General features: G+C 71.9%; 49 protein-coding genes, 4 tRNA genes and 1 pseudogene. 26 read left to right on the top strand and 28 right to left on the bottom strand.

Going from position 1 to position 49991, the window contains the following annotated elements; all coding sequences use genetic code 11:
* Positions 1 to 74: 74 nt before the first annotated feature.
* From nusG to ACFV4F_RS13465, 3 genes are all read right to left on the bottom strand, one after another.
* Positions 75 to 935: a transcription termination/antitermination protein NusG gene (nusG, locus tag ACFV4F_RS13455; RefSeq protein ID WP_380502180.1), complete on the bottom strand. Its 861-nt coding sequence runs from the start codon at positions 933 to 935 to the stop codon at positions 75 to 77.
* 209 nt (positions 936 to 1144) lie between these two features.
* Positions 1145 to 1501 (bottom strand): preprotein translocase subunit SecE, encoded by a 357-nt coding sequence (gene secE / locus ACFV4F_RS13460; protein ID WP_359962165.1) that lies wholly within the window; start codon positions 1499 to 1501, stop codon positions 1145 to 1147.
* 150 nt (positions 1502 to 1651) lie between these two features.
* Positions 1652 to 1724, bottom strand: a tRNA-Trp gene (locus ACFV4F_RS13465).
* Between the two features lie 284 nt (positions 1725 to 2008).
* Between ACFV4F_RS13465 and ACFV4F_RS13470 the strand changes: the two genes are divergently transcribed.
* Both ACFV4F_RS13470 and ACFV4F_RS13475 read left to right on the top strand, forming a co-directional pair.
* Positions 2009 to 3256 (top strand): pyridoxal phosphate-dependent aminotransferase, encoded by a 1248-nt coding sequence (locus tag ACFV4F_RS13470; RefSeq protein ID WP_380435846.1) that lies wholly within the window; start codon positions 2009 to 2011, stop codon positions 3254 to 3256.
* A 138-nt stretch (positions 3257 to 3394) separates the two neighbouring features.
* Positions 3395 to 4447 (top strand): adenosine deaminase, encoded by a 1053-nt coding sequence (locus tag ACFV4F_RS13475; protein ID WP_380435844.1) that lies wholly within the window; start codon positions 3395 to 3397, stop codon positions 4445 to 4447.
* Here ACFV4F_RS13475 and ACFV4F_RS13480 read toward each other — a convergent pair.
* The 6 genes from ACFV4F_RS13480 to ACFV4F_RS13505 all read right to left on the bottom strand — a co-directional run bounded on the left by ACFV4F_RS13480 (position 4444) and on the right by ACFV4F_RS13505 (position 7004).
* Complete coding sequence (locus ACFV4F_RS13480; RefSeq protein WP_380435842.1) at positions 4444 to 5487, bottom strand: UDP-N-acetylmuramate dehydrogenase; 1044 nt, start codon at positions 5485 to 5487, stop codon at positions 4444 to 4446. The two genes, ACFV4F_RS13475 and ACFV4F_RS13480, sit on opposite strands and share 4 nt — an antisense overlap.
* A 60-nt stretch (positions 5488 to 5547) precedes the next feature.
* Positions 5548 to 5970 carry a MaoC family dehydratase gene (locus ACFV4F_RS13485; RefSeq protein WP_380435840.1) on the bottom strand — a complete coding sequence of 141 codons (423 nt, stop codon included), beginning with the start codon at positions 5968 to 5970 and terminating at the stop codon, positions 5548 to 5550.
* A 5-nt stretch (positions 5971 to 5975) separates the two neighbouring features.
* On the bottom strand, positions 5976 to 6434 hold the full coding sequence (locus ACFV4F_RS13490) for a MaoC family dehydratase N-terminal domain-containing protein (RefSeq protein ID WP_359962150.1): 459 nt from the start codon (positions 6432 to 6434) through the stop codon (positions 5976 to 5978).
* Positions 6435 to 6567: 133 nt separating this feature from the next.
* Positions 6568 to 6732: a 50S ribosomal protein L33 gene (gene rpmG / locus ACFV4F_RS13495; RefSeq protein WP_006604855.1), complete on the bottom strand. Its 165-nt coding sequence runs from the start codon at positions 6730 to 6732 to the stop codon at positions 6568 to 6570.
* Positions 6733 to 6815: 83 nt separating this feature from the next.
* A tRNA-Met gene (locus ACFV4F_RS13500) sits at positions 6816 to 6888 on the bottom strand.
* Positions 6889 to 6931: 43 nt separating this feature from the next.
* Positions 6932 to 7004: transfer RNA gene (locus tag ACFV4F_RS13505), tRNA-Thr, on the bottom strand.
* A gap of 252 nt (positions 7005 to 7256) precedes the next feature.
* Between ACFV4F_RS13505 and ACFV4F_RS13510 the strand changes: the two genes are divergently transcribed.
* Positions 7257 to 8528: a hydrolase gene (locus ACFV4F_RS13510; RefSeq protein ID WP_380435838.1), complete on the top strand. Its 1272-nt coding sequence runs from the start codon at positions 7257 to 7259 to the stop codon at positions 8526 to 8528.
* 271 nt (positions 8529 to 8799) lie between these two features.
* Here the strand turns inward: ACFV4F_RS13510 and ACFV4F_RS13515 are convergent, their stop codons facing one another.
* The 11 genes from ACFV4F_RS13515 to ACFV4F_RS13565 form a co-directional block, all read right to left on the bottom strand.
* Positions 8800 to 9474, bottom strand: coding sequence for a response regulator (locus ACFV4F_RS13515; RefSeq protein ID WP_380435836.1), 675 nt, complete (start codon positions 9472 to 9474; stop codon positions 8800 to 8802).
* A 69-nt stretch (positions 9475 to 9543) separates the two neighbouring features.
* A complete protein-coding gene (locus ACFV4F_RS13520) occupies positions 9544 to 12084 on the bottom strand; it encodes an ATP-binding protein (RefSeq protein ID WP_380435834.1) in 2541 nt (846 codons plus the stop codon).
* Between the two features lie 139 nt (positions 12085 to 12223).
* On the bottom strand, positions 12224 to 12853 hold the full coding sequence (gene kdpC, locus ACFV4F_RS13525) for a K(+)-transporting ATPase subunit C (protein ID WP_380502182.1): 630 nt from the start codon (positions 12851 to 12853) through the stop codon (positions 12224 to 12226).
* A 23-nt stretch (positions 12854 to 12876) separates the two neighbouring features.
* Entirely contained in the window at positions 12877 to 14994 is a 2118-nt protein-coding gene (gene kdpB / locus ACFV4F_RS13530) for a potassium-transporting ATPase subunit KdpB (protein WP_380435830.1), read from the bottom strand.
* Positions 14994 to 16655, bottom strand: coding sequence for a potassium-transporting ATPase subunit KdpA (gene kdpA, locus ACFV4F_RS13535; protein ID WP_380435828.1), 1662 nt, complete (start codon positions 16653 to 16655; stop codon positions 14994 to 14996). The genes kdpB and kdpA overlap by 1 nt, the downstream gene beginning before the upstream one ends.
* Before the next feature lies 1 nt (position 16656).
* Positions 16657 to 16746: a K(+)-transporting ATPase subunit F gene (gene kdpF, locus ACFV4F_RS13540; protein WP_037830997.1), complete on the bottom strand. Its 90-nt coding sequence runs from the start codon at positions 16744 to 16746 to the stop codon at positions 16657 to 16659.
* A 352-nt stretch (positions 16747 to 17098) separates the two neighbouring features.
* Entirely contained in the window at positions 17099 to 18931 is a 1833-nt protein-coding gene (locus ACFV4F_RS13545) for an APC family permease (RefSeq protein WP_380502184.1), read from the bottom strand.
* An 808-nt stretch (positions 18932 to 19739) separates the two neighbouring features.
* A complete protein-coding gene (locus tag ACFV4F_RS13550) occupies positions 19740 to 22439 on the bottom strand; it encodes a tetratricopeptide repeat protein (protein WP_380502186.1) in 2700 nt (899 codons plus the stop codon).
* Positions 22436 to 22855 carry a hypothetical protein gene (locus ACFV4F_RS13555; RefSeq protein WP_380502188.1) on the bottom strand — a complete coding sequence of 140 codons (420 nt, stop codon included), beginning with the start codon at positions 22853 to 22855 and terminating at the stop codon, positions 22436 to 22438. Before ACFV4F_RS13555 ends, ACFV4F_RS13550 begins: the two co-directional genes overlap by 4 nt.
* A 127-nt stretch (positions 22856 to 22982) precedes the next feature.
* Positions 22983 to 23669, bottom strand: coding sequence for an HAD family hydrolase (locus tag ACFV4F_RS13560; protein ID WP_380502190.1), 687 nt, complete (start codon positions 23667 to 23669; stop codon positions 22983 to 22985).
* Positions 23666 to 24514, bottom strand: a complete 849-nt coding sequence (locus ACFV4F_RS13565; RefSeq protein WP_380502192.1) for a GntR family transcriptional regulator — start codon at positions 24512 to 24514, stop codon at positions 23666 to 23668. The genes ACFV4F_RS13560 and ACFV4F_RS13565 overlap by 4 nt, the downstream gene beginning before the upstream one ends.
* Positions 24515 to 24997: 483 nt before the next feature.
* Between ACFV4F_RS13565 and ACFV4F_RS13570 the strand changes: the two genes are divergently transcribed.
* The 13 genes from ACFV4F_RS13570 (at position 24998) to ACFV4F_RS13630 (ending at position 34239) form a co-directional block, all read left to right on the top strand.
* Positions 24998 to 25276: a hypothetical protein gene (locus ACFV4F_RS13570; RefSeq protein ID WP_380502194.1), complete on the top strand. Its 279-nt coding sequence runs from the start codon at positions 24998 to 25000 to the stop codon at positions 25274 to 25276.
* Positions 25273 to 26556 carry a hypothetical protein gene (locus ACFV4F_RS13575; protein WP_380502196.1) on the top strand — a complete coding sequence of 428 codons (1284 nt, stop codon included), beginning with the start codon at positions 25273 to 25275 and terminating at the stop codon, positions 26554 to 26556. Before ACFV4F_RS13570 ends, ACFV4F_RS13575 begins: the two co-directional genes overlap by 4 nt.
* Positions 26553 to 26798 (top strand): hypothetical protein, encoded by a 246-nt coding sequence (locus ACFV4F_RS13580; RefSeq protein WP_380502197.1) that lies wholly within the window; start codon positions 26553 to 26555, stop codon positions 26796 to 26798. Before ACFV4F_RS13575 ends, ACFV4F_RS13580 begins: the two co-directional genes overlap by 4 nt.
* Positions 26798 to 26971, top strand: coding sequence for a hypothetical protein (locus ACFV4F_RS13585; RefSeq protein WP_363648106.1), 174 nt, complete (start codon positions 26798 to 26800; stop codon positions 26969 to 26971). The genes ACFV4F_RS13580 and ACFV4F_RS13585 overlap by 1 nt, the downstream gene beginning before the upstream one ends.
* Before the next feature lie 137 nt (positions 26972 to 27108).
* Positions 27109 to 27780, top strand: coding sequence for a hypothetical protein (locus ACFV4F_RS13590; RefSeq protein WP_380502199.1), 672 nt, complete (start codon positions 27109 to 27111; stop codon positions 27778 to 27780).
* Between the two features lie 16 nt (positions 27781 to 27796).
* Entirely contained in the window at positions 27797 to 28231 is a 435-nt protein-coding gene (locus ACFV4F_RS13595; protein WP_363648102.1) for a hypothetical protein, read from the top strand.
* Positions 28228 to 28911 carry a hypothetical protein gene (locus tag ACFV4F_RS13600; RefSeq protein WP_380502201.1) on the top strand — a complete coding sequence of 228 codons (684 nt, stop codon included), beginning with the start codon at positions 28228 to 28230 and terminating at the stop codon, positions 28909 to 28911. Before ACFV4F_RS13595 ends, ACFV4F_RS13600 begins: the two co-directional genes overlap by 4 nt.
* A gap of 199 nt (positions 28912 to 29110) precedes the next feature.
* Complete coding sequence (locus tag ACFV4F_RS13605; protein ID WP_380502203.1) at positions 29111 to 29281, top strand: hypothetical protein; 171 nt, start codon at positions 29111 to 29113, stop codon at positions 29279 to 29281.
* A gap of 176 nt (positions 29282 to 29457) precedes the next feature.
* Positions 29458 to 29919: a hypothetical protein gene (locus ACFV4F_RS13610; protein ID WP_380502205.1), complete on the top strand. Its 462-nt coding sequence runs from the start codon at positions 29458 to 29460 to the stop codon at positions 29917 to 29919.
* Between the two features lie 240 nt (positions 29920 to 30159).
* Complete coding sequence (locus ACFV4F_RS13615) at positions 30160 to 30447, top strand: hypothetical protein (protein ID WP_380502207.1); 288 nt, start codon at positions 30160 to 30162, stop codon at positions 30445 to 30447.
* The gene (locus ACFV4F_RS13620; protein ID WP_380502209.1) at positions 30444 to 32420 is read left to right on the top strand and encodes a DUF3987 domain-containing protein; all 1977 of its coding nucleotides are present in this window, start codon (positions 30444 to 30446) and stop codon (positions 32418 to 32420) included. Before ACFV4F_RS13615 ends, ACFV4F_RS13620 begins: the two co-directional genes overlap by 4 nt.
* 242 nt (positions 32421 to 32662) lie before the next feature.
* Positions 32663 to 32848 (top strand): helix-turn-helix transcriptional regulator, encoded by a 186-nt coding sequence (locus ACFV4F_RS13625; RefSeq protein ID WP_380502211.1) that lies wholly within the window; start codon positions 32663 to 32665, stop codon positions 32846 to 32848.
* Positions 32848 to 34239: a tyrosine-type recombinase/integrase gene (locus ACFV4F_RS13630; RefSeq protein ID WP_380502213.1), complete on the top strand. Its 1392-nt coding sequence runs from the start codon at positions 32848 to 32850 to the stop codon at positions 34237 to 34239. The genes ACFV4F_RS13625 and ACFV4F_RS13630 overlap by 1 nt, the downstream gene beginning before the upstream one ends.
* A 152-nt stretch (positions 34240 to 34391) precedes the next feature.
* Here the strand turns inward: ACFV4F_RS13630 and ACFV4F_RS13635 are convergent.
* Positions 34392 to 34472 (bottom strand) — tRNA-Tyr (locus ACFV4F_RS13635).
* 217 nt (positions 34473 to 34689) lie between these two features.
* Here ACFV4F_RS13635 and ACFV4F_RS13640 point away from each other — a divergent pair.
* Positions 34690 to 35178 (top strand): YajQ family cyclic di-GMP-binding protein, encoded by a 489-nt coding sequence (locus ACFV4F_RS13640; protein ID WP_380435820.1) that lies wholly within the window; start codon positions 34690 to 34692, stop codon positions 35176 to 35178.
* 98 nt (positions 35179 to 35276) lie between these two features.
* On the opposite strand, the gene ACFV4F_RS13645 is transcribed toward ACFV4F_RS13640, so the two are convergent.
* Together ACFV4F_RS13645 and ACFV4F_RS13650 are read right to left on the bottom strand one after the other, a co-directional pair.
* Complete coding sequence (locus ACFV4F_RS13645) at positions 35277 to 35882, bottom strand: hypothetical protein (protein ID WP_380502215.1); 606 nt, start codon at positions 35880 to 35882, stop codon at positions 35277 to 35279.
* A 178-nt stretch (positions 35883 to 36060) separates the two neighbouring features.
* Positions 36061 to 36552: a hypothetical protein gene (locus ACFV4F_RS13650; RefSeq protein WP_380435817.1), complete on the bottom strand. Its 492-nt coding sequence runs from the start codon at positions 36550 to 36552 to the stop codon at positions 36061 to 36063.
* Between the two features lie 321 nt (positions 36553 to 36873).
* Between ACFV4F_RS13650 and ACFV4F_RS13655 the strand changes: the two genes are divergently transcribed.
* From ACFV4F_RS13655 to ACFV4F_RS13685, 7 genes and pseudogenes are all read left to right on the top strand, one after another.
* The gene (locus ACFV4F_RS13655; protein WP_380502217.1) at positions 36874 to 37029 is read left to right on the top strand and encodes a hypothetical protein; all 156 of its coding nucleotides are present in this window, start codon (positions 36874 to 36876) and stop codon (positions 37027 to 37029) included.
* Positions 37020 to 37856, top strand: coding sequence for an APC family permease (locus ACFV4F_RS13660; RefSeq protein WP_380502219.1), 837 nt, complete (start codon positions 37020 to 37022; stop codon positions 37854 to 37856). Before ACFV4F_RS13655 ends, ACFV4F_RS13660 begins: the two co-directional genes overlap by 10 nt.
* Positions 37857 to 37937: 81 nt before the next feature.
* The gene (locus ACFV4F_RS13665; RefSeq protein ID WP_380502221.1) at positions 37938 to 39290 is read left to right on the top strand and encodes a dipeptidase; all 1353 of its coding nucleotides are present in this window, start codon (positions 37938 to 37940) and stop codon (positions 39288 to 39290) included.
* A gap of 129 nt (positions 39291 to 39419) precedes the next feature.
* Positions 39420 to 40538 carry a M24 family metallopeptidase gene (locus ACFV4F_RS13670; protein WP_380435811.1) on the top strand — a complete coding sequence of 373 codons (1119 nt, stop codon included), beginning with the start codon at positions 39420 to 39422 and terminating at the stop codon, positions 40536 to 40538.
* A gap of 118 nt (positions 40539 to 40656) precedes the next feature.
* The gene (locus ACFV4F_RS13675; RefSeq protein ID WP_380502223.1) at positions 40657 to 41694 is read left to right on the top strand and encodes a phosphatase PAP2 family protein; all 1038 of its coding nucleotides are present in this window, start codon (positions 40657 to 40659) and stop codon (positions 41692 to 41694) included.
* A 204-nt stretch (positions 41695 to 41898) separates the two neighbouring features.
* Positions 41899 to 42162 (top strand): hypothetical protein, encoded by a 264-nt coding sequence (locus ACFV4F_RS13680; protein WP_380435807.1) that lies wholly within the window; start codon positions 41899 to 41901, stop codon positions 42160 to 42162.
* A 179-nt stretch (positions 42163 to 42341) separates the two neighbouring features.
* Positions 42342 to 42470 (top strand): annotated as a pseudogene (locus ACFV4F_RS13685) (NADP-dependent oxidoreductase); the annotation flags it as partial.
* A 37-nt stretch (positions 42471 to 42507) separates the two neighbouring features.
* On the opposite strand, the gene ACFV4F_RS13690 reads toward ACFV4F_RS13685, so the two are convergent.
* Complete coding sequence (locus tag ACFV4F_RS13690; RefSeq protein WP_380502225.1) at positions 42508 to 43392, bottom strand: sigma-70 family RNA polymerase sigma factor; 885 nt, start codon at positions 43390 to 43392, stop codon at positions 42508 to 42510.
* A 74-nt stretch (positions 43393 to 43466) separates the two neighbouring features.
* Between ACFV4F_RS13690 and ACFV4F_RS13695 the strand changes: the two genes are divergently transcribed.
* Entirely contained in the window at positions 43467 to 44153 is a 687-nt protein-coding gene (locus ACFV4F_RS13695) for an FMN-dependent NADH-azoreductase (RefSeq protein WP_380502227.1), read from the top strand.
* Here the strand turns inward: ACFV4F_RS13695 and ACFV4F_RS13700 are convergent.
* The 4 genes from ACFV4F_RS13700 to ACFV4F_RS13715 form a co-directional block, all read right to left on the bottom strand.
* Entirely contained in the window at positions 44150 to 45106 is a 957-nt protein-coding gene (locus tag ACFV4F_RS13700; RefSeq protein ID WP_380435799.1) for a M56 family metallopeptidase, read from the bottom strand. The two genes, ACFV4F_RS13695 and ACFV4F_RS13700, sit on opposite strands and share 4 nt — an antisense overlap.
* Positions 45107 to 45109: 3 nt before the next feature.
* Complete coding sequence (locus tag ACFV4F_RS13705; protein ID WP_380435797.1) at positions 45110 to 45532, bottom strand: BlaI/MecI/CopY family transcriptional regulator; 423 nt, start codon at positions 45530 to 45532, stop codon at positions 45110 to 45112.
* 52 nt (positions 45533 to 45584) lie between these two features.
* A complete protein-coding gene (ctaD, locus tag ACFV4F_RS13710; protein WP_380502233.1) occupies positions 45585 to 47264 on the bottom strand; it encodes a cytochrome c oxidase subunit I in 1680 nt (559 codons plus the stop codon).
* Positions 47265 to 47392: 128 nt separating this feature from the next.
* Positions 47393 to 48316 carry a DMT family transporter gene (locus ACFV4F_RS13715; protein ID WP_380502229.1) on the bottom strand — a complete coding sequence of 308 codons (924 nt, stop codon included), beginning with the start codon at positions 48314 to 48316 and terminating at the stop codon, positions 47393 to 47395.
* On the opposite strand from ACFV4F_RS13715, the gene ACFV4F_RS13720 reads away from it, so the two are divergent.
* On the top strand, positions 48315 to 49751 hold the full coding sequence (locus ACFV4F_RS13720) for a PLP-dependent aminotransferase family protein (RefSeq protein ID WP_380502231.1): 1437 nt from the start codon (positions 48315 to 48317) through the stop codon (positions 49749 to 49751). The genes ACFV4F_RS13715 and ACFV4F_RS13720 overlap by 2 nt on opposite strands.
* Positions 49752 to 49991: the final 240 nt, after the last annotated feature.

Below are 49991 nucleotides of genomic sequence, written 5' to 3' on the forward strand. Positions count from 1 at the left end.
CGGCCCGGCCGGTCCCAAAACCGGGGTGGGGGGGGGGGCCGGCCCCCCCCCCCCCCACCCCCAAGACCGTACGACTAGTTCTTCTGGATCTGGTCGAAGGACAGCTCGACCGGGGTCTCCCGGCCGAAGATCTCGACCAGGCCCTTGACCTTCTTCGAGTCGGGGTTGATCTCGTTGATGGTCGCCTGGAGGGTCGCGAACGGGCCGTCGGTGACGGTGACCGAGTCGCCGACCTCGAAGTCCAGGACCTGGATCTCGCTGGGCTTGACCGGCGAGGGCTTGCCGGCCTCCTTGGCCGCCTGGCGCTCGACGTCCGGGGCGAGCATCTTGACGACCTCGTCCAGGGTCAGCGGGTACGGGTCGTAGGCGTTGCCCACGAAGCCGGTGACACCGGGGGTGTTGCGCACGACGCCCCAGGACTCGGGGGTGAGGTCCATGCGCACCAGGACGTAGCCGGGGAGCTTGTTCTGGCGGATGGTCTTGCGGTCGCCGTTCTTGATCTGGACGACCTCCTCCTGCGGCACCTCGGCCTGGAAGATGTACTCCTCGACGTTCAGCGAGACGGCGCGCTGCTCCAGGTTCTGCTTCACCCGGTTCTCGTAGCCGGCGTAGGTGTGGATCACGTACCACTCGCCGGGCATGAAGCGCAGGTCCTCGCGGAACTTGGCGACCGGGTCGACCTCGACGGCCTCCTCGGCCTCCTCGACCTCGGCGGCGGGCTCCTCGACGGTCTCCACGTGCAGCGCGGCCTCCTCGGCGGGCTCGCCGGCCTCGGCCTCGTCGAACGCCTCGACCTCGTCCTCGTCGCCGTCCACGGCGTCCACGATCTGCTCGGCGGACGCTGCGTCGTCAGCCTGCTCGGCCGCGTCCAGCTCGGCGGCGACATCCGCCTCGCGGACGGTCTCGTCGGCGTCGTACAGGGGGGACTCAGACACGGTGGCTGCTTCTTTCCTGGAGATGGTGAAGGTGGCGCGCTCCGCTACGGCCGCCCGCGCGCCCCGCTCGCGCGGGCGCCAGGTGGATGTCCGGAGACTTCAACAGTACCGAGTCAACGGTAGCGGCCGTGTACGTGCGGCGCAGACAGCTCGACCCGGGCCGAAGTATCGGCCCGGGTCGGGAAGCTTTTCGAAGGCGGTCGGCTCGGTCAGCCGAAGACCAGCAGGCTGAGCTTGGAGAAGCCGTAGTCCAGACCGGCCACCAGGGCCATCATGACCACGACGAAGGTGACCACGACGGTGGTGTAGCTGGTGAGCTCGCCGCGGGTGGGCCAGACGACCTTGCGCAGCTCGGCGATGATCTGGCGGTAGAACAGGCCGATCCGGGCGAACAGGCCCTTCTTGGCCCGCTTGCCGGACTTGTCGCCCGAACGCTTGGCGCGCTTGCGGTCGCGGCGCGAGAGCGCCTTCTCCTCGCCCTCGGCGGGCGCGTTCTCGGCAGCGCCGTCGGCACCCTCGGGGTTGCCGCTCTCAGGCGTTGCGGTGGAGCCCGTGGTCTCCGTCACTCGTCCTCACCTGAATCCGGGTCCTGCCGAGCATCACCTGCGCACCCGGTCGGGCACGTGCTAGCCGGCTAAAGCGGTGCTGATCGGTGCCCTCTCCGCATCAAGCCCGCTCGCTCTGTGGAGCGAACGGGCTGAATACGGGTCAAGCAGCAGGGCAAGAGGGACTTGAACCCCCAACCGCCGGTTTTGGAGACCGGTGCTCTACCAATTGAGCTATTGCCCTACGGTGCCTCGCGGCTCCGGTAGCGACCAACCTACCGCATCTCCCGCCGCTGTCTGCACATGCGGTGAAAGCTCCGGTTGTTTTCGGTGGCCGTCGAGCAGTGAGTGTACGTGGTCCGGGGCTGTTTGGTCGAACCTCTTCTCGCCGGAGCACCGGTCGCCCGGCTTATGTCCGGCATGCCCGCATGATCACCGTCCGATCATCCGCGGCCGCGATTCGGACGGGCCCGTACGGATGGTGAAACCGCGCTGCCCGGTCCGTCCCGGTTCTGCGACGATGCAGGCATGAGCGCTTCCACCCCGCAGCCCGACCCCTCCATCCGCCCCGCCGACCGCCGGGTCTCCGCCCGGATCGGCGCGATCGCCGAGTCCGCGACCCTCGCCGTGGACGCCAAGGCCAAGGCCCTCAAGGCGGCCGGCCGCCCGGTGATCGGCTTCGGCGCCGGCGAGCCCGACTTCCCCACCCCGGACTACATCGTCGAGGCGGCCGTCGAGGCCTGCCGCGACCCGAAGAACCACCGCTACACCCCGGCCGGCGGCCTGCCCGAGCTGAAGGAAGCGATCGTCGCCAAGACCCTGCGCGACTCGGGCTACGCGGTGGACGCCTCGCAGGTGCTCGTGACCAACGGCGGCAAGCAGGCGATCTACGAGGCGTTCGCGGCGATCCTGGACCCGGGCGACGAGGTCATCGTCCCGGCCCCGTACTGGACCACCTACCCGGAGTCGATCCAGCTGGCCGGCGGTGTCCCGGTCGAGGTGATCGCCGACGAGACCACGGGCTACAAGGTCTCGGTCGAGCAGCTGGAGGCCGCCCGCACCGAGAACACCAAGGTGGTGCTCTTCGTCTCGCCGTCCAACCCGACCGGCGCGGTGTACACCCGGGCCGAGGCCGAGGAGATCGGCCGCTGGGCGCTGGAGCACGGCCTGTGGGTGCTCACCGACGAGATCTACGAGCACCTCGTCTACGGCGACGCGGCCTTCACCTCGCTGCCGGCCCTGCTGCCCGGCCTGGCCGACAAGTGCATCGTCGTCAACGGCGTCGCCAAGACCTACGCGATGACCGGCTGGCGGGTGGGCTGGGTGATCGGCCCGAAGGACGTCATCAAGGCCGCGACCAACCTGCAGTCGCACGCCACCTCGAACGTCTCCAACGTCGCCCAGCGCGCCGCGATCGCCGCCGTCAGCGGCGACCTCTCGGCCGTGCACGAGATGCGCACCGCGTTCGACCGCCGGCGCAAGACCATCGTGAAGATGCTCAACGAGATCGAGGGCGTCGTCTGCCCCGAGCCCGAGGGCGCGTTCTACGCCTACCCGTCCGTCAAGGGCCTGCTCGGCAAGGAGATCCGCGGCAAGCGCCCGCAGACCTCCGGCGAGCTGGCGAGCCTGATCCTGGACGAGGTCGAGGTCGCCGCCGTCCCGGGCGAGGCCTTCGGCACCCCCGGCTACCTGCGCTTCTCCTACGCGCTCGGCGACGCCGACCTGGTCGAGGGCATCGGCCGGATCCAGCAGCTGCTCGGCGAGGCCCGCGACTGACGACCGGCCGACGCCCGGCCGACGGCCGTCGTCGACCCGACGCGCCGGGTTCACCGGCGGACCGCCCTCCTTTCACCCCATCGGGGGATGAAGGGAGGGCGGTTCCCGTTCGGGGGCCCGATAGGGCAGGATCGGCAAATGGAACGCCTGTTGAATCCGCGAGACGTCAGGGGCCTCCCGAAGGCCCACCTGCACCTGCACTTCACCGGCTCGATGCGTCCGGCCACCCTGCTGGAACTGGCCGACAAACACGGCGTCCGGCTGCCGGAGGCGCTCAGCTCCGGCGAGCCGCCCAGGCTGCGGGCGACCGACGAACGCGGCTGGTTCCGCTTCCAGCGCCTCTACGACACCGCGCGCTCGGTGCTCCGGGACGAGGCCGACATCCGCCGGCTGGTCCTGGAGACCGCGCAGGACGAGCGGCGGGACGGCTCCCGCTGGCTGGAGATCCAGGTCGACCCGACCTCGTACGCCCCCCGGCTGGGCGGGCTGATCCCCGCGCTGGAACTCATCCTCGACGCCGTCGAGCAGGCCGCCGCGGCCACCGGCGTGGGCATCCGGGTGCTGGTCGCGGCGAACCGGATGAAGTCCCCCATGGACGCCCGGACCCTGGCCCGGCTCGCCGTCCGCTACGCCGACCACGGTGTGGTCGGCTTCGGCCTCTCCAACGACGAGCGCCGCGGCCTGGCCCGGGACTTCGACCGGGCCTTCGCGATCGCCCGCCGGGGCGGGCTGCTGGCCGCCCCGCACGGCGGCGAGCTGGCCGGCCCGGAGTCCGTCCGGGACTGCCTGGACGACCTGGGCGCGGGCCGGATCGGCCACGGCGTCCGGGCCGCCGAGGACCCGCGGCTGATGGAGCGGCTGGCCGCCCGGCAGGTCACCTGCGAGGTCTGCCCGTCGTCCAACGTCTCGCTGGGCGTCTACGAGCACCCGGACGAGGTCCCGCTGCGCAAGCTGTTCGACGCCGGGGTGCCGCTCGCGCTCGGCGCGGACGACCCGCTGCTGTTCGGCAGCCGGCTGGCCGCCCAGTACGACCTGGCCCGCGACGTGCTGGGCTTCACCGACGCCGAACTCGCCGAGCTGGCCCGCCAGTCCGTCCGCGGCTCGTGCGCGCCGGAGGCCGTCCGCAAGGAGCTCCTGGCGGACATCGACGCCTGGCTGGCCGACGGGCACGGCCCCGTGGACGGGTCCTAGAGCCGCACGCCCACCATCACCGGCTCGTTGACGAGCTCCACCCCGAAGGCCGCCCGCACGCCGTCCCGGATCTCCCGGGCGAGTGCGAGCAGGTCCTCGGCGGTGGCGGAGCCGCGGTTGGTCAGGGCCAGGGTGTGCTTGGTGGAGAGCGTGGCCGGACCGCTGCCGTAGCCCTTGCCGAAGCCGGCCTTGTCGATCAGCCACGCGGCCGAGGTCTTGGTGCAGCCCTCCGGCGCCGGGTAGGCGGGGGCGTTCCCGGTGCCCGGGCGGGTGCGGAAGGACTCGTACTGCGCGGCCGTGAGCACCGGGTTGGTGAAGAAGGAGCCGGCCGACCAGGTGTCGTGGTCCGCCGGGTCCAGGACCATGCCCTTGCCGGCGCGCAGCCCGAGCACCGCGTCGTGGGCCTTCTCCAGCGGCACCCGCTCGCCCTGCTCGACGCCGAAGTGCTTCGCCACCTCGGCGTACTTCACCGGGCTGGAGAGGCCGTCGTGGTCCGCGAGGGCGAAGCGCACCCGCAGCACGACGTAGCGGTCCGGCTCCGCCTTGAAGCGGCTGTGCCGGTAGGAGAACCCGCACGCGTCGTTCGCCAGCGTGACGACCTCGTCGGCGGTGCGGTCGTACGCGACGACCTCGGTGATCGTCTGCGCGACCTCCTGGCCGTACGCGCCGACGTTCTGCACCGGCGTGGCACCGGCCGAGCCGGGGATGCCGGCCAGGAACTCGATGCCCGCCAGGCCGTGGTCGAGGACGGTCCGCTCGACCGCCGCCGACCAGACCTCGCCGGCCGCCAGCTCCAGGACCGTCCCGTCCAGCGCGAAGCCGGTGGTGGTGATCCGCAGCACCGTGCCGGGGAAGCCGGCGTCGCCGATCACCAGGTTCGAGCCGCCGCCGATCACCAGCAGCGGCTCGCCCGCCGCGTCGGCCTCGCGGACGGCGGCGACGACCTCGTCGTCGGTGTGCGCGGTGACCAGCCTGCGGGCCGGCCCGCCGAGCCGGAGCGTGGTCAGCGGGGCAAGGGGGGCGTCGTTTTCTACCAGCACGCCCCCCAGCGTACGGGTGGAAGGAGCACCGCCCGGCACCCCTTCCACCCGGTACGGGTCCTAGCCGAGGCGGACGACGGCCCGGGACATGCCGAGGACCTTCTGGCCGCCGAAGGTGGCGACGAGGTCGACCTGGACCCTGCGGTCGTCGAGGAGCTTGGCGACCTTGCCGGAGACCTCGATCACCGAGCCGACGCCGTCGTTCGGGACGGGGACCGGGCGGGTGAAGCGGACGCCGTACTCGACCACGGCCGCCGGGTCGCCGACCCAGTCGGTGACCACCCGGATCGCCTCGGCCATGGTGAACATGCCGTGGGCGATGACGTCGGGCAGGCCGACCTCCAGCGCGAACTTCTCGTTCCAGTGGATCGGGTTGAAGTCGCCGGAGGCGCCCGCGTAGCGCACCAGGGTGTCGCGCGTCACGGGGAAGGACTGCGCCGGCAGCTCGGTGCCGACCTCGACCTCGTCGTAGCTGATCGCCATCGGGCTCACTCCCCCGCCTCGTCGGCGGCCCGGGCCACCAGGGTCATGACCGACGTCACCACGTGCTCGCCGGTCGCGTCCGTCACCTCGCCGCGGACGGTGAGCACGTCGTTGCCCGCCAGCGACTTGATGTTGTCGATGGTCACGTCGACCGACAGCCGGTCGCCGGCCCGCACCGGGCGGGTGTAGGCGAACTTCTGGTCGCCGTGGACCACCCGGGTGAAGTCCAGGCCCAGCTCCGGGTCCTCGACCACCTGGGCCGCGGCCCGGTAGGTGATCAGGAAGGGGAACGTCGGCGGGGCGATCACGTCGGGGTGGCCGAGCGCCTTGGCCGCCTCGGGGTCGGTGTAGGCCGGGTTGTGGTCACCGACGGCGACGGCGAACTCACGGATCTTCTCGCGACCGACCTCGTAGGGCTCGGTCGGCGGATAGGTCCGCCCGATGAAGGAGGGATCGAGCGCCATGGCGGCAACTCCTCGAGGACGCGGTGGATACGAAGCGGTGGGTACGAAAAAAACTCCGGGCCGCAACCCAGTGAGGGATGCGGCCCGGAGTATGAGACCTGGATTCACACAGGCCCGATGCCCTACGGGAGGGTCAGCGGGTCTCGCGGTGCGCGGTGTGCGAGTTGCAGCGGGGGCAGTGCTTCTTCATCTCAAGACGGTCCGGGTCGTTACGCCGGTTCTTCTTGGTGATGTAGTTCCGCTCCTTGCACTCCACGCAGGCCAGCGTGATCTTCGGGCGGACATCGGTGGCAGCCACGGGAGTGCCTTCCTTGGACAACGAATAAGAACACAACAAGAGTAGCCGACCGGGAGTGCGATCTCCCGACCGACTACGCGGGGTAGCGGTGACCGGACTTGAACCGGTGACACAGCGATTATGAGCCGCTTGCTCTACCAACTGAGCTACACCGCCACAGTGATCCGCAGCACAGCCGGAGCTGACTGCTTTTCACCAGAGCCCCCATGCGGAATCGAACCGCAGACCTTCTCCTTACCATGGAGACGCTCTACCGACTGAGCTATAGGGGCGAACGAGGAAGAGATTACACGTTCCGCGCCCAGAGGTGAAATCCGTATCCGGCCGCGAAGACCGCAGGTGGGCGCGGTGCACGGACGAGCGATCCAAGGCACCGCGTTCGAGCGGCCTGCGAGCCGCGCGGCCCGACCCGATACGACTAATGCCCGCCTCCCGGCGCCCCGCCCCCCGGCCCCATAGGCTCGACCCTCATTGATCGGGACGGCCTGCCACCCGACGGGCCCCAGCGCGAGAAGGAGCCGGCGATGGACAGCGCAGCCGCCGACGGGCCGCACCAGGGGCCCGGCCCGGCGGCCAACCCGCTCGGGCACGGCCCGGTCCTCCTGCTCACCGGCGCCCGGCTGGCCGACGGGCGGGTGGTGGACGTCCGGATCAGCGGCGACCGGATCCAGGCCGTCGGCACCGTGGGCAGCCTCGGCCCGCTGCCCGCCATGCCGGGCACGCCCACCGTCACCACCGGCGCCAAGATCGACCTCAAGGGCTACCTGCTGCTGCCCGCCCCCGTCGAGGCGCACGCCCACTACGACGTCGCCTTCTCCGCCGCACTGCCCACCCCGCCGCCCGAGACGCCCGCCGACCTCACCCGGCGGATCACCGAGGCCGCGCTCACCTCGCTCGGCTACGGCGCCACCGCCCAGCGCACCCACGTCCGGATCGGCGACGTGCACGGGCTGGGCCGGCTGGAGGCGGTGCTCACCGCCCGGCAGGCGCTGCGCGGGCTGGCCGAGCTCCAGGCGGTGGCGATGCCCCGGCTGCTGACCGGCCGGGCCGGGGCGGACGGCCGGGCGCAGCTGCGCGACGCGCTCAAGCTGGGCGCCACCGCGGCCGGCGGCTGCCCGGAGCTGGACCCGGACCCGGCCGGGTACGTCCAGGTGCTGCTGGAGGCCGCCCGCGAGGCGGACTGCCCGGTGGACCTCCACACCACCGCCGCCGATCCGGCCCAACTCGCCCGCCTGGTCGGCGCGTTGGCTCCGCTGCAGCCGCGCGTGACGCTCGGCCCGTGCGGGTCGCTGGCCCGCGGCGCGGCGACGGTGCTGGCCACCGCGGGGGTGCGGGTGGTGTGCCTGCCGCAGAACGGCGGCTGCTCCGGTCTCGAAGGCCCGCCGACGGGCCTGCGTCCCGGCCTGCTCAGGGAGTTGACGGAGGCCCGGGTCGAGCTGTCGGCGGGCAGCGGCACGCTGCGGGACCAGTCGAACCCGGTCGGCCGGGCGGATCCGCTGGAGGCCGCGTACCTGCTGGCGGCGAGCGGGGCACTGGGCCCGGACGAGGCGTACGACGCGGTGGCGAACCGGGCCCGGGCGGCGCTCGGGCTGCCGCCGGTGCGGGTGGACGCCGGGTTCCCGGCGGAGCTCCTGGCGGTGCGCGGGGACAGCCTGGCCGGGGCGCTCGCGGGCGGGCACAGCCGACTGGTGGTGCACAGCGGGCGGGTGGTCAGCCGGACCAGCGCCGTACGGGAGTTCGCGGACACCGTGGCGCTGGCGCTGCCGCGGCAGTCGGGGAGCAGCGGCGGGGGCTGAGTCCCGTCCCCCGATAGGCGCAGGGCCGGAAAAGGCGTAGGGGCGCGCAATGGACAGTTGCGCGCCCCTCCCCCACCTGCTGGCCGCCTTGCGGCGGCGGGAGCGGGCCCCTGCCTCCCCCACATTGGAGCCGGCGCCCGCTCGGACAGCACTGACGCTACGCCCGCGGACGACCGCTCCCGACCGGCCTTGACGCCCTCCTGTCGGTGAACCGGCGCCTCTTGACGGGCCTTTGACGGCTTGACGGTCCTTTGACGACGCGGCCGTCCCGTCAGGGCTCGTAGCGGTACCCGATGCCCGGTTCGGTGATCAGGTGCCGCGGCCGGGCCGGGTCCCGCTCCAGCTTGCGGCGCAGCCCGGCCAGGTAGACCCGCAGGTAGTTGCCGCGCTCCTCCTGGGCCGGCCCCCACACCTCGCGCAGGATCTGCCGTCCGGGCACGAGCCGGCCCGGGTTGGCGAGCAGCAGGGCGAGGATGCGCCACTCCGTCGGGGTGAGCCGCACCGGGCCGGACGGGCCGGTGACGGTGGTGGCGGCGAGGTCCACGGTGTGGTCGCCGATGACCGGCTGGAGCAGCGGGAGGCCGCCTAAGGGCCGGCGCAGCACCGCGCGCAGCCGGGCCAGCAGCTCCTCCATCTGGAAGGGCTTGGTGAGGTAGTCGTCGGCGCCGGCGTCGAGGGCGCCCACCTTGTCGGCGGCGCCGGAGCGGCCGGACAGCACGATGATCGGCATCGCGCTGTGGCTGCGCAGGCCGCGCAGGACGTCCATGCCGTCGACGTCCGGCAGGCCGAGGTCGAGCAGGACGGCGTCCGGGCTGGTGCGGGCGGCGCGGTCGAGCGCCTCACCGCCGCTGGCGGCCGTCCGGACGGCGTAGTGCCGGGCGCTGAGGTTGATCCGCAACGTCCGCAGTAGAGCGGGTTCGTCGTCGACGATCAGAATTTCACTCATGCGGCCACCTCGCTTCGCTCGGCGGTCGCTTCGCGAAACACGCACCTCTCGATGATTCGTTCGCTTCGCTCACTCATGTTCAGGCTCCTCCCGAGTGGCGGCTGCGGGCAGGGTGAGCAGCATGGTGGTGCCGCCCCCGGGGGTGTCCTCGACCTCCAGGCTGCCGCCCATGGCTTCGGCGAGGCCGCGCGAGAGGGCGAGGCCGAGGCCGACGCCGGTCGTGTTGTCGGTGTCGCCGAGGCGCTGGAACGGCAGGAAGACCCGGTCCCGGTCCTCGGGGGCGATGCCGGGGCCGCGGTCGATCACCCGGATCTCGACCTGGTCGGCGTGGTGGCTGGCGGTGACCAGGACGGGCGCGCCGGGCGCGTTGTGGCGCAGCGCGTTGGTGATCACGTTGGCGAGGACGCGCTCCAGCAGCGGCGGGTCGGCGAGCACCGGCGGGGCGGTGTCGAGGTCCAGCGGCTGGACCGGCGCGTACGGGTCGGGGAGGCTGTCCAGCGCCCGGGGCAGGATCTCGTCGAGGTGGGTCTCGGTGAGGTGCAGGGTGAGGGCGCCGGCCTGGAGGCGGCTCATGTCGAGCAGGTTGTCGACCAGGCGGGTGAGCTTGACCAGCGACTCGTCGGCGGTGGCGAGGAGTTCGGCCTGGTCCTCGGGCGAGAACTCGACGTCGGGGCTGCGCAGCGAGCCGACCGAGGCGAGCGCGGCGGCCAGCGGGGTGCGCAGGTCATGGCTGACGGCGGCGAGCAGGGCGGTGCGCATCCGGTCTGCGGCCTTGATCGGCTCGACCTCGGCGGCGACGACGGCCAGCCGGTCGCGCTCCAGGGCGGCGGCGACGTGGGCGGCGAAGGCGGTGAGGACGCGCTGGTCGGCGGCGGGCAGCCGGCGGCCGGTGAGGACCAGGACGGCGTCGGTGCCGACCGGCACCTCGGTGGTCTCCCCGCCCGGCTCGCCCGGGTGCTCGGCCTCGGAGTGGGCCAGCACCTCGCCGCCGGTGCGGGAGAGCAGGGCGACGGCGTCCATGCCGAAGGCCGTCCGGGACTTCTCCAGCAGCGCGGGCAGCGCGTCGGCGCCGCGCAGCACGCTGCCCGCCAGGGTGGAGAGGGTCTCGGCCTCGGCGGTGGCGCGGGCGGCCCGGCTGGTGAGCCGGCCGGCGTGGTCGACGACGGTGGAGACGGCCAGCGCGACGGCGGCGAAGACCACCAGGGCGACGATGTTGTTCGTCTCGGTGATGGTCAGGGTGTGGACGGGCGGGATGAAGAAGTAGTTGAGCAGCACCGAGGCGATGACGGCGGCCAGCAGCGCCGAGGTGGCGCCGCCGAGCAGGGCGACGATGACCACGCCGAGTTGGAAGATCAGCGCGTCGGTGGTGAGGTTCACGCTGTGGTGCGCCTGGGAGAGGATCCCGGTCAGGATCCAGGGCACCACGAAGCCGGCCGCGTAGCCGGCGATGGTGCGGCGCTTGGAGTGGCGCCGGCCGAGCGAGGGCAGCCGGCCGCGGCGGGTGAACTCGTGGGTGACCATGTGGACGTCGATGTCCTCGGACGCGTCCACGGTGGTCTCGCCGATGCCGGGGCCGGTGAGGAAGCGGCTGATCCGGCCGCGGCGGCTGGTGCCGAGGACCAGCTGGGTGGCGTCGTGGGCGCGGGCGAAGGCCAGCAGCGCGGTGGGGATGTCGTCGCCGACCACCACGTGGTAGCTGCCGCCGAGGGTCTCGACCAGCTGCCGCTGCTGGGCGAGCGCGCCGGAGGAGGCGCCGGCCAGGCCGTCGCTCCTGGTCACGTGGACGGCGAGGAGGTCGCCCCCGGCGGTGCGGTCGGCGATCCGGGCGGCGCGGCGGATGATCGTCTCGCCCTCGGGGCCGCCGGTGAGGGCGACCACGACGCGTTCGCGGGTCTCCCAGACGCGGTCGATGTTGTGGTTGGCCCGGTAGTCGCGCAGGCCCTCGTCGACCCGCCCGGCGACCCACAGCAGGGCGAGTTCGCGCAGGGCGGTGAGGTTGCCGACCCGGAAGTAGTTGGAGAGCGCGGCGTCCACCTTCTCCGCCTTGTAGACGTTGCCGTGGGCCATGCGGCGGCGCAGCGCCTGCGGGGCCATGTCGACGAGTTCGATCTGGTCGGCCCGGCGGACCACCTCGTCCGGGACGGTCTCCCGCTGCGGGATCCCGGTGATCTTCTGGACGACGTCGTTCAGCGATTCCAGGTGCTGGATGTTGACGGTGCTGATGACGTCGATGCCGGCGGCGAGCAGGTCCTCGACGTCCTGCCAGCGCTTGGCGTTGCGGCCGCCGGGGATGTTGGTGTGCGCGAGTTCGTCGACGAGGACGACGGACGGGCGGCGGGCGAGCACGCCGTCGAGGTCCATCTCCTCGAACTCGGCTTCCCGGTAGGAGCGGTGGACCCGCGGCAGGACCTCCAGGCCGGCCAGCATGCCCTCGGTGTGCCGGCGGCCGTGGCACTCGATGTACCCGACCACGACGTCGGCGCCGCGCTCCTGTCTGCGCCGCGCCTCGTCCAGCATCCGGTAGGTCTTGCCGACCCCGGGGGCGGAACCCAGGTACACCCGCAGCCGGCCGCTGCGGGTGCCGGTGCCGGGCGTGAGGTCGCGGGCCATGGGCGCTGCTCTTTCGTGTCCTGCGGGGCGGCCTGCCAGGGCGGCCCCGCACCGGGGTCGGGGTGTACGGCGGCCGACCCGGGCGGGGGTTGGTGCCCCGCCCGGGTCGGCCCGTTTCACAGCTCCAGCGGTAGGGCTGTCACTTCTGTTCCGCCAGCGCCTTGTTGAGGAGGACGACGTTGACGCCCTCCTGGCCGAGGAAACCGAGGGAACGGCCTTCGGTGTACGTGTCGACCAGCTTGGCGACCGTCTCCACCGGGAGCTTGCGCTCCCTGGCGACCCGGTTGACCTGCTCCTTGGCGTAGGCCACCGAGATGTGCGGGTCGAGGCTGGAACCGGAGGAGGTCAGCGCGTCCGCCGGGACGCTCGCCGGGTCGACGCCGTCGAACTCGGCGGCCGCGGCGCGGCGGTCGTTGACGGCCTTCAGCAGGTCGTCGCTGTTCGGGCCGAGGTTGGAGGCGCCCGAGTTGTCGCCGGCGTAGTTGTTCGCGGAGGGGCGGGGCTGGAACCACTTCGGGTCCGGCACCGGCTCCTCCTTCGGGTCGTCCGGGTTCTTCTTCGGCAGGTTGTAGTTCTGGCCGAGCAGGCTCGAACCGACCTGGTTGCCGTCGGACTTCACGATCGAGCCGTTGGCCTTGTCGCTGAAGGCGACCTGCGAGATGCCGGTGACCAGCAGCGGGTACGCGATCCCGAGGATCACCGTCAGGACCAGCAGCATCCGCAGCGCGGTGAAGTGGGTGCGGACGGTCGTCGGCAGGGGCTTGGACATGATGCTTCTTTCCTTTCCCTGCGTCAGCTGAGGCCGGGGATGAACTGGACGACGAGGTCGATCAGCTTGATTCCGACGAACGGCACGATCAGTCCGCCGATGCCGTAGATCCCGATGTTGCGGCTCAGCAGGGAGCTCGCGTCGGAAGGACGGTAACGGACGCCGCGCAGGGCGAGCGGGATGAGGCCGATGATGACCAGGGCGTTGAAGATGATCGCCGAGGTGATCGCGGACTGCGGGCTGTGCAGGCCCATGATGTTGAGGTGCCGCAGGCCCGGGTACACGCCGGCGAACATCGCGGGGATGATCGCGAAGTACTTGGCCACGTCGTTCGAGATCGAGAACGTGGTCAGCGCGCCGCGGGTGATGAGCAGCTGCTTGCCGATCTCGACGATCTCGATCAGCTTGGTCGGGTTGGAGTCGAGGTCGACCATGTTGCCGGCCTCCTTGGCCGCCATGGTCCCGGTGTTCATCGCGACGCCGACGTCGGCCTGGGCGAGCGCGGGGGCGTCGTTGGTGCCGTCGCCGGTCATCGCGACCAGCTTGCCGCCCTCCTGCTCCTTCTTGATCAGGGCCATCTTGTCCTCGGGCGTGGCCTCGGCGAGGAAGTCGTCCACGCCGGCCTCCTCCGCGATCGCCTTGGCGGTCAGCGGGTTGTCGCCCGTGATCATGATGGTCTTGATGCCCATCCGGCGCAGCTCGTCGAAGCGCTCGCGCATGCCCTCCTTGACCACGTCCTTGAGGTGGATGACCCCGAGGACCTTGGCCGGAGCGTCGGCGATCTTCGTGGCGACCACCAGCGGGGTGCCGCCGGCCGCGGAGATGCCGTCGACCAGGGTGGCGACCTCGCCGCCGACCGAACCGCCGTTCTCGTTCACCCAGTTGGTGACGGCGCCGGCCGCACCCTTGCGGACCTGGTGAACACCCTCGGGCTCGTCCAGGTCCACGCCCGACATGCGGGTCTGGGCGGTGAACGGGACCCAGGTGGCGTGCGTCAGCTCGCCCTGGGCGCGGGCCCGCAGGCCGTACTCGGTCTTCGCCAGGACCACGATCGAGCGGCCCTCGGGGGTCTCGTCCGCGAGCGAGGACAGCTGCGCGGCACTGGCCAGCTCGCCGGTCTCCACGCCCGGGGCGGGCAGGAACTCGGCGGCCTGGCGGTTGCCCAGGGTGATGGTGCCGGTCTTGTCGAGCAGCAGGGTGTTGACGTCGCCGGCGGCCTCGACGGCGCGGCCGGACATCGCCAGCACGTTGCGCTGCACCAGGCGGTCCATGCCGGCGATGCCGATCGCGGACAGCAGCGCGCCGATGGTGGTCGGAATGAGCGCCACGATCAGGGCGACCAGGACGATCATCGACTGCGGGGCGCCCGCGAAGGTCGCCATCGGCTGGAGCGTGACGACCGCGACCAGGAAGACGATGGTCAGCGAGGCCAGCAGGATGTTGAGCGCGATCTCGTTCGGCGTCTTCTGCCGGGCGGCGCCCTCGACGAGGGCGATCATCCGGTCGATGAACGACTTGCCGGGCTCCGAGGCGATCTTCACCACGATCCGGTCCGACAGCACCTTCGTACCGCCGGTGACGGCACTGCGGTCGCCGCCGGACTCGCGGATCACCGGCGCGGACTCGCCGGTGATCGCCGACTCGTCGACCGAGGCGACACCCTCGACGACGTCACCGTCGCCCGGGATGATCTGCCCGGCCTCGACCACCACGTGGTCGCCCAGCTGGAGCGCGGTCCCGGGGACCTCCTCCTCGGCCTGGCTCTTCGGCCAGTCCAGCAGGCGGCGGGCGACCGACTCGGTCTTGGTCTTGCGCAGGGTGTCGGCCTGGGCCTTGCCGCGGCCCTCGGCGACGGCCTCCGCCAGGTTGGCGAAGATCGTGGTGAGCCACAGCCAGACGGTGATCGACCAGGCGAAGACCGACGGGTGGGCGATCGCGGAAACGGTGGTGACGACCGAGCCGACCTCGACCACGAACATGACCGGGTTCTTGACCATCACCCGGGGGTCGAGCTTCTTCACCGCGTCCGGCAGCGAGGTGAGCAGCAGCTTCGGGTCGAGCAGCCCGCTGGACACTCTGTGCGAGCCGGCGGCGGCCTCGGCCTTGTCGGCCGGTGCGGGGGTGAGCGTAGGGGTGGACATCAGGAGAGACCTTCCGCGATCGGCCCGAGAGCCAGGGCCGGGAAGTAGGTGAGGCCGACGACGATCAGGATCACGCCGGACAGCAGACCCACGAACAGCGGCTTGTGAGTGGGCAGGGTGCCCGGAGTGGCCGGGACCGGCTGCTGCTGGGCGAGCGATCCGGCCAGCGCCATGACGAAGACGATCGGCAGGAAGCGGCCGAAGACCATCGCCAGACCGAGCGCGGTGTCGTACCAGTCGGTGTTGACGGTGATGCCGCCGAAGGCCGAGCCGTTGTTGTTGGCGGCCGAGGTGAACGCGTACAGCACCTCGGAGAAGCCGTGGGCGCCCGAGTTGAGCATCCCGGCCCGCTCGCCCGGCAGGGCCATCGCCACACCGGTGCCGACCAGCACGATGGTCGGGGTGGTGAGGATGTACAGCGAGGCGAACTTCATCTCGCGGCCGCCGAGCTTCTTGCCCAGGTACTCGGGGGTGCGCCCGACCATCAGGCCGGCCACGAAGACCGCGACGATGGCCAGCACCAGCATGCCGTACAGGCCGGATCCGGTACCGCCGGGCGCGATCTCACCCAGCATCATGTTGAAGATCGTCAGACCGCCGCCGAACGGCGTGAACGAGTCGTGGAAGGAGTTGACCGCACCCGTCGACGTCAGCGTCGTCGAAGCGGCGAACAGCGAGCTGGCCGCGATGCCGAAGCGCTGCTCCTTGCCCTCCATCGCGGCGCCCGCGGCCTGCAGGGCGGTGCCCCCGTGCTGCGACTCGGCGAAGGTGAGCAGGGCGGCCGAGGCGACCCAGAACAGACCCATCACGGCGACGATCGCGTAGCCCTGGCGGTTGTCGCCGACCATCCGGCCGAAGGTGCGCGGCAGGGCGAAGGCGATCACCAGGAGCAGGAAGATCTCGACCAGGTTCGAGAAACCGGTCGGGTTCTCGAACGGGTGCGCCGAGTTGGCGTTGAAGAAGCCGCCGCCGTTGGTGCCCAGGAGCTTGATGACCTCCTGGGAGGCCACCGGGCCGCCCGGGATCTTCTGGACCTCGCCCGACAGGGTGTGCACGTCGGTGAAGCCGTGGAAGTTCTGGATCACGCCGCTGGCGGCCAGCACCAGGGCGAAGACGATCGACAGCGGCAGCAGCAGCCGCAGCGAGATCCGGGTGAGGTCCACCCAGAAGTTGCCGACGCGGTCGGTGCGGTTGCGCGTGAAGCCCCGGATCAGCGCGGCGACGACGGCGATGCCGACGGCCGCGGAGACGAAGTTCTGCACCGCCAGGCCCATCATCTGCACCAGGTGGCCCATCGCGGACTCGCCGCTGTAGGACTGCCAGTTGGTGTTGGTGACGAACGAGATCGCGGTGTTCCAGGCCTGGTGGCCCTCCATCTGCGGAACACCCAGGTTCAGCAGGAGGAAGGTCTGCAGCCGGATCAGGGCGTAGAGGAAGAGGACGGAGACCGCCGAGAAGGCCAGCACCGAGCGGAGGTAGACCGGCCAGCGCTGGTCGGCGTCGCCGTCCACGCCGATCACCTTGTAGATGCCGCGCTCGACTCTGAGGTGCTTGGCCGAGGTGAGGAGCCCGGCGATGTAGTCGCCGAGGGGGCGGTAGCACAGGGCCAGCGCGCCGACGAGGGCGATGGCCTGCAACCAGCCAGCGAGAGTGGATCCCATGTCAGAACTTCTCCGGGAAGATCAGCGCGACGACGAGGTAGCCGACGAGAGCGACGGCCACGATCAGACCTGCGAGGTTCTCAGCGCTCACAGCTTCTCCACCCCCCGCGCGATCAGGGCGATGACGGCGAACACGGCGACCGTGACACCGACGTAGATGAGGTCGGACATGGGCTCCACCAGCGTGGTTCGGGAGACTGCCGCGACCGGCCGGGGGGCTGATCGCGGCACCGGCGGAAGACCGGCTGAAGCAGCAAACCAGCCATCAGAGGGGCGTTATGGGTTCCTGACGCCCTCCATACGGGTGAACGGTGGACGTTGACGCGACCTTGACGCGGACGGGTGCCAGGACGCGGAACGGTCCCGGACGGGGCGTGCCGTCCGGGACCGTTCGTATCCGAATGTGCAGGTCAGGTGCGTACTGGGTGCGGTGGGGGCGCCGGTCACATCCTCATGCGCAGGCGGCACACGACCGCGTCGGTGCTCCGGCGCAGGGCGCGGTCGATCACGGCGCCCCGCCGGTTCTGCAGCGCCCGCTGGTACCAGTGGGCGGGCTCCACCTCGGGGATCAGCACCGTCAGGCGGTCGTACGCGTGCTCCTCCCCCAGCCTGTTGACGAACTCCGCGATCGGCTGGCCCAGCCGGCGGTGGCCGTCCGGGATCTCCACCAGCGGCACGCCCGGGTCCCACAGCTCCCAGTCCCGCCGCAGCGCCTCGGCCTCGGCCCGCTCGTGCACGACGGTCACCGCCATGACCTCGTCGCCGAGCGACAGCGCCGCCGACAGGCCGTCCCGGGTGAGCCGGGTGATCGCCGTCACCGGGACGACGACCAGGCTGCGCCGGCGGACCACCGCGCCGGGCACCCGGCCCAGCTCCAGGCGTTCGCCGATCCGCTCGTAGCCGCGGTGGATCAGCTCGAAGAGCAGCACCAGCAGCGGCAGCGCCACCACGATGCCCCAGGCGCCCTCGGTGAACTTGGTGCCGGTCACGACGAGCGTCGCGACACCGGTGAGCACGGCGCCGAAGCCGTTCAGCGCGGCCTTCCACCGCCAGTTGGCCGGCCGGTGCATGTACCAGTGCTTGACCATGCCGACCTGGCAGATCGTGAAGCCGACGAAAACGCCGATGGAGAACAGCGGCACCAGGCTGTTGACGTCACCGCCGGAGCCGACCAGCAGCGCCGCCGAGACGATCGCGAGGAAGAGGACGCCGTGCCGGTGCACCTGCCGGTCGGCGCGCAGCGCGAACACGTGCGGGAGGTGGTTGTCCCGGGCCAGCAGGTGGAGCAGGACGGGCAGGCCGCCGAAGGAGGTGTTGGCGGCCAGGCCGAGCAGGACCACGGTGGAGAACTGGACGACGTAGAACGCGGCGCCGTGCCCGAGCGAGGCGTCGGCCAGCTGGGCGAGCACGGTGACGCCCTCGACCGGCTGGAGGTGGAAGCGGCCGATCAGCACGGCCAGTCCGATCAGCATCACGCCGAGCAGCGCGCCCAGCGCGACCTCGGTGTGCTGGGCGCGCTTGACGCGCGGCATACGGAAGGAGGGGACGGCGTTGGCCACCGCCTCGACGCCGGTCAGCGCCGAGCAGCCGGCCGCGAAGGCCTTCAGCAGGAGCAGTGCGCCGACGGTGGTCGCGTTCTCGGCCAGCACGGACGCGTGGCCGGCGGCGGCCGCGGTGCTGGCGGGGGCGTCCCGGAACAGGCCGACCACGATGATCGCCATGATCGAGAGGACGAAGACGGCGGTCGGCGCCATGAACCAGCGGGCCGACTCGGCGATGCCGCGGAGGTTGACGGCCGTCACCAGGGCCAGCACGCCGAGGCAGAGCCAGACCCGGTCGTCGTACAGGCCCGGCACGGCCGAGGTGAGCGCGGCCACGCCGGCCGTCACCGAGACCGCGACGTTCAGGATGTAGTCGATGACCAGCGAGGCCGCGGCCGTGAGAGCGGTCCGGCGGCCCAGGTGCTCCTTGGCCACCGCGTACGACCCGCCGCCGTCCGGGAAGGCCGCGATCACCTGCCGGTAGGAGGCCACCAGCACGGCCAGCAGGACGGCTATCGCCACCGTGACGGGGAGCGTGAAGCCCAGCCCGTACGCCCCGGCCGCGGCGAGCACCAGGACGATCGACTCCGGCCCGTACGCCACCGAGGCCATGGCGTCCAGCGAGAGGGCGGCCAGGCCGCCGAGGGCCGAGAGGCGGTGCCGTTCGTCACCCGCGCCGGCGTCCGGGGGCTGGGGGTCGGCCTCGACGGCCGGGGTGGAGATGGCGCTGGACATCGACGGGACCTCCGCAGTCGGTAGTTGCTCCGATCCTGCGGGTCACGGCCCCGGCGGGACTCCGGCCCCTACGCGATCCTGACGCGGCCGGGAACGCCTTTTACGCGTCGTTGACGCCGCGCCCGGAGGCACGACGGGAGCGCGGCGGGCGCACGGGGGAAGGTCTGGACGGGGGTGGGCGGGCCACGTCACGGCGGTCGCCGCTTGGGAAGACGGGAAGGACTCCCACCCCCGTGGCCCCCACTCTGCTGCCTGCCACCTGTAATTGCAAGCAATGTGCAATAAGTCGCCACCCGATCGACCCGCCGGGCGGAACGCGGAGAAAAACGAAAACAGCCCCCGATCCGCGTTTCCGCAGATCAGGGGCTGTTCTCCATCCGGTGGCTGGTGCAGGGTTCGAACCTGCGTAGCTTGCGCGACAGATTTACAGGCCGCTGACCAGGCGGGCGCTGACCTGCAAGCCCCTGCCCACAGACCGGATCTGGTCCGCCGGTGGTCCGGATCATGGTTCGAGCGAGCCTCGTTCAGAGCACCTTGAGAGCGCACCGGAGGCTGGGAGCAAATGACGAAGTCGCCGCCCGCACCCCATCTTCGTGATTTACGTCACACGCCAACACACCGCCCGTCAAGCGCCGTGAGTAATCGCGCTACCTACCTCAATGGCGGTCATGCGGGCCGGCCGAGCACCTTCCGTGCACATGGCCCGCCCACAGCCGCGCTGTCCTGGCAACCTGCGCCTCAGGCGACGGGAGCCTCGAAGCTGGACGCCCGCAGCATGTAAGGACGCTCACGCACAGAGGCCGGGCTTCTAACGGTGGTGGATGACAGCCTCCAGCATCTCGCGAATGCGCAGGGTCTTGGGGTGGGTGTCGCCGAGGACCTGCTCGCTTTGGGCGAGGCTCGCCTCCAGGAGGGGCACGGCGCGGGCGAGATCGCCAGCATCGTGGTAGGCGCCAGCAAGATTGCTGCGGCTGACCAGAGTATCGGGGTGGGTGTCGCCAAGGACCTGCTCGCACTGAACGAGGGTCGCTTCATAAAGCGAGATGGCGCGGGCGAGATCGCCAGCATCGCCGCAAGCAGCTGCGAGGTTGTTTCGGGTGGTCAGGGTGTTGGGGTGGGTATCGCCAAGAACCTCCTCACACTGAACGAGGGTCGCTTCATAAAGCGCGGCGGCGCGGGCGAGATCGCCAGCATCACGGTAAGCCCCGGCGAGATTACTGCGGGTCGTCAGAGTGCTTGGGTGAGTATCGCCAAGAATCCGCGCGCGATGAGCAAGAGTCGACTCCAGCAGAGGGACGGCGCGGGCGAGATCGCCAGCATCACGGTAAGCCCCGGCGAGATTGCTGCGGCTGACCAGCGTATCGGGGTGGGTATCGCCAAGGACCTCCTCCCGCTGGGCGAGGGTCGCTTCGTAAAGCGAGATAGACCGGGCGAGATCGCCAGCATCGCGGTAAGCCCCGGCGAGATTATTGCGGCTAATCAGAGTGTTGGGGTGGATATCACCGATGACTTGCTCACTCTGGGCGAGGGTCGCTTCATAAAGCGAGATGGCACGGACGAGATCGCCAGCATCGCCACAAGCAGCCGCGAGGTTGTTACGGCTAGCCAGGGTGTTGGGGTGGATGTCGCCAAGGACCTCCTCGCACTGGGCGAGAGTCGCTTCGTAAAGCGAGATAGCCCGGGCGAGATCGCCGGCATCATGGTAGGCGCCAGCGAGATTATTTCGGTTAGTCAGAGTGCTGGGGTGGATATCGCCAAAGATCTGCTCGCACTGAGCGAGGGTCGCCTCCATAAGGGGGAGCGCGCTGGCGAGATCGCCTACATTTCGATAGGCGCTTGCAAGATGGTTCCGGTTGATCAGGGTGTCGGGGTGGGTATCGCCAAGGACGTTCTCGCACTGGGCGAGAGTCGCTTCGTAAAGCGAGATGGCGCGGGCGAGATCGCCGGACTTGCTGTAGGCACTCGCGAGGTTGATTCGGCTAACCAAGGTGTCGGGATGGGTATCGCCAAGGACCTCCTCGCTCTGAGCTAGGGTCGCCTCAAGGAGAGGAATGGCGCGGTTGAGATCTCCGATCGATGCATATCCGCCGGCGAGATTGTTACGGCTGGCCAAAGTGTCATGGTGGGTATCGCCGAGGATCAGTTCGCAGTGGGCGAGGGTCGCCTCCAAGAGCGGGATGGTGCGGGCGTGGTGGCCTTGCGCATCCAAACGATCGACCAGGAAACCGTAGAGTTCGATTGCTAGGTCGTCCTGATACTCCTTGGGCCTCGTGGTCGCGAGAGCGACAACCTGAGGAGCTAGGTGATCCCAAACTGAAGACGCGCTCGTCTCTTCAGGGCCAAGGGCCCGGAGAAGTGATTCTTCGGCCAAGCGGCGGCCTACGGGCAAACCGTCGAGCCCGCTCGGCGCGGTGGAGCGAAGGACCGTTTGCAGGAGACGGTGAACGCTGACGCTATGTCTCGTGACAGTGGCCATGCTGTAAGCGGCCAAAAGGCCCAAGGCTTCGTGCAGATCGTCGTCACCGTCGCGAGTCTCGAAAAGACTGATGGGGATGTCATCCGGGGATAGCCAGGCCAGAGTGCGCAGGACCTCCACGGCGTGGGGACTTCGGGCCTCAAGAGCGCTCAGGGTCTGGGTCCAGACCCTGGCGATGGTTCGTTCGGCGTCGATGCCCTCGGCCGCCTTGTCCAGCTTGGTGGGCAGGCGTCGGCGGTAGCCATCGATGCTGATGGTGGGGTGCTGGCGCAGGTAAGCGCCGGCCTGCTCCAGAGCGAGCGGGAGGTGGCCAAGGTCGGCAGCGAGCGCGCGGGCGTCCCGGAAGTCACGGGGGGTGGGCTTGCCATCGGTGAACGCGTAGGCACAGATCAGCTCGGCGGCCTCATCTGGTGCGAGGATACCGAGGGGATAGGTGCTGATGGTGCGCGGCCAGCCGGTGGCGCGGCGGCTGCTGACCAGGTGATGACCACCGTTGAGCGCCCCGAGGTAGTGAGTGAGGTCGGCCGGATTCTCGACGTTGTCAAAAACCAGCAGCCACCCCGGGTGCCATTGCAGCCAGGTCATCGCCCACTGCGCCTGCTGAACCTGAGAGGCGGTTCCGGCCCAGGACGGGAGCAGTCGGAAGGTCAGGTCTGCGAGGGACTGCTCAATGCGGGCCGGGGAGTCTGCGGTGATCCACCAGATGAGTGTGTAGGTGTTGCGGTAGCGGTGGGCGTAGGCGAGGGACAGGGTGCTCTTGCCGATTCCGCCGAGGCCGTGGACGGCCGAGGCCTGGGTGATTGCAGTCCCCCCATCCGCCGCGAGCTTGGTACGGAGCCAGGAGAGGGCGTCCTCGCGACCTAGACAGAGGGGGTAGGGCGGCAGATTGGTAAGGCCTGGTGGGGCTGGCACGTCGCGGGCGGCGGTGAGGATCTCGGCGGGAAGGCCGATGACGTCGCCGGTGTGAGCAGTACCGATGCTCTGGGCCGTAACTGCCCTCGCGCCAGAGGACTCGTAGTGGGACCCGGTCACTGGGCGAGACGGTGGCCGTCGCCGGTGATGGCTGTGGTGATGCTGTGGGCGGCGATCGACCTTGCCCCGGATGCGGTGATCGTCACAGAGGCGGCAGCCGGTCCGACGAGGCTGACTAGCTCCTGACGCAGTCCAGCGTCCTCGCGCAGGGCCCGCTTGATCTGCTGGCGCAGCGCCGCTGCCGCGTCCGGGTCGGTGGTGTCCTCGGCTACGTCCTGAATTGCGGCTTCCAAGGCGGCCTGTTCGCCCTGCGAGCCGCGACGGAACACCGCGCGCAGGACGCGACGGCCCAGGTTAGCGGTAGCCTCCACGGCACCGTCCTCCGCCCGGGTCAAGACGGCTCCGCCGTACGCACTGACAGCCGCCGCCAGATACGGGCCTGCCTGTTCCACCAACTGGGCGATCTCGTCCGCCATGGGTGCCCCTCCACCTCAACCAACACCTACTACGACGAAGCGTAGGGGAGCAAGCGCGAGCAGGAGACGGCTTCCGAGGAACACTCGTGCCTAGGGAGCCAGAGTCGATGGGAGCAGGACCTCCAGATCAGGCGATGACGTCGGCGATAAGTTGCATCGAGTCCACGATCGCCACGGCGCCAGCGGCGGCCAGGTTGATGGACTTCCCTGGCTTGTTGGCGTAGCCGATCGTTGGGACACCGGCAGCTTCCCCGGCCTCGACGTCGCGGGCCGCGTCGCCGATGAAGACGCAGTGCTCCGGCTTGGTGCCCGCGGCTTCCATCGCTTCGAGCAGGAGGCGCGGGTTCGGCTTCATGGAGGAGGGGTCGCCCGGGGCACGTCCGAAGACGCCGGCCACGTAGTCGCTGAGACCGTACTCGGCGAGGTAGGCCTCGATGGCCGTGCCTGCGTTGTTGCTGACCACGGAGACCAGGCGGCCGGAGCGGGCACACGCGTGGAGAACCGATTCTCCGCCCGGGGTCGGGCGGGCTACCTGAACAGCTTCGGCCTCCAGCGCGGCCAGCGCGGCGTCCGTGCGCTCTGTGAGATCGGGCCGCGCATCCGAGACCAGCCGGAGCAGGGCGAGCGGGTCGGTCTCCTCCTCCGCCCCGGCCGGAGCCTGCTCGCCCGCGGCGAGCAGGCCTTCACGGAGGCGCCGTGCGACCTCCGGGGCAGGGAGGCCGGCGAAGACCGAGCACACCGGGCCGTCGAAGTCGAGGAGCACATGCTTCACCGGCCGCAGCACGTCGGCGAGTTGCTGAGGGGTGGCGGTCATGGCTGACGCTCGTAGGCGATCGTGGACCACACGCTGTCGAACCACATCTGGGCCTGCTGGACGTACTGCGATCCGAGCGAGGCGTCGTCCGGGCCGGCGGCATGGTGGAACAGGGTGGTGTCCTTACCGGTCACGTCGTAGAAGGTGTGGGCGGTGTCGTCGATCGCCACAGTCCGCTCGCGGAGCGGGTAGAAGCCGAAGAAGGCCTCCGACCGGTTCAGGATGTACAGCTTGAACAGGCTGGACGCCCGGTGCACCTTGACCTGGACGCTCGCCTTCTGGACCAGGCCCAGCTCAGCCAGCATCTTCACCGAGTGCGCGATCCCGCCGGCGTTCGTCAGGGCGATGTTGCGCGCGCGCTGCCGGAGGGCGGCCTCGTCCTGGAGCCCGTCGACCAGGACCGGCACGGCCATCGGCGCCGTGGTGTCCGGCAGCAGCAGGCGGACCGTGATGGACTCCGGCGCCAGCCGGCCGGAGCGGACCTTGTCGAGCGGCTCCTGCAGCGCGTTGTGCAGCGTCTCGCTGGAGAACCCGGCGAAGTCGAGCGTCACCTGCTGCTGCTCGAAGGCCGCTTCCAGGTGAGGCCGCAGCCCGACCGGTCGCGAGGTCCTCTCCCGGACGAATGAGCCGCTCCCCTGCCGGGTCACGATCAACCCCTCGGTGCGGAGGAGGTCGAGCGCCTTGTCCACGGTGCCACGCGCCACGCCGAAGTGCTTCGCCAGTTCGGGGCCGGAGGGCAGCTTGTCGCCCGTCTCAAAGCCTGGCTTCTTCGTGAGGATCGAGGCCCGCAGAGAACTGCTGACCTGCTGATACGGGGGACGGGAGTCGTCCGGGTCTAGGGCCATCTCCCCATGCTAGGGCAGGTGCCCAACAGGGGCGAGAAACCCAACTCTCTTGACCTGCCTAAGCAGGTTGCCTATGTTGTGTGTGTCGCACCAAGTGAGACAAGGGCGACACGGAGGGGCCTTCTTTGGGCTGCTCTGAGCTGCACAAATGCGCCTATGGGGATAGGCGAAGGGGCCCGGGACAGATCGGGCCGAGGTCGACCGCGCCTTGGCATGCGGATGGCATGGACCGAGAGGTCCGCGTCTGCCCTGAAAGACGCACCCCCCGCCAGCTCGCCGCCGGACTTCTCGGTGCCGGAGCGGCGCGGTCTCAGCAAACGAGTGTCTTTGGTCCCCGACCCGTGCCGCCCGCGGCACGGGTCGGGGGTCATGGCTGCTCGTGACGTGACGAGTAGCTGGCCCTGAGGTCGGGGCCGCCGCGCTTTCCTTGGCCGGGCGCGCGGCAGCCCCTGGGGCGCACCTCCCACTGGAAGAGGTAGACCCGTGAAGTCGATTGTTGCAGGTCAACACGCCTTGGGCACCGAGGAGTTCGCGGAGCTGGCGTTGGGCGTGGACGAGGAGCTGTTCGCCGGTGTGCCCGGCGAGTCGGTGGTCGAGCGCCAGGCCCGGTTGGACGTGGCGTACGCGGTGCTGGCGGACCTGCGTCGGGAGGACCCGGAGCTGGCCGCCTTCGCCGAGCAGCAGATGAAGATGGCGCCGGTGCCGCTGCGGTTCCGGGCGATCGTCCTCCGCACCGCCAACGTCGAGTTGGTGGCCGCATGAGCGGGCTGGGCGAGTACCGCGCCGAGCGGCGGGCCGACCGCCAGGCCGACCGCGCCGACGCCCGAGCGGACCGTAGGGACGAGCGCGAGCAGAACCGGTTGGACGCCGAGGCGGCCCGTCGGCGGCGGGAGGCCGACCAGCGCGCCGCCGGGGAAGCTCGGGACCGGCGCCGGGCGGCGCGGGCCGCACGTCTCGGCCGGGTGACCGGGTGGGTGTCGGCCAACCCGGCGAGGGCGTTCGTCCGGCTGGTGCAGGCCTGCTCGATCGTGCCGGCCTTGGTGTCCCAGGTCGCCGCGCTCGACGGCGCCAAGGTGTATCTGCTGCTCGCGGTGCTGCTGGCCCCGATGCTGGAGGGCGGCGCGTGGGCGCTGGTCGCCATGGGCGCGCAGGCCGAGGGCGAGCGCTCCACCCGCACCTACCGGCTCGGCGCATGGGCGGCCGGCGCGCTCGCCGGGGGCATCAACTTCGTCCACGGCTGGCAGCAGTACCCCGGACACCACTGGGTCGCGTTCGTGCTGGCCCTGTCCAGCATCGGCGCCGTCTGGCTGACCGACCTCCAGACCCACGGCGGCCGCGGCCCGACCACCGCCGAGAAGAAGCAGGCGAAGGACCGGGCCGAGCACACCCGGCGCCGCTCCGAGCACCACCCCGAGGTCCGGGAGGTCGCCGACCGCCTGCTGTCCGCTGCCCCGTTCGGTGCACTGCCAGCCGACGAGGCCTGGCGCATCGCGTGGGAGTACGTCCACGGCGTCACCGTCCCCGGCCTGACCGCCGACCTGCTGGCCCAACGGCTCAACGCCCGGGCCCGGGTGGCAGAGCTGAGCGTGCTCCCCGCCCCGGCCGATCTGTGGCCGGGCATGCCCGACGACCCGTTCCCCGCCCTCACCCTCCCGCTGCCCACGGGGCCGTCCGACGGCGTCTACCTCGACGCCGTTCCCGACGGACTGCGGAACGCTTCCCCGGTCGCGACCGAAAGCCTCGAAGTCCTTTACGGAATTGGGTCGTGCGCATCCGCACCTGATAGCCGAGAGCTCGGGTTCGAGCCCTCGAAGGGGCAGGACGGGAACGCTTCCGCGATCGCCGGGGAACGCCCCCTCGACCCGGCCGACATCGCCCGGGTCCGCATCCTGGCCGATGACCTCGCCGCCCGCGGCGACGAGCTCAGCACCAAGAAGGTCCGCGACGCACTCGGCTGCCGAAACGACTACGCCGTGCGCCTGCGCCGCCACGTCGGCACCACGCGCAGCCGCCAGGCCGGCCAGACGGGCGGTGCCCGGTGAACAGCATCCGCAACGTGCCCGGTCTGGGCATCGCTCGCCTCGACCACCGCGGCCTCGCCTACCGCCTCGCCGAGCCGCTGACGATCGATGAGGTCGCCGGCCTGCCCCGCGAGACCTGGTGCCACCGTCTGACGGTCACCGACGCCTCCGCCGACGGGCGCTGCGCCGCCGAGTTTCACGCGATCTGCGAGCTGGACGGCGAGCCGTTCGTGCTCGTCGGCCGGATCGGGGAGGGCGCCTGATGCTCGGCTTCGGCAAGAAGCAGCCCGCCCAGCCCCAGTCCCGCCAGCAGCGCAGGGCGAAGGCCGTCCGCAAGGCGGACCGGGCCGGGCACGCCGCGATCGACGCGCTCCCCACCAGCCGCTCCATCACGAACTGGCGGCACACCCCGGCCCCCTCGCGGCGCTCCTCCTGATCCTCTCCGGGCCCGGCCTCCATGGCCGGGCCCCTACCTGGAGAACTGACCATGGACTGGCTCCTGAGCCTGCTCTACCCGATCCTCGCGGTCGGCGCCGGCGTCGCCGTGTGGCTTCTCCGTCGGGAGGGGAACCGATGACCATCCCCCCGCCGCCGACCTTCCCGCCCACCGTCGGCATGCCCGACGCCGAGCCCGAGCCCCTCGACCCCCGCAAGACCGAGCCGACCGACACGGACGACGACGACGAGGACCAGGCCGTCGAGGACGACGACCAGGACCAGGCCGACGCCGACCAGGAGCGGTACGACCTGCGGACCGTGGCCGAGAGCCTGCGCCTGCTGATCAGCCAGACGCCAGAGGAACAGGCTGAACGCGCCCGCAGGGAGCGCGAGGAGAAGTTCCGGGAGCAGGGGGAAACCCCCGACAAGCGCGAGGACCGCCACCGCGCCGAGCAGCTCGTCCAGAAGCGCCGGGCCTCCGTGCTGTGGCGACAGCCCCAATCCGAGCGAGCCCGCCGGTTCCGCCGCTGGTGCATCCTCACCACCACCTCCGCCGTACTCGGCTACCAGATGGGCGCCGTCCAGCTGGCCGCCCACATGCCTCTGACCGTCGCCGCGCTCGCCGCGGCCGGCGCCTGGCTCATCGACCTGCGCATGCGCGGGTGGGGCCACGTCCGGGTCTCCGAGGTCCGCGGCTTCCCCGGCCTCACCATCTTGATCCTCTTGCGGGTGCCGTTCGCCTCCGCCTTGGTCGGCGCACTCGGCCTGGCCCCCTTGATCACCCTCCTCTCCACCAGCCACCACTGACCGCAGGAGATCGACCATGGACACCCAGTTGCTCGGCTCGTTCGGCTCCGGCGGCCTCTGCCTGGCCATCGCCGTGTGGATCATCCTCGGCAGCCGCAAGGCCGAGAAGCAGGGCAAGCTCGCCAAGAAGCACAAGGACGAGCACACCGCCTGGCTCATGATCGTCTTCGGCATCTTCGCGGCGGGCGCCGGTCAAGCGTTCAGCGCACCGGGCACGGTCGGCGACGCCCTGACCCACGCCTTCACCTCGCAGAGCCAGGTGTTCGGCAACGTCGGCGCCGGGGCCGTCGCCGCAATCCTGACCTTCGCCCTGTTCGGCACCAAGCCCGGCCCGTGGAAGGACAGCGTCCTCGGCGCCACTGTGCCGTCCGTCTACGCCGCCGCCGGCGGGATCTGGGCCCTGCCGCTCACCGTGATCGGCTCGGTCCTCAAGGGCCTGGTCGGTGCGTGATGAAGCTGCACCGCTACCTCGAAGGCGTGTCGGTCACCGCATTCGGCCTGGGCAACAGACTGATCATCCGGGCCGTCCGGCCCCACGCCGAGAAGGTCTCGGTCACCCGCCAGCAAGTCGGGGGAGCACTGGCCCTCGGCCTCTTCTTCTCCCCCGTCCTGGCCCGGCCCGTCGCCCGGTACGCGCCGCCCGCCGTCACCGTCCTGCTCGTCCTGTGGGTGGTCGTGGCGGTCGTGGCCGGCAACACCAGAGCTGCCACCGCCCTGGCGAAGGCGGACCAGGCCGCGAAGGAGAAGGCTGCCAACGCCAAGGCCGGGGACCATGGAGAGGCCTCCACCAAGGCCGAACCGGACGACTCCGCCGACCAGGACGACGAGCTCCAGGACGCCCCCGCCGACGCCGACCTGTACGCCCTGGTGCGGTACGTCGCCGCGATGTCCGACCAGGGCACCGCCGCCCACCTCTCCCACCTCTTGGAGGAGGGCCACGCGAGGGGCCTCTTCGGCGGCTGGAAGGTCCCCGACCTGAGGACCCACCTGGAGGGCCTGGGGGTGGCCCTGGTCGAGGGCAAGAAGCTCACCTTCAACGGGCGCCAGCGCAACCGCCTCGCGGTGCTGCTGGATGCCCTCCCCGAGGCTGCCCCGGGCACCGTCCCGGCGGTCGTCCAGAAGGCCGCCTGACCCCTCTCCCCCGCCCCCTCCTGACACCCCCTCTTGGGCGGCGGTAGGGCGGTAGGAACCGCAGGTCAGCGCACGCCTACCACCCTCCCTACCGGCCCCCTACCTACCGCCCTACCTCCTCCGATCGACCCCCCGACAGCCCGGCAACGCGGCTCCACGACGGCCGTCCCGCAGGACTTCCCTGTGAAAGGGCATCACGATGTTTGACGACTACGACGAGTTCGACGCCGCCGACTGGGCGCCGGGCGAATGCGACCACTGCACCGGCGGCGAGCCCGTCGAAACCCCGCTCGGACTCATCTACTGCGCGTGCCAGATCGGCCAGGGCGCCGCCCCCGAGAACTGCCTCTGCGGCCCCGAGGACGACTGATCGGTCGGCACGGTGCGGGCGGTAGGAAACGCAGGTCAACGCGCACCTACCGCCCTTCGTGATCCACCAGCCTGCCCGACCGGCCGTGCCGCCCAGAGCACCGCCGCACCCAGCGGCGTCCCTGGGCGGTTCGGGGGCCGGACAGACCGGACCCGCCGTTCCTGGAAGGGAACCCCGTGTCCTACCTCACCCCGCACCACCCGTACTTCGAGGCCGTCCTCGCCGCACTCGGCGACAACGCCGCCCCGGACGAGTCGTTCAACGAGTACTGCGCCGACGACGGCGAGGTCATGCTGACGGAGATCTTCATCCGCCTCGGCACCGCCCGCGCCCGCGCCGCCGGCTACCTGCACGGCCTCGGCCTGCTGTGGAACCAGACCACCGGTTGGCTCTGGGCCCGCGGCACCAACGACGACCGCCTCGCCAACCCGCAGCCGTTGGTTTTCGGCCTGGTCGTCACCCCCGCCAGCGTCGCCTCTGCGGTCGACGCCCTGCTGACCGGACGCACGAACGACCTGCCCGCGCAGGGCGACGAGGCCGCTCCGGGGTACAAGCCCCTGCCGGAGATCCTGGTTCGGGCCGTCGCCGCCGGCGACCTCGACCACGACACCGCCTGCCGACTCGCGTCGTTCGCCTGATCTGGGCTGTCCGCCGTACGGCAGTTCCCCGCCGCGCCCCCCCCGCCCGCGGGGGCTGAGGCGCCTTTGGGGGGGGGCCCCCCTCCGCCTCCCACCCCACCCCCCCCCCCGCGGGGGGGGGCCTTGGCGGGGAGGCGGAGCTCCGCCTGACGCACGAAACCCCGTACCAGCCGCCGACCTTGGCAGAGAGACGGCTGGTACGGGGCCCTCCAGCCTCCTTACAGAGACCAGGACACCAGCATGCCCGGAAACACCACCGCGCCGCAGCCTTGCTGCGAGGCCGCCCACCTCGGCGACACCACCTCCTGCGAGGGCCCGCTCGACGCCGTGACCGTCCTCGACCGCCACGGCGACGCCGCCAAGGCCTGCGTGCACCACGGCACGCGCCTGTACGCCAGCCTCATCAACCCCCGCGTCCACGTCGGCAGCGTCCCCGGCGCGGCCATCGAGGTCTACAACCGCGCCCAGACCACCTCCGCGTTCGCCTGGCTCGACCACCACCAACTCCCCAGCGAGGACGAGCGGTGAGCGAGTACGCCCCGAACGTGATCCCGTTCCGGCCCGAGCCCGCCGAGGTCAAGGCCGCCGAGCAGGCCGTCATCGGCGCCGCCCTGCTCGATCCCGCCCAGATCCCCGCGCTCGCCGCCCAGCTCGGCGACCCGAGCGCCTTCTACCACCCCGCGCACGAGACGATCTGGCGCGCCATCACCCGCATGGCCGGCGGCGAACGGCCGGTCGACCCGGTGCTGCTGGCCGGTGTCCTGCGCGGCCAGGGCGACCTGGTCCGCGTCGGCGGGCCGAGCTACCTGCACACCTGCATCGAGGCCACCCCTACCGCCGCCAACGGCGACTACTACGCCGAGGTCGTGCGCGTGGCCGCCGAGCGGCGCCGCATCAACACCGCCACCAGCCGCCTCGCCCACATGGCCGGCGACGACCAGGCCGACCTCGACGCCGTCCGCACCGCCGCGCTCGCCGCCCTCGCGGACCTCGCATCCGGCGAGACCTGGCTCGACCCCGTGCCGCTCGGCTCCCACGGTGCCCTGCCCACCTTCCCCGTCCGCGCCCTGCCGGGGTGGGTCGGCGCCTACGTGGAGGCCGTCGCCGAGTTCACCCAGACCCCGCCCGACATGGCCGCCACCATGGCCCTCGCCGCACTGTCCACCGCCGCCGGCGGCCGGGTGAACGTGGAGATCCGGCCCGGCTGGCGCGAGCAGTCCAACCTCTACCTGGTGTGCGCGATGCCGCCCGCCAGCCGCAAGTCCGACGTGTTCGCGTTCATGACCGGCCCGGTCTACCGGGTCGAGGACGAGCTCCGCGCCGAGGCCAAGGGGCGGATCATCGAGGCGGAGACCGCCAAGGAGACCGCGCTCGCCGAGGTCGAGTCGCTCATGGCCAAGGCCCGCAAGAACCCCGACCTCGACCGCGCGCACCTGGTGGCCGAGATCTCAGGCGCCCGGATGCTGGCCGACGAGATCGTGGTGCCGCCGAGCCCGCGGCTGACCCTGTCCGGGGACATCACCCCGGAGACCGTCACCCACCAACTCGGCGTCCACCGCTGCCTGGCCGCGCTCTCACCCGAGGGCGACCTGTTCGACAGCATCGTGGGGCGCTACAGCAGCAAGCCCAACCTCGGCGTCTTCCTCCAAGCCCACAAGGGCGAGCGGCTCCAGGCCGACCGGATCACCCGCGAGCAGCCGACCGTCGACAAGCCCGCGCTCACCATCGGCGTCACCCCGCAGCCCGCCGTCCTCCAGGAGCTGGGCGCCGCTCCCGGTGCCCGCGACCGCGGCCTGCTCGCCCGCTTCCTGTACTCGCTCCCGCCCTCCAACCTCGGCTACCGCAAGATCCGCACCACCCCCATCCCCGAGCCGGTCGCCGCCACCTACGACGTCCGGCTGTCTGCGCTCCTGCGGGCCCTCACCGCCCTGGAGGAGCCGGTCACCGTGCGGATGACCGAGGCCGCCGACCTCGCGGTCGAGAAGCTCCAGGAGAAGTTCGAGGTCCAGCTCCGCCCGGACGAGCCGCTCGCCCACATCAAGGACTGGGCCGGCAAGCTCGTCGGCCACATCGCCCGCATCGCGGTCCTACTCCACCTCGCCGACCACGTCGCCGGCGACTGGCGCGCGCCCGTCGAGGCCGCCATCGTCGAGCGGGCCGCCGAGATCGCCGAGTACTACACCGCCCACACCCTCGCGGTCTTCGACCTCATCGCCGCCGACCCGGCCACCGAGGACGCCCACGCCCTCCTCCAGTGGCTCCAGCGGCCGAAGAAGGACGGCACCCACCGCACCCACATCAAGGCCCACGACGCCGTCGCGTCGTCCCGGCGGTTCAAGAAGGTCGCCGACGTCGAGCCCGCACTCGCGCTCCTCGAACAGCACGGCTGGCTCCGCACGGATCAGTCCCCTGCCAGCGGCCAGCGCGGCCGGCCTCAGGCCGTCACCTACCGTGTCCACCCGATCCTGAGCGCCCCCGCGGACACGAACCCGATCACGTAACCGTCAGGAACGTCAGGACAAAGCCCTGACCTGGCGAAATGCCGCCGGACGAGCAGTCAGGGCCCGTCAGGTCTGTCAGGGATAGCCGGGATCTCCTGACAGACCTGACAACCCCTGACGCCCGACCAGGGGCCGTACCGGCAGGTCAGCGCGTTCCCCTGACATCCCTGACGCCTTCCGCCCTCCGCCGCCGCCCGCGAGAGGGCACGTAACCCTCCGCACCCACCGCAGGAGACGTCGCCATGCCCAAGCGCGAACTGCTCAAGCTCCCCGCCGTGCTCACCGAACTCGGTATGTCCCGTGCCGCCTTCTACCGGATGCGAGCCCGAGGCAAGGCGCCGCGCCTCATCAAGCTCCCCAACGGCCAGGTCCGGGTCGACCGGGCCGACCTGGACGCGTGGCTCGACGGCTGCGAGGTGGCCGCCTGATGCCCACCTCCTACAAGGTCAAGTTCTGGGACCATCGGCACCGCCCTGACCGGCGGGCCCCCTGGATGGTCCGCTGGACCGTCGCCGGGCGGGAGTTCTCCGAGTCCCTCCTGACCAAGACCGCGGCCGACGGCCGGAAGTCCGAGCTGATCTCCGCTCTCCGCGACGGGCAGCCTTTCGACGTCGACCGCGGCCTGCCGCTCTCCGAGCTCCGCAAGGAGAAGCAGATCACCTGGTACGAGCTCGGACGGAAGTACGTCGAGGCCCGGTGGGAGGGTGTTCCGGCCAAGACCCGCACGACCTGGGCCGACGCCCTGGCCACGGTCACGTTCGAGCTGGTGAAGTCGAAGGCCAGCATGCCGGACAAGCGGGTCGTCCGCCGGGCGCTCTACAGCTGGGCCTTCAACGTGAACGCGTGGGGCGAGGAGCCGCCGGCGGACTGGGTCAAAGCCTTGGCGTGGGTGCAGAAGCAGTCCGTGTCGGTCTCCGCCTTCGAGGAGCCGCCGATGGTGCGCCGCCTGCTGAACGCCCTCGCGGTGAAGCTGGACGGCAAGAAGGCCGCCCCCTCGGTCATCCTGCGCAAGCGCCGCATCCTCGGCCACCTCTTCGGCTACGCCGTCGAGGAGGGCTACCTGACCGCCAACCCCCTCCCGACCGTCCAATGGCAGCCGCCGGAGGCCGAGGAGGAGGTCGACCCCGGGGTGGTGGTCAACGAGGACCAGGCCGCGGCGCTCATCGAGGCGGCCGGGCGCCAGGGGAAGCGCGGCGCCCACCTCCGGGCCTTCTTCGCCTGCCTCTACTACGGCTGGCTGCGGCCGGCCGAGGCCGTGTACCTCACGCTCGCGCGCTGTCACCTGCCCGCCGAGGGCTGGGGCTACGTGGTGCTGGACGAGACCCGGCCGCGGGTCGGCTCGTCCTGGACGGACGACGGGACCTCGCACGACAAGCGCGGGCTCAAGCACCGGGCCGAGAAGGCCACCCGCCGCGTTCCGATCCCGCCCGAGCTGGTGGCGATCCTGCGGGAGCACGTCGCCGCCTTCGGCGCCGCGCCCGACGGGCGGCTGTTCCGGACGTCCCGGGGCGGGATGGTGCAGGAGAGCGGCTACGGGGTGGTCTGGCAGCGGGCCCGCGCCGAGGTGCTGTCGCCGGCCGACTGCGCGACGAAGCTCGGCAAGCGGCCGTACGACCTGCGGCACGCCGGGATCTCGCTCGGGCTGAACTCCGGAGTCGACCCGACCGAGGTCGCCCGGCGGGCGGGGCACAGCGTGGCCGTCATGCTCCGGGTCTACGCGAAGTGCCTGCACGGCACCGTCGAGTACGCCAACGAGCTGATCTCGAAGCGGCTCAACCGGAACCGCCCGGCGCCGCCGGCCCCGGATCCTGGTCCGTAGCTGGTCCGGATGCGCTGGTCAGCATCGGGATCCGGGCGAAACGAGGTGAGACAAACCACGCAAAACGACCATCCGGCGTGACCGGTGTTCGAGCAAAAAGAAACGGCCTCCGATCTACGTTTCCGCAGATCAGAGGCCGTTCCTCTATCCGGTGGCTGGTGCAGGGTTCGAACCTGCGTAGCTTGCGCGACAGATTTACAGTCTGCTCCCTTTGGCCGCTCGGGCAACCAGCCAGGATTGGTGTCTCCCGGGGCCTTGCCCCGTTCGACTCCGTAAACGATACCCGATGCCGGGGGGTGGTTCGCCACTCGATTGGTCACGCGATGATCAAGGCCTTCGGCGTGGCTGTCGGGGGCGGCGACGGGGCACCGCTGGATAGGCTGGGGCGGCGGGGCGCCCGGTGCGGCGTGCCGTGCCAGTGAAGCCAGAGCATCAAGGAGACCAACACCCATGGCCGACTCCAGTTTCGACATCGTCTCGAAGGTCGAGTGGCAGGAGGTCGACAACGCGATCAACCAGACCTCCCGTGAGATCGCCACCCGCTTCGACTTCAAGAACGTCGGCGCCGAGATCAGCCGCTCCGGCGAGAAGATCGAGATGAAGGCCAACGGCGAGGAGCGCGTCCGGGCCATCCTCGACGTGCTGCAGACGAAGTTCGTCAAGCGCGGGCTGTCGCTGAAGGCCCTGGACGCCGCCGAGCCGCAGCTGTCCGGCAAGGAGTACAAGATCTTCGCGAACGTGAAGGAGGGCATCACCACCGACGATGCCAAGAAGGTCGCGAAGATCATCCGGGACGAGGGCCCCAAGGGCGTCAAGGCCCAGGTCCAGGGCGACGAACTGCGCGTCAGCTCCAAGAGCCGCGACGACCTCCAGACCGTCCAGGCCCTCCTCAAGGGCAAGGACCTGGACTTCGCGCTCCAGTTCGTGAACTACCGCTGACGCCCTCCCGGCCGATCCGAAGCGGCGACGGCAAGGCCCCGGTCCTGGGTGCGGGACCGGGGCCTTTGTCGTCGGGCCGTGGAGTGCGGCGGGTGGGGTCAGCCGGCGGCGGGGTGGGGGTGGAGGGCGGTACGGGCCGCCGTGGCGTCGGCCAGGGCCTGGGCCTGGGCCTGCGCCTTGAGGGAGGCGAGCCGCTCGTTCACGTCCCGAGCGTCCCGGGCATCCCGGCCGCCCCGAGTATCCCGGCCGTCCCGGACGTCCGGGGTGGCCGTGGACGGGAGCTTCGGCGGGGCCGGCGGGGTCACCGAGGGCACGGTCACCGGCAGTGACGGGGGTGCCGGCAGCGAGCCGAGCAGGCCCGACAGGAGGTTGGTCACGGTCGCCAGCAGCTGACCCACGACGCCGGGGACGGAGGAGGTCACGCTCGACAGCAGATCGGTGACCGTCTTGATGATGCCGGACAGGTCCGGGGTGGCGGGGAGGGCCGGGACCGCGGGGGCCGGGACGGACGGCAGGGCGGGGACCGCCGGGGCCGGGACGCTCGGCACGGGGACGCTCGGGAGCGGGTCGTCGGCGAGCGGGGCCGAGACGACGGGGGTTCGGGGGGCCGCGGAGCCGTTGCCCGCGGCGGTGGCGGATGCCGAGGCGACCGGCGTCAGCGCGAGGGCTGCGGTCAGCGCGGCGGCCATCCAGGTGGCACGCATGGGTACTGCTTCCTCTCGGTACGAGTGGGGCGAGATCGCCTGACTCACACCGTGGGGCAGCCACCCGGACGCAGCCACCGCACGTACGCCGAACGGTGGCGCGGCGGCCCCGGCGGCGACCCCGGCGGCGACCCCCAGCGGCGGCCCCCGCGCCCGGCGTGGCTCGGCCCGGCACGGCTCAACCCGCCGTCGCCGCCCAGCCCTCGGTGCTGCGGTGGGCGCCGAGGCCGACCGCCTCGAACTCGTCCACCCGCCCCTCCTCCACCCGGGCGCCGAGCTGCCGCAGGACGCGGGAGATCGGGCTTCCGCCGGGCGCGAAGGGCTCGAACGCGCTGCTGAGCGGGCCCAGTTCGAGCCGGCCGTCGGTCCACACGGCGGCGCGCTGGGTGCCGGTGCCGCCGAAGAAGTCGGCCTCGACGCAGGCGACCGGGCCCGCCTTGGACCAGGCCGCGAGCCGCAGTTCGAAGCCGTCCGGGTGCCAGGCGAAGCCGGCGCCGCCTTCGGACTTGCGCTCGTCACCGTCGGCCCGGAAGGCGGACAGGAACGCGGGAGTGGCCGGGATCAGCGCCAGTCCTTGTGCGAGCGGCGCCACCCGCGCGGCCGGCACTTCGGCCGCCGCGACCGTCAGCAGCTCCAACGTGCCGATCAGCGCCTGGAGTTCATACGACATGCTCGACATCGTGTCCCACCGCACAGACAACCGGCCCGGAATTTATGATTCCGTGCCCGTCCGGAGTCCGCACGGGTGCTCGAACTCCCGCTCCCGGAGCGCGCGTTTGGGCGGCGACGCCGCTCACCGGCGCTCCGACGGGACCGATGCGCGGTCACCCGGGCGGGCGCGCGCCGCATGCGGCGCTCCGGGCAGACGGGTGAACTGGCCGGGTACGGCCCGCCCCGGCCCCCCTCCCGGAGCTCACCCCCGGATCTCACCCCCGGAGCCCGCCCGCGGAGCCCGTACCGGACGAGGACCCCGCACCGGAGGAGGACCCGGATGAGTTCCACGGACGCGCCCCCGCCCCGCCCGGACGGCCCGCAGGCCGGCCCCGCCACCCGGGAGCGCGGCGGAGCGGTGGCCGCCCGGGTCGCCGCCCCGCGGATGTCCTGGCTCACGCTCGCCCTGATGACCACTACTCGGGCATGGAGATGAACGCGGTGCGCGTCTCCTCCCTGCGCGACCCGGCCCGGGAGTTCCCGCGTTCGATGTTCACCGCCTCCGGGATGGTGCTGGCGATCTTCATCCTGCCCGCGCTCGCGATCAGCTGGGTGGTGCCGTCCAGCGAACTGAGCCTGACGGCCGGCGTGATGCAGGCCTTCGACGCCTTCTTCCAGTACTTCGACGTCGGCTGGCTCACCCCGGTCATCGCGGTGGCGCTGATCGCCGCCTCGCTCGGCGGCATGCTCACCTGGCTCGCCGGGCCGTCCAAGGGCCTGCTGATGATCTCCCGCCAGGAGGGCTACCTGCCGCCGTTCCTGCAGCAGCTCAACAAGGCGGGCGTCCAGCAGAACCTGCTGGTCACCCAGGGTGTGGTCACCACGGCGATCGCCCTCCTGTACGCCCTGATCCCGAACGTCTCCAGCGCCTACTGGATCTTCTCGGTCATCACGACGCAGGTGTACCTGATCGTCTACCTGCTGATGTTCGCCGCCGCGATCCGGCTGCGCCGCACCCGGCCCGAGCACCCGCGCGGCTACCGCGCCCCCGCGCTCGTGCCGATGTGCGTGATCGGCCTGCTCTCCTCGGCCGCCGCGATGGCGATCGGCTTCGTGCCGTCCTCCCAGTTCGGCAGCGGCAGCGTCTGGTCGTACGTCGGGATCGTCGGCGGCGGCCTGCTGGTCCTCGGACTGCTGATCCCGTACCTGTTCCTGCGGCTGCGCAGGCCCGGCTGGCGTTCACCGGACGCGGCGGACGCGGCGGCCGAGGCGGCCGCGCAACGGTCCGCCGAACCGCGCGACACCGAAGGAGGTGCGGCATGACGGCCAATCCGACGTATTCGGTCCCCACGTGACCGTCCACACCTGGCACCCGCCACCCGCAGCCAGCCCACGGGAGCCCGCATGACCGACGAACTCGCCAGCCGCGTATCCGGGTTGATGCCACAGGCCAAGACCGACCTGGCCGAGCTGGTGGCGATCCCCTCCGTCGCCGACCCCCGGCAGTACCCGCCGGAGCACTGCCGGGACGCCGCCGAGTGGGTCGCCGCCGCCTTCGCCGCGGTCGGCCTGCGCGACGTCCACCTGGAGGAGACCCCGGACGGCAGCCACGCCGTGATCGGCCACCGCCCGCCACCGCCCGGCGCGCCGACCGTCCTGCTCTACTGCCACTACGACGTCCAGCCCCCGCTCGACGAATCCGCCTGGACCTCCAAGCCGTTCGAGCTCACCGAGCGCGACGGCCGCTGGTACGGGCGCGGCGCCGCCGACTGCAAGGGCAACATCGTCATGCACCTCACCGCGCTGCGGGCGCTCGGCGACGACGTCCCGGTCGGCCTCAAGCTCGTCGTCGAGGGCTCCGAGGAGCAGGGCACCGGCGGCCTGGAGCAGTACGTGCCGCCGCACGCCGGGGAGTTGCACGCGGACGCGCTGCTGGTCTGCGACACCGGCAACGCCGCCGTCGGCGTGCCCACCGCCACCACCTCCCTGCGCGGCGTCACCAACGTCGTCGTCACCGCCAAGGCCCTGCGCGGCGACCTGCACTCCGGCATGTTCGGCGGCGCCGCCCCGGACGCGCTCGCCGCACTGATCCGGATGCTCGACTCGCTGCGCGACGCCGACGGCGGCACCCGGATCGACGGCCTGGACTGCACCGGCACCTGGAGCGGCGCCGGCTACGACGAGGAGCGGTTCCGCTCCGACGCCGGCGTGCTGGACGGCGTCCGGCTGACCGGCTCCGGCACCGTCGCCGACCGGCTCTGGGCCCGCCCCGCCGTCACCGTCCTCGGCATCGACTGCCCGCCCGTGGTCGGCTCGGCCGCCGCCGTCCCGGCCACCGCCCGGGCCCGGGTCAGCCTGCGGGTGCCGCCCGGCACCGGGGCGCGCGCGGCGCAGGACGCGCTGGTCGCGCACCTGGAGGCCGCGGCGCCCTGGGGCGTCGTGGTGGACGTCGAACGGGAGGGCGCCGGCTCGCCGTTCCACGCGGACACCGGCGGCCCCGCGTACGCCGCGCTCGGCCGGGCGATGCGGGAGGTCTACGGGCGGCCGATGTCGTTCCTGGGCCAGGGCGGCTCGATCCCGCTCTGCAACGTCCTCGCCACCACCTACCCCGACGCGGAGATCATCCTGATGGGCGTCGAGGAGCCGCGCTGCCTGATCCACGCGCCGAACGAGAGCGTCGACCCGGGCGAGATCGAGCACATGGCCCACGTCGAGGCGCTGTTCCTGCGTCACTTCGCCGCCGCCGCGCGGGCGTGACGGCGTCCCGGGCGGCCCGCGCCCGGCGGAGCTCCGGCCCACCGCGCCGGCCCCGGACGGGTGACGGGGCCCCGGACGCGTGATGGAGTTCCAGGCAGCAGCCCGTCCGGACCTTGAGGAGGAAGACCCGTGCCCCGACCCTTCACCACCGAGGACTACCGCGCCCGGCTGGCCCGCGCCGCCGCCGACGCGACCGCCGCCGGACTGGCCGGCCTGGTCGTCGCCCCCGGCCCCGACCTGGTCTACCTGTGCGGCTACCAGCCCACCGCGATCACCGAGCGCCTCACCGCCCTGGTGCTCGGCACCGGCCGCGAGCCCGCGCTGGTCGTCCCCCGGCTGGAGCGCCCGGACGCAGAGAAGGCCCCCGGCGCCCCGGCCGTCCGGCTGCTCGACTGGAGCGACGGCGAGGACCCGTACGCCACCGCCGCCCCGCTGCTCGACCCGGCCGGGCGGTACGGCGTCTCCGACAACGCGTGGGCCATGCACCTGCTCGGCCTGCAGGGCGCGCTGCCCGGCACCGGCTTCACCTCGCTCACCGCGAGCCTGCCGATGCTGCGCGCGGTCAAGGACGCCGACGAGCTGGAGCGCCTCGCCGCGGCCGGCGGCGCCGCGGACGCCGCGTACCGGGGCGTCCTGGAGGTCGAGTTCGCCGGGCGCCGGGAGACCGACGTCGCCGCCGACCTGGGCGCGCTGCTCATCCAGTACGGCCACAGCCAGGTCGACTTCACCGTCGTCGGCTCCGGCCCCAACGGCGCCAACCCGCACCACGAGGCCGGCGACCGGGTGATCGAGCGGGGCGACACCGTGGTGCTCGACTTCGGCGGCCTCAAGGACGGCTACGGCTCGGACACCACGCGGACGGTCCACGTCGGCACGGACGTCCCGGCCGAGGTGCGCAAGGTGCACGACGTGGTCCGGCGGGCCCAGCAGACGGCGTTCGAGGCCGTCCGCCCCGGCGTCACCTGCCAGGAGATCGACCGGATCGCCCGCCGGGTGATCACCGACGCCGGCTACGGCGAGCACTTCATCCACCGCACCGGCCACGGCATCGGCATCACCACGCACGAACCGCCGTACCTGGTCGAGGGCGAGGAGCAGCCACTGGTGCCGGGCATGTGCTTCTCGATCGAGCCGGGGATCTACCTGCCCGGCCGCTTCGGGGTGCGGATCGAGGACATCGTCACCGTCACGGCGAACGGCGGGCGGCGGTTCAACAACACCCCGCACGAGCTCGGCATCGTCTCCTGAACCGGCTGCGAGGCGGCACCGGACCGACCCACACCACCCAGCATGAGTAGGACTTTCTTAAGATCCGGTCATCGTTCATCAAGGCTGCTCCCAGCTTGCGCCGCTAGTTTCAGCGGGCATGACCAACCTGCTGCGGCCGGCCCCACCACCACGACTCGTGCGGGCCGGGCGGCCCGGCCCGGTGGGCGCGGCGGCCAGACTCCGGCCGCTGCGGCTGCTCGCCTGGCCGCTCTACCTGGCCTCCCTCGCCTGGTACGTGCGCGGCAACGGCCTGCCGTCCGCCAACGACGTGGTCTTCTGCTGGCTGATCGGCGCCCTGCTGACCGCCGCCGTGCACAGCGGACACGGCCCCCGCGGCTTCCTCCTGGTCCTGCGCGACTGGGTCCCGGTCATGGCCGCGGTGTGGACGTACTCGCTGCTTCGCGGCTACGGCGCGCACACCCCCTGGGCGCCGCACTGGCTGCCGCAGCTGGACGCCGACGAGGTGCTCGGCTTCGGCCGGACCTGGACCGTCCGGCTCCAGGACGCGCTCTACACGCCCGGCTCGCCGCACTGGTACGACTACGCGGCGGTCACGGTCTACCTCTCGCACTTCTTCCTGGTCTTCGTGGTCCTCGCGGTGCTCTGGCGGCGCGACCACGCGCGGTACGTCCGGCTGCTCACCTGCTACCTGGTGCTGACCTTCGCCGGCTTCGCGACCTACCTGCTCTACCCGGCCGACCCGCCGTGGCTGGTCGCCCAGGAGGGCCACCTGCCCGGGCTCACCCGGGTGGTGTCCTCGACGCTCACCGACATCGGGCTGCCGCAGGCGCAGTCCGTCTTCGAGAACGGCAGCCAGTTCGCCAACGACGTCGCCGCGATGCCCTCGCTGCACTCCGCCTACCCGGCGATGCTGCTGTTCTTCTTCTGGCCGACCGCCCGCCCCTGGCTGCGCGCGCTGCTCGTCGCCTATCCGCTCGCGATGGCCTTCACGCTGGTGTACGGCGCCGAACACTTCATCGTCGACGTCCTGGCCGGCTGGACGTACGCGGCCGTCGTCGTCCTCGGCCTCCGGTGGCTGCGCTCCCGCCGGACCGGGCGCGGGGGAACTGAAAAGAGGCGGGTGCACGTGGCACCCGCCACCAGGTCGCTTCCACCCACGAAGGACACCACGTGATCGGGTGCTATCGATGGCCGAACGCGTCCTGTTCTGCGGCTTGGCTTCCTCCCGGTCACAAGGGCAGGGATTCCCTCCGGCCCACTGTCCGGACTGGGCTTCCGGTTACCCGGTTGCCAGGTTGGCGATTCACGGCCTGCCCAACGGCTAAGGCTCCACGCCCTGACACCGCAAGCCCTGCGGCGTTCATTCCAATGCCGACGCTTGGCTATCGCAGTCGGCACTCCGACGCTATCACTGAGTAGCTGCACTCTCACCCAAAGTGCCGCTTTCGTCCTCGCCGTCCTCGGGATCGGCGCCTACCGGACGGCCTTCGGGGCGCGGAAGGCCGTGATCGGGCGGCAGCCGGAGGGCATCGGCGGGACCGAGGTGTGGGTGCTGCCGAACCCGAGCGGGCTCAACGCGCACTACACGCTGGACGCGCTGGCGGCGGAGTTCCGCACGCTGCGGGAGTCGCTGGAGGACTGAACCGGACGGGCCGCCACGAGCCCCTCCGGCAGCGGCCCGGCCCGCAGCTCGCGGATCAGCGCCCGGACGGCGACCGTCGCGGCCGGCTCGGGCGTGGTCACGTACCCGACGGACCGGCTGGGCGGGCGCGGCCCAGGTCGGTGACGGCGAGGCCGGCCGGGGCGCCGAGCAGCGTGGTCCTGGGCATGATCGCCGAGCTGCGGCCCGACGAGACGGTGTTCGTCTCGGCCGCGGCCGGCGGCGTCGGCACCGCCGCCGGCCAGTTCGCCCGGCTGCTCGGCGCCGGCCACGTGATCGGCAGCACCGGCAAGATGACCGTCCGGCTCGCCGACGAGTCCTGACGCCCTACGGCAGCACCGCGAGCTCCAGTCCGGCCAGCCGGGCCGGGTCGGCGACCACCTCGTACCCGGCCACCAGGCCGTCCGCGACCGCCACCCGCAGCACCAGCCGCAGCCGTCCGCCCGGCGCGATCAGGATCCCGGGCACGCCGTCCACCAGGGCCACCGCGCCGAACCGGGCCCGGCGGCCGAAGACCGTCGTCTCCCGCGCGACGGTGAGCGCCCCGCGCGCGACGAGGGAGCGCCCGGCGGGCAGCGCGGCCGGGTCGGCCCGACGGACGACGTCCGGCGCGAGCACCGCCAGCAGCTCGTCCAGGTCCCCGCCGCGCGCGGCGGACAGGAAGGCCTCCACGACCCGACGGTGCCCGGCCAGGCGCTCCGGCGGGCCGGCGGCCGTCCCGCGCACCCGCTGCCGGGCCCGGCTGGCCAGCTTCTTGGCGGCCACCGGCGTCCGGCCGACGATCGGCGCGATCTGCTCGAACGGCACCGCGAAGCCGTCGTGCAGCACGAAGGCGACCCGCTCGGCCGGGCCCAGCCGGTCCAGCACCACGAGCAGCGCCCGGCCGACCGACTCGACCAGCAACGCCTCCTCCTCCGGGTCCCCGGCCCCGGCCGGCCCGTCCGGCAGCGCCTCGTCGGCCGGCTCCTCACGGCGCACCGCGCGGGCCCGCAACAGGTCCAGACAGATCCGGGAGACGACGGTGGTCAGCCAGCCCGGCAGGTTCGCCACCTCCGCCGGGTCGGTCCGGCCGAGCCGCAGCCAGGCCTCCTGGACGGCGTCCTCCGCCTCGCCCGTCGAGCCGAGCATCCGCTGCGCCACCGCCCGCAGCCGCCCGCGCTCGGCCTCGAAGCGCGCGGCGAGCGCGTCGTCCGGAAATCCGTCCCCGCTCATCGGTCACCTTTCCTCGGCCCGGCCCGTCACCGGTATGACGTTCCGCCCGACCCCGAGGTGACGAGGAGAGCACCATGACGTCCACCACCCTGCTCCACCTGGACTCCAGCATCAGCCCGGAGGGTTCGGTCAGCCGCGCCCTGACCGCCCGCTTCGCCGCCGTCTGGCGCGCCCGGCACGGCGCCGCCGCCACCCACCGCCACCACGACCTCGTCGCCGACCCGGTGCCCGCGGTGCACGCCGCCTACGACGCCCTCGGCCGCCGCACCGAGCGCAAGGGCAGGCTCCCCCTGGACGGCGTCGCCGCGCTCGCCGAGACCCCGGACGAGGAGCGCGAGTGGGCGCTGACCCGCCCGCTGATCGACCGGCTGCTGGCCGCGGACACCCTGGTGGTCGGGTCCCCGATGTACAACTTCACGGTCTCCACCGGCCTCAAGGCGTGGATCGACCGGGTCTCCTTCCCCGGCGCCTACGTCGACCCGGACACCGGCGCGAAGCTGCTGGGCGGCACCCGCGTCGTGGTCGTCGCCGTCCGCGGCGGCGGCTACGGGCCGGGCACCCCGCGCGAGCACCAGGACTTCCAGGTCCCGTACCTGCGGGCGTACTTCGGCAACCTCGGCGTCGCCGAGGAGAACCTGCACGTCGTCACCGCCGAGCTCACCCGGGCCGACGACGTGCCCGCGCTGAACGGGCTCCGGCCGATCGCCGCGGAGTCGCTCGCACGGGCCGGGGCCACGCTCGACGCACTGGCCGCCGCCTAGAACGGGGTGACGGCCTTCAGGACGACGAGCAGCGCCACGGCGGCGTTGAGCGCGCACAGCGCCGACGCCGCCGTCCCGACCGCGGCGACCATCGCGGCCAGGCCCGCCGGGGTCTTTGCCGGCGGCCAGTTGCGGTCGGACGGCACCGGGCCGAGCAGCGCGGCGACCCGGCGCGGCACCGGGCCGGGGGCCGGTGCCGGGGCGGCGAAGGCCGCGAAGCCCGGGGACGGCACCGGACGCGCGACGAGGGCCGCCCGGGCCACCGCCCGCGCGGTGATCCGCCGGTCCCCCACCGCCTGCGCCGAGTCCTCGTCCGCCCAGCGCTCCGCACTGAAGGCCACCGCCTCCTGGAGCGGGCGCAGGAACGGGTTCACGTTGGCCGCGAGCTGGGTGGCCAGCAGGTAGCGGTGGTGCCGGTGCACCAGGTGCGCGCGCTCGTGGGCGACCAGCGCCTCGCGCTCGTCCTCGGCCAGGCCCTCCAGCATCCCGGTGGACACCACGACCCGCCCCGGCGAACCCGGCAGCGCGTACGCGTACGGGCTGGCGTCCGGCAGCACCGCGAGGTCGGCGTCCGGCCCGGAGCCCGCCGGCAGGCCGTCCAGCGCCCGCCGGGCCCGGGCCCGCACCCGCAGGTGCCGCGCCGCCGTCCGCAGGCAGGCCGCCCCGACCAGGACCAGCAGCCACATCGCGGCCGTCCCGACCGTCTCGTGGTACGGCAGCGCGGCCCGCACCTCCGGGTCGGACCAGCTGTCCGGCAGCGGGTTGCCGGGGATCTGCGCGGTGCCGACCACGCCGATCAGGCCGAGGCACAGCACGCTGCAGACCGCCATCACCGCGCTGATCACGGTCATCAGCCGGGCCGCGCCCCGCGGGTGCAGGTGCTGCCCGGTGAGGCGCGCGATCGGCACCGCCGTCAGCGGCAGGATCAGCGGGAGGAAGACGAAGAAGCCCACGGGTCAGCTCTCACGGTCGGCCGCTGCCGGATCGGCGGACGCGGAGTCGAGGAGCGCGCGCAGCAGCTCCTCGTCGTGCGGGAGCAGGGCGCTCACGAAGCTCGCCAGGACGGCGTCCCGGTCGGCCTCGCCGTCGAGCATCCGGCGCATCCTCAGGGCGGCGAGCCCGGCCGCGTCGGAGGACGCCTGCCAGAGGTAGGAGCGGCCGGAGCGGGTCCGGGAGACGGCGTTCTTCGCGTGCAGCCGGGAGAGGATCGTCATCACGGTGGTGTACGCCAGGCCGCCGTCCAGGCGTTCCTGCACCCACCCCGCGGTGACCGGGCCGGGCGCGCGCTGGAGCACCGCCAGCACCTGGGCCTCCAGCTCGCCCTGGCCGCGTCGCCGGGCGGGGGCGTCCCCGGCCGGGGCGTGCCTCTCGTCTGCCATGACGGCCCACTCCCTCCGGATGCCGCGCCCCGGAGCCGGCGGGGCACGCCGCTCATCCTAACGAGCGAACCCCGCCGGACGGGCGGTCCCGGGGGCCGTTCTGCCTCCGGTCGAGCTCCGCGATCTCCGGGTGGTGCAAGTCGAACGCCGGGCACTCCGAGCGGATCTTCGGCAGCGTCACGAAGTTGTGCCTCGGCGGCGGGCACGACGTGGCCCACTCCAGCGACCGCCCGTACCCCCAGGGGTCGTCCTCCTCCACCGGCTTCCCGTACTTCGCCGTCCGCCACACGTTGTAGAGGAACGGCAGCGTCGAGGCCCCGAGCAGGAACGAGCCGATGCTGGAGACGGTGTTCAGCGTCGTGAACCCGTCCGAGGCGAGGTAGTCGGCGTACCGGCGCGGCATGCCCTCGGCGCCCAGCCAGTGCTGCACCAGGAAGGTGGCGTGGAAGCCGGTGAACAGCGTCCAGAAGTGGATCCGGCCGAGCCGCTCGTCTAGCATCCGCCCGGTGAACTTCGGCCACCAGAAGTGGAATCCGGCGAACATCGCGAACACCACCGTCCCGAACACCACGTAGTGGAAGTGCGCGACGACGAAGTACGAGTCGGAGACGTGGAAGTCGATCGGCGGCGCGGCCAGCAGCACCCCGGTGAGCCCGCCGAACAGGAAGGTCACCAGGAAGCCGACGGTCCACAGCATCGGCGTCTCGAAGCTCAGCGAGCCCCGCCACATCGTGCCGATCCAGTTGAAGAACTTCACCCCGGTGGGCACCGCGATCAGCATCGTCATGATCGAGAAGAACGGCAGCAGCACCTGCCCGGTGACGAACATGTGGTGCGCCCAGACCGTGATCGACAGGCCGGTGATGGCGACCGTCGCGCCGATCAGGCCGGAGTAGCCGAAGACCGGTTTGCGGCTGAACACCGGGATGATCTCGGTGACGATGCCGAAGAACGGCAGGGCGATGATGTACACCTCGGGGTGCCCGAAGAACCAGAACAGGTGCTGCCACAGCATCGCCCCGCCGTTGGCCGGGTCGAAGACGTGCGAGCCGAACCGCCGGTCCGACTCCAGGCAGAGCAGCGCCGCCGCCAGCACCGGGAAGGCGAACAGCACCAGGACCGCGGTGAGCAGGACGTTCCAGACGAAGATCGGCATCCGGAACAGCGTCATGCCCGGCGCCCGGAAGCAGACGATCGTCGTGACGAAGTTGACCGAGCCGAGGATGGTCCCGAACCCGGAGAGCGCCAGTCCCATGATCCACAGGTCCGCGCCGTGGCCCGGGCTGTGCATCCGGCTGTTGAGCGGCGCGTAGGCGAACCAGCCGAAGTCGGCCGCGCCGCCCGGGGTCAGGAAGCCGAACATGACGATCAGCGAGCCGAACAGGTAGAGCCAGTAGGCGAGCGCGTTCAACCGGGGGAAGACGACGTCCGGTGCGCCGATCTGCAGCGGCATGATCCAGTTGGCGAAGCCCGCGAAGAGCGGGGTCGCGAACATCAGCAGCATGATCGTGCCGTGCATGGTGAACAGCTGGTTGAACCGCTCGTTGTCGATCAACTGCAGCCCCGGGCGCGCCAGTTCGGCCCGCATCAGCAGCGCCATGACGCCGCCGGCGAGGAAGAACAGGAACGACGTCGTGATGTAGAGGGTGCCGATCCGCTTGTGGTCGGTCGTGCTCAGCCAGCCCACCAGGGCCCGCCCGCGCCGGCGTCGGCGCAGACGGGCCCGGTCCACGACGTCCTTCGGCAGGAGAGTCACGCGGCGCGCCTTCCGGGCTCGGGCTGGCGGTGGTCGGACCCACCACTACCAGCGGCCGCCCACCGAAGCCCGGGGCGCGCGCGGCGCATCACCCGAACAGGCCCTCACGCACGGGCGCGCTGGGTGACGGCGATGCAGACGAGCACCACCACGGCCGTCACCGGAGCCGCCGCCGGCAGGTCCTCGGCCAGCAGCAGAACCGCCCACACGAGCGTCAACAGCGGCTGTGCGAGCTGGAGTTGGCTCGCCCTCGGCACGCCGATCGCCGCCATCCCCCGGTACCAGAGCACGAACCCGCCGAACTGCGACACCGCCGCCGTGTACGCCAGCCCGACCAGCGCCTTCGCGCCCGGGTGGACGGGCTCGGCGGGCAACGCGAGCACGGTGGTCAGCACGGTCGCGGGCAGTGCGGCCACCACCGCCCACGCGATCACCTGGGCACCCGGCAGGTCCCGCGACAGGCGCCCGCCCTCCGCGTACCCGGCGGCGCAGACGAGCAGCGCCGCGAACAGCAGGCAGTCCGCGGCGCTCGGCCGGCCGTGGCTCTGCAGCAGGGTGAACGCGATCACGGCCGCCGCCCCCACCAGCGCGGCGCCCCAGAACGCCCGGGACGGCCGGCGGCCGGTGCGCCACGCCGCGAACACCGCCGTCGCCAGCGGCAGCAGGCCGATGACCACCGCCGAGTGCGCCGTCGAGGACATCCGCAGGGCGAGCGTGGTGAGCAGCGGGAAGCCGAGGACGCAGCCCGCCGCGACGACGAGCAGGCCGGGCCACTGCCGCCGGGTCGGCAGCGGAGCGCGGACGGCCGCCAGGTAGAGGGCGGCGAGCAGGCCCGCCCCGGCCCCGCGCAGCCCGGTGGCCGTCCAGGGGCCGAAGCCGGTGAGGGCCCAGGAGGTGGCCGGGAAGCTGAACGAGAAGAGGAGCACCCCGAGGGCGGCGGGCAGGGTGCCGGCGGCCGCTGCCGAACCAGGGCCGACGATCCGCGGTGCTATCGCCGACATTCGAATAGCGCTATCTTGTGCCTTCATGAACGAGCGTAGCAGTGTGGCCGAACTCGCCGAAAGCCTGCGCCGCGAGGTGGAGTGCTACCCCGAAGGACGAAAGCTGCCGTCCAGCCGCGCCCTCGTCGAGCGCCACCAGGTCAGCCCGGTGACGGTCTCCCGGGCGATCGCCGTCCTCGCGGCCGAGGGGCTGGTCGTCTCCCGGCCGGGAGCCGGGGTGTTCCGGGCCGCCCACTTCGCCGCCGCGCCGAGCGCCCGCACGGGCGACCTCTCCTGGCAGGAGGTCGCGCTCAGCGCCGGCTCCGGCCCGCGCGACCTGCTCGCCGCACCGGTGATGGCCACCCTCAACGTGCCGCCGCCCGACGTCATCGACCTCAACAGCGGCTACCCGCACGCCGGCCTGCTCCCCGAACGCCTGCTGGCCGGCGCCCTCGCCCGGGCCGGACGCCGCCCCGGCGCCTGGGACCGCCCGCCCGCCGACGGCCTCACCGAACTGCGCGGCTGGTTCGCCCGGGACATCGGCGGCACCGGCGGCCCGATCGGCGCCGGAGACGTCCTGATCACCGCCGGCGGACAGGGCGGCCTCACCGTCGCGGTGCGGGCGCTCGCCGCGCCCGGCACACCCGTCCTGGTGGAGTCCCCGACGTACCCGGGGATCCTCGCGGTCCTGCACGCGGCCGGGCTGCGGCCCGTCCCCGTCCCGGTCGACGCCGACGGCGTCCGCACCGACCTGCTGGCCGACGCCTTCGCGGCCAGCCGGGCCCCGCTCTTCGTCTGCCAGCCGCTGTTCCAGAACCCGACCGGCGCGGTGCTCTCCCCCGAACGGCGCACCGAGGTCCTGCGGATCGCCCGCGCCGCCGGGGCGTTCGTCCTCGAAGACGACTTCGCCCGGCTGCTCGTCCACACCGACGCCCCCGCGCTGCCCCGCCCACTGGCCGCCGACGACCAGGACGGCGTCGTGGTCCACCTGCGCTCCCTGACCAAGGCGGCCTCGCCCAACCTGCGGGTCGGGGCCCTGACCGCCCACGGCCCCGCCCTCGCCCGGTTGCGGGCCACCCAGGTCGTGGACAGCTTCTTCGTGCCCCGCCCGCTCCAGGAGGCCACCCTGGAACTCGTCTCCGACCCCGGCTGGCCCCGCCACCTGCGCACGCTGGGGGCCGAACTCCAGGACCGCCGCACCGCCACCGTCGCCGCCCTGCACCGCGAACTGCCGGGCTTCCTCGACGACTACCGCCCGGGCGGCTACCACCTGTGGCTACGCCTGCCGGACGGCACCGACGACGCCGTCCTCACCGCAGCGGCCCTGCGAACCGGCGTCCTCGTCACCCCCGGCCGCCCGTACCACCCGGCAGAACCCCCGGCAGCGCACCTCCGCCTCAGCTACGCGGCAGCCGAGAGCGCCACACAAGCGACCGAGGGCATCCACCGCCTGAGGAGGGCGTACGAATCCCTGACCTCATAGCCCCCCCGCACCAACGCACCCACCCAAACCACCCCCCACCCCCAAACCCACCCACCCGACCCACTCACCTCAACCTCCCACCCACCCCTCATCCCTCCCCAGCGAGAGGGAGCGCTGCGGGAGGGGGTGGCGGAGGGGGTGGCCGCGGAGAGGGGCGTGACGGGTGATTTTCAGACTGCCAACGATCCAAGCCCCCCACCCACAGAGTCGGCAGTCGGAAAATCATCCAGCCCCCGGAGC

This window comes from Kitasatospora sp. NPDC059722, from assembly GCF_042733235.1.
Classification (GTDB): domain Bacteria; phylum Actinomycetota; class Actinomycetes; order Streptomycetales; family Streptomycetaceae; genus Kitasatospora.

Excerpts from the sequence above, each read along its gene's own strand:
- ACFV4F_RS13470 (WP_380435846.1), top strand. The coding sequence starts at position 2,009 with ATGAGCGCTTCCACCCCGCAGCCCGACCCCTCCATCCGCCCCGCCGAC.
- ACFV4F_RS13475 (WP_380435844.1), top strand. The coding sequence starts at position 3,395 with ATGGAACGCCTGTTGAATCCGCGAGACGTCAGGGGCCTCCCGAAGGCC.
- ACFV4F_RS13485 (WP_380435840.1), bottom strand. The coding sequence starts at position 5,970 with ATGGCGATCAGCTACGACGAGGTCGAGGTCGGCACCGAGCTGCCGGCG.
- ACFV4F_RS13490 (WP_359962150.1), bottom strand. The coding sequence starts at position 6,434 with ATGGCGCTCGATCCCTCCTTCATCGGGCGGACCTATCCGCCGACCGAG.
- ACFV4F_RS13510 (WP_380435838.1), top strand. The coding sequence starts at position 7,257 with ATGGACAGCGCAGCCGCCGACGGGCCGCACCAGGGGCCCGGCCCGGCG.
- ACFV4F_RS13515 (WP_380435836.1), bottom strand. The coding sequence starts at position 9,474 with ATGAGTGAAATTCTGATCGTCGACGACGAACCCGCTCTACTGCGGACG.
- ACFV4F_RS13520 (WP_380435834.1), bottom strand. The coding sequence starts at position 12,084 with ATGGCCCGCGACCTCACGCCCGGCACCGGCACCCGCAGCGGCCGGCTG.
- kdpC (WP_380502182.1), bottom strand. The coding sequence starts at position 12,853 with ATGTCCAAGCCCCTGCCGACGACCGTCCGCACCCACTTCACCGCGCTG.
- kdpB (WP_380435830.1), bottom strand. The coding sequence starts at position 14,994 with ATGTCCACCCCTACGCTCACCCCCGCACCGGCCGACAAGGCCGAGGCC.
- kdpA (WP_380435828.1), bottom strand. The coding sequence starts at position 16,655 with ATGGGATCCACTCTCGCTGGCTGGTTGCAGGCCATCGCCCTCGTCGGC.
- ACFV4F_RS13545 (WP_380502184.1), bottom strand. The coding sequence starts at position 18,931 with ATGTCCAGCGCCATCTCCACCCCGGCCGTCGAGGCCGACCCCCAGCCC.
- ACFV4F_RS13555 (WP_380502188.1), bottom strand. The coding sequence starts at position 22,855 with ATGGCGGACGAGATCGCCCAGTTGGTGGAACAGGCAGGCCCGTATCTG.
- ACFV4F_RS13560 (WP_380502190.1), bottom strand. The coding sequence starts at position 23,669 with ATGACCGCCACCCCTCAGCAACTCGCCGACGTGCTGCGGCCGGTGAAG.
- ACFV4F_RS13565 (WP_380502192.1), bottom strand. The coding sequence starts at position 24,514 with ATGGCCCTAGACCCGGACGACTCCCGTCCCCCGTATCAGCAGGTCAGC.
- ACFV4F_RS13575 (WP_380502196.1), top strand. The coding sequence starts at position 25,273 with ATGAGCGGGCTGGGCGAGTACCGCGCCGAGCGGCGGGCCGACCGCCAG.
- ACFV4F_RS13585 (WP_363648106.1), top strand. The coding sequence starts at position 26,798 with ATGCTCGGCTTCGGCAAGAAGCAGCCCGCCCAGCCCCAGTCCCGCCAG.
- ACFV4F_RS13590 (WP_380502199.1), top strand. The coding sequence starts at position 27,109 with ATGACCATCCCCCCGCCGCCGACCTTCCCGCCCACCGTCGGCATGCCC.
- ACFV4F_RS13595 (WP_363648102.1), top strand. The coding sequence starts at position 27,797 with ATGGACACCCAGTTGCTCGGCTCGTTCGGCTCCGGCGGCCTCTGCCTG.
- ACFV4F_RS13605 (WP_380502203.1), top strand. The coding sequence starts at position 29,111 with ATGTTTGACGACTACGACGAGTTCGACGCCGCCGACTGGGCGCCGGGC.
- ACFV4F_RS13615 (WP_380502207.1), top strand. The coding sequence starts at position 30,160 with ATGCCCGGAAACACCACCGCGCCGCAGCCTTGCTGCGAGGCCGCCCAC.
- ACFV4F_RS13625 (WP_380502211.1), top strand. The coding sequence starts at position 32,663 with ATGCCCAAGCGCGAACTGCTCAAGCTCCCCGCCGTGCTCACCGAACTC.
- ACFV4F_RS13630 (WP_380502213.1), top strand. The coding sequence starts at position 32,848 with ATGCCCACCTCCTACAAGGTCAAGTTCTGGGACCATCGGCACCGCCCT.
- ACFV4F_RS13640 (WP_380435820.1), top strand. The coding sequence starts at position 34,690 with ATGGCCGACTCCAGTTTCGACATCGTCTCGAAGGTCGAGTGGCAGGAG.
- ACFV4F_RS13645 (WP_380502215.1), bottom strand. The coding sequence starts at position 35,882 with ATGCGTGCCACCTGGATGGCCGCCGCGCTGACCGCAGCCCTCGCGCTG.
- ACFV4F_RS13650 (WP_380435817.1), bottom strand. The coding sequence starts at position 36,552 with ATGTCGTATGAACTCCAGGCGCTGATCGGCACGTTGGAGCTGCTGACG.
- ACFV4F_RS13655 (WP_380502217.1), top strand. The coding sequence starts at position 36,874 with ATGAGTTCCACGGACGCGCCCCCGCCCCGCCCGGACGGCCCGCAGGCC.
- ACFV4F_RS13660 (WP_380502219.1), top strand. The coding sequence starts at position 37,020 with ATGGAGATGAACGCGGTGCGCGTCTCCTCCCTGCGCGACCCGGCCCGG.
- ACFV4F_RS13665 (WP_380502221.1), top strand. The coding sequence starts at position 37,938 with ATGACCGACGAACTCGCCAGCCGCGTATCCGGGTTGATGCCACAGGCC.
- ACFV4F_RS13675 (WP_380502223.1), top strand. The coding sequence starts at position 40,657 with ATGACCAACCTGCTGCGGCCGGCCCCACCACCACGACTCGTGCGGGCC.
- ACFV4F_RS13690 (WP_380502225.1), bottom strand. The coding sequence starts at position 43,392 with ATGAGCGGGGACGGATTTCCGGACGACGCGCTCGCCGCGCGCTTCGAG.
- ACFV4F_RS13695 (WP_380502227.1), top strand. The coding sequence starts at position 43,467 with ATGACGTCCACCACCCTGCTCCACCTGGACTCCAGCATCAGCCCGGAG.
- ACFV4F_RS13705 (WP_380435797.1), bottom strand. The coding sequence starts at position 45,532 with ATGGCAGACGAGAGGCACGCCCCGGCCGGGGACGCCCCCGCCCGGCGA.
- ACFV4F_RS13720 (WP_380502231.1), top strand. The coding sequence starts at position 48,315 with ATGAACGAGCGTAGCAGTGTGGCCGAACTCGCCGAAAGCCTGCGCCGC.
- ACFV4F_RS13715 (WP_380502229.1), bottom strand. The coding sequence starts at position 48,316 with ATGAAGGCACAAGATAGCGCTATTCGAATGTCGGCGATAGCACCGCGG.